The organism is Bradyrhizobium sp. UFLA05-89, from assembly GCF_059803475.1.
In genome coordinates, this window is record NZ_JBANBA010000054.1 from 1 (window position 1) to 57,671 (window position 57,671).

The following is a 57,671-nucleotide window of genomic DNA, read 5'->3' on the forward strand; positions in this document are numbered from 1 at the left end:
GCCGCATGGCCAAGACCAGGCGTAACCGCCATCAACCGCGGCCATGCGGCATAATCCCGCTTACGGCATAATGACCGAGTTCGTGCAAGGCCGTGCGGTGCCAGTTGATGGGTTCAAAGTAGGCCTGCGGCGGCGGGACCTGAACATAGTCTTCGGCTGTTGCATAGAATGCCCGATCTCCACCGATCCGAAATTTAACTCCGCTGGCCTTGATCAAGGCGTCGACGGTGGGTTCGATGAGGCCAGCCGGCGGTGGTGGCGCTGCGTTGGCAATCTCATCGGGCAGTTCCTCGCACTGATCGGTGTTGAAAACGGTAAATCGTTTGAGGAATGGAATAGCCTTCGCGTCTTCACCGGTCTCGGCGGCGCGCCGCTTCTCATCATTCGGCACGAAACGATCAGCGTAGACAACAGTGGTTCCGCGCTCTCCCTTGCGGACGTGACCGCCAAGCGAAAGTGCCTGACGGAAAGTGAGCCAACTTTGCCCGGTGAATCCGCGTTCGATCACGGCTCCCCAGAGAATGAGGATGTTCACCCCACTGTATTGCCGGTTGGTCGACGCATTTTTCGGCATGGCCAGCGGCGCTTTCGCCGCGGCCGTACCCCAGGGCTGAACCCAGGGGACGCGTCCGGCCTCAAGCTCGGCGATGATCTTGTCAGTGATTTCGTTGTAGAGGTTCGCCCGGTCCTGGCCGGCGCGCGCGCAAGCATTAGGGTTTGACATCGCGGGTCTCCGCGACGGGCACCGCGAGCCTCTCTCGCAGCTTGTAACCCGTCACGGAAAAACCCAGCCTGCACTCTTACTCTCAGCCTCTTCGCCATCTGCCTCAGGGCCGGAGGCCCTGATCGGGCGTGCGCCAGGGGGCGCATCGCCCTACGTGAAATGGCACCCGCAGGAGCGTGAGCATAGCGACGCCGAAGGCGGCACGCGGGACCGAGTGCAGCGACGAGACCGGTTCAATAGCGGCACCCGGGAACGGGGCAGTGATAGCGATGGCCGCAGGCGAGCCCCTTTCCCGAGTGCCCCCGGCGAGGAGCACCAAAGCTCTGGCGCGAGGGATCGAAGCCGCAGGCCGAGACGCTACGCGGCTCGGTTCACGAGAGCCCGGTGCGGCGCTGGCCGCACGCGCAAAGACCTAAGCGAACGTGATGCAGGCAACCCTGCGAGAACCGCTCGGCATTTTCACAGGGGTCTCAGAATTGGGGAAACCTCGTCCTCTGCTGACTGGGAATCCCAGCCTTGTGCTAGCAGCCGGAACAAACGGCGGATTACAGGATTCGTCGTATTCGGAGCTATTTCAATGCTGATGACTATTGAGCGAAGGTCGACAATACGGACAATGCGCGGTTGGGCGATTCACGTGCTCCAGGAGGCGGGCGCCATCCGCGAGTGCGGAGAGCACGGTTGGATGCAGGATCGCGCCGATCCGCATGCGCGAGAGCGAGCCTTCGATATCGCTCGTCAAGACCCGCCAGCAGACGTATCCCCTCAGGCGGCGGAAGCCGCGGTTCGCGACGTGCTGGACTCGATTGGTGATACTTGCCCAGAATGCCTCCCTGACGAGGAGGATCGGCACTAACCAGCAACGCCGACCAGTCTACTACTCAGCGGCCTAGCCGTTTCTCCACGCGCTTGCGTGCGTTGCCGACCTTTTTGACAGCCTTTTTCACCGCCGACGCCGACTTTCGCGTCTTCTTCGCCTCGTACTGCACTTCGTAGTCCTGCCCGCCGGCCACCCGCGCCCGGTCCTGCTTTCGTCCGCGCGCTGTCTTGCTCTTCTTCGCTACTGCCATGGGTGCCTCCTGTTGTGACATCGAAGCAACGCGACAGGGATTCCCAGGTTCCGGAACCATTCGAACTGTGCCAATTTGAATCGGCTGTAGCGTGGAGTTCTGCAGTGGCGTTTCAGCGTAAAAAGCCGGCGGCTATCGGCGTCAAGGCGCCTCTTCCCGGCTTCATCGAACCGGCCCTGGCCACCTCGATAGAGAAGGTGCCGTCCGGAGAGCGCTGGATTCACGAAATCAAGTTCGACGGCTACCGTGTTCAGGTCCATCTGGTCAACGAGACGGCGAAGATCTTCACCCGGCGCGGCCACGATTGGACGCATCGCTTCAAGAAGGTCGCTCATGACGCCTGGCGGATCAAGGCGAACTCGGCGGTGGTGGACGGCGAGATCGTGGTGCCGGCCGCCGATGGCTCGACCGACTTCTCGGTCCTGCAGAATGAGCTCAAGGGCAAATCGAAGAGCATCGTGCTCGTAGCGTTCGATCTGCTCTATCTGAACGGCCGCGACATCCGGAAGCTACCCCTCGTTCAGCGCAAAGCCGAACTCAAGAAGATCCTAGGCGGCACCGACATCCAGTTCAGCGAAAGCTTCGAGATAGACGGCCGCCAGATGTTTGGGCACGCCTGCAAGCTTGGCCTCGAAGGCGTCGTCTCGAAAGTCCGGGGAAGCTTTTATCCGGCGGGACGCACAAATGACTGGGTCAAGAAGACCTGCGTGCAGCGTGAGACACTGACCATTGCCGGTTTCGCACTCGATGGGACGAAGTGGGACGGCATCTACGTCGGCCGGCGTAAGGGCGACGATCTAATATACGCCGGGAAGGTGGACCACGGATTCGACAAGGCATCAGCCGCCGACCTTCGGAAGCGTCTGAAGCCGCTGATCCGCAAGACGCAGCCTTATGCAAAGCGGATTGCGCACAAAGGGATCTGGGTCGAGCCCAAGCTGCTGGCCGAGATAGAGTACCGTGCGAAATCAGCGGAGGGGAAGGTCCGCCATCCCTTCTTCAGGGGGCTTCGGGAGGATCTGTAATGGATGCCTTTGACCGCTTCTGGGAGTGGGCGGAAAAGCCGCTCGATAGTCCGCTGACGATCCCTGCGGAGCTCCATCGAGCGGTGATGGAACTGTCTCCGGAGGACAGGCGGGACCGCGCTAAGGTCAATGAGGCCGCCGCACGGGCGGTCTCTGACCGATCGTCTACAACCGATCGCCCAGTCTGAGCACTCCTGCGCAAGACGCGCCATGCAACATTGACGGGCTTGAATTGGGCAGTGTCCGAATTCGCGAAACAGAGTACGATCAGCCATCACCGGCAAAGGCACTCTGCCCGCGGGCACCGGTGGCTGAGAGACCAATCGCGCTCCCGCCTGCAGCAGGAGCCACCAATGTCTCATGATCCCGAACGTGTAATCCTTGCCCGTCGCCATCTTGCCGGAGGACGTCAGATCGTCGAAAGGCAGAAAATGATGGTCCGCAAGGGCGGTGCAAACACCGCGGAAGCTTTGAAGCTCCTGGCTCTCTTCGAAACAACGCAGAAGATCTTCGAGGATGATCTTGAGCGCATCTTGCGGGAAGAGCGCAACGGCTAAGACTGGAGACTTGGCAATTCAGATGGCGATTTCTGATCTCGGCGGCAAAGCAGGCGCTAATCCTGAGACTCGGGATGGTCTTCGAGACCTAACCTCGCGCCCGTCGTAACGCGGCTTCCAACCGGGCCTTCTCCTTTTCCCAACGCGCCTCCTCGTCCCGCGCGCTTTCCTCAAGGACCTCGAACTGTTGTTGAATATCAGCGGCCTTTTCTTCGTGCTTGCGACGGGCCGCGTCCAAGGCACCCTGCGCCTTGTCGACGGCGTGCTGCCGTCGCTCGCGCTCCTTCTGCCGGGCGGCCTCTTCCTTGGCACGTTCGCGCTCCCGTCGCTTCTGCTCCTTCTCGAAAGCAAGTGCGGCCTTCCGGTCGGCCGCATCGTCGTTGGCCCGCTTAGGAGGTTTCCGAGGTTGACGGCGGTCTGCCTTCTTTGAGCTGCCGCCCGCAAGGTTGGTCGGCAAATCTGCATGCTCCCTGAATGGCCCGCTGGAGCCGACTGGTCTCTTCAGAACGACGCCCGGCGCAGCCATGGTCGCCTCGATAACGTCTGGATCGTCGCTTTCCTTGGCCGCGCCCTGGTGGAAGAGATTGCTGTCGGCGCCCCAGGCTTCGAGGGCCGCTTTCATGGAGGGAGCGGCGATCGCCAGATCGAAGAAGCCCAGCGACGTCTGGAAGGTCTTGAGTTTTCTCGCCATGGCACGCTTCCCGCCGACCGACGCAATCATTTGATCCGTCGTTCAGTCTACCTCGCGAGCAGGGGTTCTTCGAGGCGAGCGCACACCGCGGCCACTCCGGATATTAGTAGCGACGGTCCCAGCGTCACCGGATGATTCGCGACAGGCTAGGCCGACTTTCGCTGCGGCTTTGCGGCGGGCTTTTTCGCCGCCGCCTCCTTCGCCGCTTTTTTGCCGGTGATCGGCATCAGCATTTCCTTCTGCCCAGCGGCCGCCTTGCGCGGCTTCTTGGCTGTCTTTTTCGGCCCCTCTGCTGGGCCCGTCGCGTCTCGTCCGATGCTCTTGCGCAGCGCGTCCATCAGGTCCACGACGTTCTCGCCTCGAGGACGCGCTTTCGCAGTGATAGGTTTGCCCGCGCGCTTCTGATTGATGAGATCGATGAGGGCAGTTTCGTACTGGTCTTCGAACTTGTCCGGTTCGAAATGGCGCGCCTTTTGATTGACGATGTGCTTGGCGAGATCAAGCATGTCTTTGGTAACTTTGACATCCTGGATATCGTCGAAATACTCGTCCGCGGAACGGACTTCATAGGGGTAGCGCAGCAGCGTGCCCATCAGCCCTTTGTCGAGCGGCTCCAACGCGATGATGTGCTCGCGATTGGTCAGCACCACACGACCGATTGCGACCTTGTTCATCTCGCGGATGGTTTCCCGAATGACGGCGAAGGCATCGTGCCCGACTTTACCGTCAGGACGGAGGTAGTAGGGGCGAATGAGATATCGCGGATCGATTTCGCTGCGGTCGACGAACTCATCGATCTCAATGGTTCGCGTCGATTCCAGCGCGACGTTCTCAAGCTCCTCCTTGGTCACCTCGATGAAGGTATCGGTATCAACCTTGTAGCCCTTGACGATGTCCTCGTTGTCGACCTCCTCGCCGGTGTCGGCGTCGACCTTGGCGTACTTGATCCGATGGCCAGTCTTTCGATTCAGTTGGTTGAACGAGACCTTTTCGGATTCCGACGTGGCCGGATAGAGCGCAACCGGACAGGTGACGAGGGAAAGACGTAGGAAGCCTTTCCAGTTGGCGCGCGGGGCCATCGCGGGGAACTCCATTACTGATGCCGGATTCAAGACGAACGACCCGCCTTGGTTCCGACATCGCGGCCCGTCCAATAGGCCGATTTTTTCTCAGGTAGCCCTCGGACGGACTCGACATTTGTTCTTGTTATGTTCTAATTCGGGCATGATCGACCGACCCGCGAGCTGGCGCATGCCGACCCCGAAGCAGATGGAAAAGCTGGCCACCGAGGCCGCCCGCAGACCGACACCTTCCGCTGCGGCTCCGGATGCACCGCTTCCGGCCGAATACTGGGACTCGGTGCTCAAAGATCCTCGCGCCGGCACGACCGCAACCGAGATCCGCCAGCGACGTCTTTCCGACATTCAGCGCCACGTCCTCCGCGTGATCTGCCGCCGCTGCGAGCGAATAGTCGAAATCCAGAAGGCCGATGCACTCCGATTGTATGGCGAGAACGCGGTCTGGAAGGACGTGGCGCAGCGGTTGCTCGACAACACCTGCCAGCAGCGCACAGGCAGGCATGAAGAAGACGGGTGCTGGCCGGCGTTCGAGGCGCCGTAACCGCTCCGGATTGCCGTTCCGATCTCTTGGCGCCTGGATGTCTGGATGGCCCCGAAGTATCACCCCACGCCCCTGTCGGGCGGCGATCGCAAGGCTCTGACAAAAGAGCTCGGCAAGGCGCGCGCGATGGCCAACATGCTTGCTGCTCAATCGGCAGAGATACGGGCCAAGGGTGAGGCCATGATCCAGCAAGCTGACAGACTGCTTTGCGAAAGCTGGAATGAGCGCATGTGGAGCGACGGCGAACCGATCGATCCGTCGCCCACCATCGACCAGGCCGTGAACGGAGGCTTCCCCTGGCTCGAGATCAGGTGCACGCGCTGCAAGACGCCGAGCGACGTCGACCTAGCGGCGATGAAGCACCCGCCAACCACCTTCGTGCATGATCTCGCAAGCCGGCTACGCTGCCGCAAATGCGCCAAGGCGGGCCGGCGTCCGTCTGCGACTCTGCTACAATTGGGTTGGCAGCCTCGCCACGCCAAAACCGAATCCTGACCGATGTGCTATCTTTATTCGATAACGACAAACCAGGCCGCCATCAGCGCGCTGTTTCGCGTCGTGAACCGATACGTCGGCAATCTGGCGCCGATGCCCGGCGTGTTTCCGGACTACAAGGCACCGATCGTGCGCAACGGAGCCGAGGGCCGAAAGCTCGCCACGGCGCGCTGGGGGATGCCATCGTCATCAAAGGCGCTGATGGACGCCACCAAGAAACGAGCCGAGAAGCTGCAGGCTAAGGGCAAGACGGTCGATTTCAAGGAACTGCTTCGAATGGAGCCTGACGGCGGCACGACCAACATCCGCAATGTGAAGAGCAACACTGGACGAGATGGCTAGGAGCCGAAAACCGCTGCGTGGTGCCGTTCAACTCCTTTAGCGAATTCAACAAGGCCGAGGGCGGCGATATCTGGTTCGCGCTCGATGAGGCCCGCCCCCTCGCCTGCTTCGCCGGCATCTGGACCGACTGGACGTCCGTGCGGAAGGTCAAGGAAGGCGAAACCACCAACGACCTCTTCGCGTTTCTTACAACAGAGCCTAACGCCGAGGTTGGCGCCGTCCACCCCAAGGCGATGCCGGTGATCCTGACGAAGCCGGAAGAGGTCGAGATCTGGATGACGGCTCCGCTGGACGAGCCCCTGAAGCTACAGCGGTCGCTCGCCGACGGAACGCTTCGGATCGTCGCCCGCGGCGTCAAGGAAGATACGGGCGGGCCAGCAATGTGACGATTGAGCACGATGACCGGGCGAAGATCTTGCGCTCGAAGGCTGGATCCTTAGCTCTTCTCATCCACTCGAGATCGGCTATGTTGGCCGTCTTTATGGTCCTGCCAACGCAAAATGAATCGCGAAAGCCAGATTCAGAGCTATTTGCAGACTCCCGCGGGCAAGCTCGCACGCTACCGCATGCGACGGCGCAAGAGAGTGCTTCTCATCATCGAAGACGTGGAGCCTCGGTCGAAAAAGATGTCTCCGTCGCAGCGGGCGGCGTTTCAGAACCAAGTTGCCGAGCAGCTCGCAGAGACGAAGCGAACGGCATTGCGCGGCCCGATTGCGCTAAGGATTCGCTTGGCTACCACACATAAGACGCCGCCGCAGGTGCATTCCATCGTAAAGAACCTGCTGGATCTTCTCGGCAAACAGGGAGTCGACGATAAGGATTGGCAACAGAAACGCCTGTACCGGGATGACTCGCAGATTCAGGCCCTCTCGGTGTCCTGCGCACATGGCGAAACCCGGCCTTCAATTACTATCGCCGCGCGCAGCATGTCGAGCATGGTCGATGATATCGAGTTGGCCGCCCAGGCTACGCACGCGTTTGATGAAAAGGATGCCGACCACCCTCTTCATAACGAGCGGGATCACGGATGGATCGAAAGTTTCAGGCGCCTGATCGAGCATGAAGCCGAGACGCGTGCAAGCAGCGGCGACGAGCTCTACGAAGCGATGATCAAGTCAGGACGCGGGCTACGCGCAACGCGCTTTTCTTGGCCCGTCCGCGCTCACCGTTCCAGTCCTCGCCTGGCTTTATGGACGGCCGAAAGGGCCGTTCATGCAGTCCAACCTCGCCCTGTGGCCCGGTGTCGTCCGGCAGACCAGTCTTCGCATCCAGCTCGGCGAGCTCCCGGTCCGGCCGGGCGAGTCCAGCGCTTTCAGGACGCGGATTGACGCCGCATTGGATGATTTCGAACGACGGTGGGGCTGGCTGATCCGGCCACTCGTCGTCTCGGTCGGATTGCAAGTCATTGTGCAGCCGAATGCCTCGACGCCCCCCGGCACTCAGCATGATCTCGACAACATCGTCAGGGACTACCTGTTGCCCAGGATCGTTGCCAGATTCAGCACGGTCTCTGCGCATGTATGGACGGTGGACTTCGAGGAGATGGCCCGGGTAGTCCCGGAGCTCGCGGCGCGGTGGAGCGCCGAGCCCAAGCCGCCGAAAGGCAGCAAGGCGGGCGTCACGGGATATGAAGTGTGGCAGCTTCCCCCCGCTCCCGCCGGCGAAGCCGGATTCGTGAGCGTGTCCATGACAGCACAGCCGAACTTCGAGGGCGACCTGATGGAGCGGGTTGATGTCAAGATCAGGCGATGGACCGAGCATCTCGAGGAGACTTCGCAGATTCGGCGGCGAATTTCGCGGATGTGGTGAGCATGCTTGGCTAGAATTGAGAGGACAGCCGCAGCCACCGTAAAGAGTGCTCCTCGCTACGATCCGCCGTTCGCCCGGCGCTCAAGCTCGCGGCAGCGCTCAACCAGCTTTTCAAAAAGCTCGGCGTCATCCATCAGGACACCATCATCCGCCATCTTCTTTTAACCGGCTTTCAGCACCCTTAGCGCTTCGGCAACCAATCATTCGCCTCTGTCTCTGCTGTCGGCATCGGCGAGGGACTCGAATGCTTCGTGGATGTCGCGAGCCCGCCTCGGAAAAAAAGCCCTCATCTCTCCGTCTTCCAGCGGGACCTTTTTCAGATTGAAGGTCCCATGGAGCTCGCGCATTTCATAGAACCGCACGGGATGCGCCCTGTTATCCAAGGCAGCGACGACGGCATATTTCACCGCCTCCGTGCAACGCATTCCGAAGATGATTTCTTCGAGCTCGAGCGGAGAGTTTTGCAAACCGCGCTCTCCGATGAGACGCCATTCCTGCTCGTACCGCCAACTTGCCGCCTTTCGCAACAGGACTGCCTCGTCGACCTGAAGACCAGCGCCCTTATCGCCATCGAGCATCGCCAGGACCTTGCTGGCGTCGACAAGCCGCTTGCCGCCGTACTTGACCCTGTGGAGATCGGGTTGCGCTTCTGATGGTACCGAATAGCCAATGCAGACACCGCGATGCTGGTCGCCATAGTGGCTCCACATCAGCGGGCAGGTCACGCGTTGGGCCAGAGATACAATGCCCTTGTCATATTGCAGCAGCAATTCTTTTTCGAGCTGGCGGCCAAGCAGATATTGAAGAGGATCCGCCATCTCGTAACTTGGGTCGCCGGCGTTATAGTTGACTTCAGAAATGACTTGATCTGCCTGCGACCGGCTCAGTCGGCTGATGTGATCCAGGGTCTTAGGACCTTTATATCGGATGGTTTTGGCCGCAGCCTTCATCTCGGCGCCCACGCGCCGCTCGACGAACTTGCGCAATCCACGCTCAAGGTCTGGAGCGGGAAGATCAGTGTTGAGCGAGGGCCGGGTATCGAGCGGATCGTTGAACGTGGTTGGATCGGCATAGAACAGATTGTCGGCAATGATGATATCCAGCGTGAGATTATTGAACACGCGGTATTTGAACAGCCGCCTCGGAATGCTCGGTTTCCTTGCCATTGCTTGCTCTTGCCCAACCGTCTGGAGGTTTGTGTTACGAATCAATGACGGACTATAAGTCGCTTCTACACCGGCCCTTTGAGAAGCCTCCGCCGAAATCGACATTCATGGTCAGGGGACATCTTATTGTAGCCCTTCGGACCAGGCGGGCGCTGGCATCGGATCGCACTACTCTCGAGTGCCAACGATGGGGGCCAGCGCGCGTCGTTGAAGTCGCTGTCATCTTGGTTGCCAAAAACGAAGGGGAAGTTAGGATCGAGTTCAACCTGTGGGAGTGGCGATGGCGGAAGGCGACGATAAGGACTGGCCCAATTGGGCAAAAAGCATAAAGAGTTGGCTCGCGGTCGCCACGGGTTTGATTGTAGCGGTCGGCCTCCTGCTGGCTGCTCTCGGTAAAGGCAAGGAGGCCTGGTGCAGCTTGGTCAGTTGCGATCAGCCGAAACCGGGTCCAGTCGCTCCGGCACCGCCGAAAGCTAATTGCCCGGCAAGTCTACCTGCGTATGACTCGCCGGAGATGGGCGGTGGCCACAACCAAGAAGAAATCTGTGGCCCAAACCGCAAAACTTACGAACAGCAGTATCCCGGCTGTGCGGTTTCAATGGCGGTTTCTGAAAGCAGCAACAAGGACTTTCTCGGCCACGTCACTTACAAGTATCATTGCACTTATGCGATTAGCCCAAAGTGACCAAGAAGAAACTCGGAACCAAATGACCATCAGCAAGCTCAGGTCCTCGAAGGACTACTTCGACCAGGTCCTTAAGCCGAACTATTTAGCGTTCGCCAATTCGCCAAGTACGTTTCAGCTCGTCTACAATACCGCCGCTCCGCTTTTCCATATGCATGAATGGGTATTTAATTTGGATAAGGCCAAAGCGGAGGCCGCTCTTGGCGTCACGTTTCAGAAAAAGTCAGACGTGTGGAGTGAAGTGCGGAACGCAGTTCCGAATGCAGGCTTCATTCGGGATATTGCGAACTCCTCGAAGCATGTGGCGCTGACGCATTCTTCGACTTCGATGACCCGTAGCGCCAACACCTTCATCGTAGATTCCACATTGAGCGGAGGCGCGGCCCTAAGTGGAACGTTGAGATTGAGCACTCCGAACATGGTCGCCATTGAGGGCGAGCCTGCGGCATCGTTCGACGCTTGCGCAGCCGGCGTTTATAACTTTTGGGAAGGACTGGTGCGTCAGCTCTAGGCGCATTCTGTCGTGATGATGCAGCTCACTTCGGGGCGTGTAGTCCTGAAAAAGCGCAGGTTCGTGACCGTTTGCTCGGGATGCATCTCCCTCACAAGGCACGCAATGAATTTTGAACGATAGAAACAACGGTATCGCCCGGCATTCGGCCGCTGGTTGGCAATCGTTCCGCTAAGGTTAGCACCGCCCGCCACACGTCGGTCCTATCCATTAAGTTGCACGCTTCTTCGGCTCGCTCTGCGAAGAGCCTTGTTGCCTCTGATCCGTTCAAGCCGATCCGTTGACAAGTCTCAATGACGTTTTGACGGTCATCGCTGCACCCGTAATCATGCCAAACCAAGCCGAAGGAAGCGCCTGTAAATTTTCCTTGTGCCGCTGCTCCGGCAGTAAGCTCCAAAAGCCGCAGGCTCGCCCACTCCAATGGATCGATGCGCATAAAAGAAAATAGCTTGCGCCAATCGTCCACCGTCCACCGGACGCCTTCCCTGATGCCTTCGCGCTCACCAAACTCCTTAAGCCCGGGCATACCAAGCGGTAGTTCGAACACGGAGCAGTGTGGAGTGCCTTCGTCCATTTCTATCCAACGGATGGCGTTTTCATTGGTGATGCCGACGCGGCCTATCGATAGAACGCGGGCAACGGCATGACCTGACTCATGGACGGCAGTAATTCTCCTTACGTTCCCATCGAAATCCATTTGCTCTCCTCCGATGACCAATCGCTGTAGCATCGCCTTTCCGCTGAAAAGCAGACATGCAGTGCGCCCCCGAAATAGGGGCTAAACTTCTACGTATCGCGGCGCTTGCCGACTTGCGTAAATTACAGCAATGCTGTATATTACAGCAATGCTGGAGATTGATGCATGACCGAGTATTCGACGAGCGATCTGTCCCGGAAATCAGGCGACATCATCGCCGAAGCCTTGCGACGGCCCGTTACTATTACCCAGCGGAACAAGCCGCGCCTGGTGCTGCTCAGCATCGAGGACTACCGCAGGCTCACGGCCAGAGCCGACACCCGGATGTCCGGCCGGCTTGAAACGATGCCTGACGAGTTGTTCGAAGACGTCAAGCGTGCGGTCGATGCCTACGAGCGGGACGGTGATGACACGTGAGCCAGGACGAGCTTCGCACCGGATGTGTCATCCGCTTTCCCTATCTCTGGGTACGTGAGGCCGAGCGCGGGGAGACCGAAGGCCGCAAGCATCGTCCGGTGGCTGTGGGTGTGCGAATTGCCCGACCGAAGGGCGAGGATGTCCTGGTGCTGTTTCCAATCACCAGCCAACCGCCCTCTTCCGATCGTTTCGCCGCCGAAATTCCAGAAATGGAAAAGCGTCGCGCAGGGCTTGATGCCACGCTGCGGCTCTGGATCATTCTTGATGAGTACAATCAGGATGTCATCGGCCAGTCGTTCTATCTTGAACCGGAGCCGCTGCTTGGCCATTTCAGCAAGGCGTTTTTTCTGCCCTTGATGAGGGAATTTATCTCCCGCCGCGCCAAAACACGGGGCGTCAACCGACAGCGTTAGATGAACGAGCCCACCAAGAGAGGCGTTCTCTCACCAGAGCAGCAAGACACGGCATCGCTGATGCGGCAAATGCTCGGCAAGGGTATCGCCGATCGCTACGTCGATTTTTGCCGCGTGGCTTCGGGCGCGATCCCGCTTCGCGTATCCGTTCCGGTAGCTGGCCACGCCATACGGGAGCTCGATTCAGTCCTGCGGCAGACGCTGGCAGGGCCAATAGGTGTCGCTCTTGAGGCGACGACCGAGGACAAAGCGCGGCTGAAGGCGGCCAGGAAGCAACTGCGCGCGCTCGGCTTCAAGGATGACGCCGTCAACCGCGCCGTTGAAAAATTGCAGCCGCGCCGCAGCCACAAGGAGGAGATTCAGGCGATCGTCAAGCGTCTCGGGCTCGGCGCAGACGGCGATATTGCCCGGGCATGGATCTCGATTGCACAGGCCCATGGCGAGGCTCATCGCCGCGATTTTTATCGGTCTCTGGTCGTCGATGAAGAGTTTCGACTCGAATGGCAGCAGCCATTCGACACGGTCGTCCGCGGGCTGATGATCGCGCTGCAGGGAAGATATGCCGCTTTCATGCAACGCGTTGACCAGCTCGTCGCGATGGCAGATCGCGCAGCGGCGGTGAAGAGCTTCGTCAAAGAAATACCCAGTGCGTTGCCGCTGCTGTGGCATTTCTTCAACCAGCTCCAGACCGCGGACTGGCTCCCTCACTTGGCGGCCGAGAATCTCTTGGTGGGGCCGACATTGCCGGCCGACGACGACGCGGGTGATGGGCTGCTGCTGCGGCAGTGGCCTGCAGGCCGCTACCTAGTGCGCATGGCGGGCTCGGAAGACCCCGGGGTGCGGAGCCAGGTCGTTCAGGCGCTGCGTGGTGTCAGCACCTCACAGCACGTCGATGTGCAGCAGCTGGGCGTTGAAGTGTTGGCGGCATTGCCTGCGGATGATGCGGTGCCATTGGTGGACCTAGCCGAGGCGTGGCTATCGCGCGATGCCCGGTTCGTTATGGCGCAAGCGCCACATGACCTGTTGCGACGGCTGGCGCTAGCTGGCCATGGAGCTGCGGCGCTGCGCGTCGCGCGCGTGCTGTTTCAGGTCTTCGACAACGGCGGGCGCCTTGCGACGCTGTTCGGCCAGCACATGTACGAGCACTTCCTGCCGGACACGGTGAAGGCGTTGGCTCCCGCGTGCGGCGTTGAAGCCGTTGGTCTGTTGTGCAGCCTTCTAGACCAGGCGATGCGAATTAGCGGCAAGTTCAGCGAAGATCCACCGTCTGACTACACCTATTACCTGTCGGGGCAGATCTCCGAGCACGGTGTCAAGCATGACGTCATTGACGCCCTAGTCGGCGGAATTATCCAGGCGGCAAAGCTTGCGATCGAGACCGCCCCTTCGTGCATGCAGCAGGTCATCCTGGAAATCACTAGCCATCCCGCGAAGATATTCGTGCGGTTGGCGCTTCGCATTCTGTCGCTTTATGCCGATCGCGCACCCGAACTGGCCGAGCGCTACCTCACCGACGCCGATTTGATCGAAGCAAGCTGGTGCAGCACAGAATATGCCGCGCTGGCACAGGCGTGGTTTCCTTCGCTGCCACCGGCGATGCAGCAGCGTGTGCTGGCATGTGTAGACAGCGTTCCGGATAAGTACATCGGAGGATGGAAGCAGCGATTTGAGGCCCAGAGCAAGAGGCCGGTCACAGCCGAAGACGAGCGGTTGTTTCGGCTTTCGGCGGTGCGTGACATTCTGTGGGGCTGGCGCTCGGTGCTGCCCGAGGACCGGCAAGCGCAAGTGACGGCGGCCGTCAAGGAGCTTGGCGATCCCGACGCGTGGCGGCGGGGATTTGACGAGCCGGAGGCGCCACCGCCAGAGGCTCCCGATTTTCAGGCAGCGCCCATCGATGAGATCATCGCCTTCCTCCAGGCATGGCGTCCGTCACCAGAAGAAAAGCGTCAGACCATGACCGCACTGGCGCAGGGGCTGCGGCTGGCTGCTGGCGAAAATCCCGCGCTCTATTCAGCAAACGCGCCGCGCTTCGCCGGGCTTCCATTGCTTTATGTTCGCAGAGTGCTGGAAGGCTTGGAGAACGCATCCAATAACCGGAAGTCCCTGGACTGGGACGGCGCAGTGTCGCTGGTCGCAAACGTCATCCAGCCAACGGAGCATGTGCCAAGCGGCATAGAAGGCGACGATGTGGATACCTCGTGGTGCGTGAAAGCCGCAGCCGCGCTCCTCGCATCGGGATTACGGCAAGGCGCAAAGGGCATTCCGTTCGCGCATGCAGAGCTGGTCACACGGCTGGTATCCGCGTTTTATCGCCAGGCGCCGCGCCTGCCGGAGACCACGTCATTCGAGGAGAGCTATCGGAGTTCGCCGTTTTTCGCAGCGCAAGGCACAGCGCGCGGCATGGCGGTCGAGCTCGTCGTCCTCGTGCTGTTCTGGCTCAGCAAGGACGATAGCCGTCCGATCGGACAGGCGCCGCGAGCAACGCTTGAGAAACTTCCGGCATTGCGAGCGATCCTGGAAGCCGAATTGGCCGACGACACGCCGACGGGCCGCGTTCCCCGCGCTGTGATCGGACGCTATCTGAACTGGCTGTCCTTTTTTGACGAGGCCTGGGTCCGTCGACACATCACTGAACTATTGCCTGGGAGCGATCTGTCGCTGCGTGATGCGACCTGGATCTCGCATCTCGCCAACGATAGCGGCCCCATCAAGGATCTGGCTGCGGATATGCGCGATTGTTACGTCGCCGAAATCGGCCGCCTCAGCGCCGATGACGGCCCGGACGATCGCACCCATGTCGAAGAACGTTTAGCGCATTACCTCGTCGTCCTTTACATCTGGTCGGCGTTGCCAGAGGAGGTGTTCCAATTGTTCTGGGACACCGCACCGGCTGGCGCACGAAAAAGCGCGATGTGGTTTCTTGGGACACAGCTTGGACAACCGCCGGATCAATTTCCCGAGCCATTCCGAGCGCGCGCGTATTCTTACTGGGACCGAAGGCTCGCGGCCGCCAAGGCATCGTCAAACCCGGACTACTTTCGCGAGGAGATCGGGACAATCGGACAGTTCTTCATCCATGGCAAGATCAATGGTCCGTGGCTGATGGACCAGGTGCTGGCGATGGCGGCAAGCGGGTTTGCGCCTTCGGAACCCTATAGCGTGCTGCGGCATCTGGCGAAGCTCTCCGCCGATCATCCAGTAAATGCTGTCGAGGTCCTCGCCGCTCTTGCCAAGAACTCTCGCTTCGATCGGTGGGTCTATATGACCCAGCAGGCGGAAGTACGTCTGATCTTGCAGAACGGGATCGCGAGCGGCTCCAGCAAGGGACGTTCGTTGGCTGCGGAGACGATCAGCTACATGGCGTCCTTGGGCGATGGCAGTTATCTGGACCTGCTCCCGAAACCGGAGTGATGGGATTGTCGGAGCGAAAGCCGGCAGACCGCCAGCGCTGCATGGAGCGGATGAAGAAGGCGCACTGCCGGAATCGGGCGTGCGCCGAGGCGCATCGCCTCAACGGAGGATGGCACCCGCAGGAGCGTGAGCATAGCGACGCCGAAGGCGGCACGCGGGACCGAGTGCAGCGACGAGACCGGTTAAGAGGGTACCCGGGACAGGGGCAGTGATAGCGACGCCGGCATGCTCCATGACGGCGGGACCATGTCTCGAGTACCCCCGGCGAGGAGCTCGGTATCTTTGCGCGAGGGATTGAAGCCGAAAGGCCGAGACGCTACGCGGCTCGGTTCACGAGAGCCTGCTGCGGCATCAGCCGCACGCGCACTACGTCAAGCGGCGCAAAGAATACGGCACTCCCGAACGCGATTTAATGTCTCGCCATCGTTCGATGCAGTTTAACCAGCCGAAACGGCAGGTGAAGAAACGTACTGTTATCCGCGATCCAGCGCTTTTGTTTTGCGTTGAGCTTATCGCTTGATGATTTGACTTCGACGAACTCAAAGGATCGGTCACGATAAAGGAACAGATCGGGCCATCCGAGATAATGCCCCCAATAGTCGTTAACAAGATAGCGCAGAATCGTCAGAAGCACCTGCGGCGGCAACAGTTCGACAAGGCGCCGCGCCCGATCGACGTCTTTGCTGCGGTGAGCCCAAAGATATTGTCGAAAGTCTTCGCTATAGGAACGCCAGTGATCGAATAGCCACAAGAGATCTTCGGTGTCCTCAATATGATGTGCGATCTCGGCAAAATGCTTGTTGATGGCGCGCTTGCGGCGCTCAGCATAGCCTTCGCTACCGAAATCGTCGGGCAAAAACGAGTTGACAAGACCAGATTTAACACCTGCATCAACCGCATTTTTCTCTGCAAACCCAACCATTTTCAGGAGCGGATCGTTGAAATCTTGAATGAGTGACCACATCATGACGCCAAAAAGAGCATGGAAGGGCTGGCTTTCCAGAGGCATCACCCACCAACCCATTTTTTTGAAGTGCTCAGTCGCAAAGGCCTCAGGCGACACGGCCCCGTCCGGGGTAGCAATCACCGCTCCTCTCTGCGGCGCTATCACGTAGGGCGCTTTGAGGTTTGCGACCTCCACGCGGTAGCGTTCCAGCACCTCTGCTTGGGACGGCTCGCTGAAGACATATTTCGGACTTGTTGCGTGAAGATCCTTAATGGATTGCAGGACTTCGCTTTCGATCTGGGCTCGGGCGGCTGCCCGTTCATCATCACTTGCGTCCGGATGGGCGTCATTCCAGTCTGCCTCGCATCGCCAGGTTTCGAACCAAAGCTCACGCCAGTAGTACCGTTTGACCTTGGAAGTGCTACCATACCCTTCGTCGTGGGGCGCTGGCTCAGCAGGTAGACCGCGGCACTCCCGACAGATGTTCGGCCGAAAACCCAATGTGACACGCATTCGCTTCTGTGTTTTGAGTTCACTTCCCCTATCAAGTTGATGCGACAGGAACCGCGTTCCGAATTCGCGGTCGCATTCGCACATCATGATCGCTTTGCAGGTAATGCAACGATATTTTCGGATCAGCTCATATGCATTGAGACATTCGACCGTCGCGTGGGTACAAGTGGCCCCTCGCGTTGCCCGCGGTGGTTTTCCTTGTCGTGGAGAATCATCCTCCTGAACGATTGTCATCCTGCTTTCCGATCTAGCTTAGCCCCGACCAAACGCTAATATCCGCGCCTTGAATGTGGTAACTAGTCAAAAAATCACCACTTGTTGGCTCGCCAAAGGAGACATTATTTGCGCAGTAGCCACGGAAAATAATCAAGGATGCGCGTTGGCGTCGTCGGAGCAGGCGGACGGCCTACCGTTCGCGCGGATGCAGGCGCGATAGCGCCAGGGCTCGACATAGCTTCCTTTCCAAATTCCGCGGCCGGCGCGCTCGGCGTCATGCTGGGCCGCGTCATATCGTCCCCTGGAGTATTGCGGCCAGTCCAATGCCAACCCGTTTCGGACGAGCCATTCGCCGAGGTCTGAGCCGCTGACCGAACAGGTCGCAACGGTGCGCCCATATTGATCCAGGTTGAGAGGAACGCAGTTGACCGGACGCCGGCCGATGTAGCTGTCGAGATCATTCGCCGCCTCCGCGCCGCAACGGTACTGCAAGCTGTCATCGCCACGGCAGAGCTGGCTGCTTTCCGGCGCGTCAACGCCCCATAGCCGAATACGCATGCCGTGAATTTCCAGCGTGTCGCCATCGACGACGCTGGCTTGACCTAGGAAATCGTCGGCCTTGGCGCCGCCCGACAGGAGAACGAAAAGCAAAAATATTCCGATGCGTTCGATCATGAGGTTTGCAGTCAGCGCAGATTTCGCGGATTGAATTTGGGCCAGTTTGTGAGCGGCTTGAGCGACGGCAGATTCTCGGGCAACTCCGGAAAATGAAACTGCGTTCCTCGCAGCCAGCGTCCCTCGAAGCGTGCCCAGAACAGGATCGCATCCATCTGCCAGGTAAACTCGTGGACTCTCCAGACGCCACCATTCTCGATGACTTCACCGGTCGAGTTGAAAGGAAGGCTATTGAGCTTGCAAAGGGCGTCGATCTCGTCCCAGTGCTCCCGGATATAGCGATCCTCCAGCGCGACATGGTACGGCCGGTCGGCACGCCAACGCGGACCGCCACCGCGCGGATAAAAGCCCTGGCGCGGCGTCATGAATTCCGGGATTCGCGCAATCGCCTTGCCGATGCGGCGCGCTTCATCTGACGACAGCTTGCTGACACCGAAGCTGTAGCGCTGCGTATCGTCACGACAATAGACCCATGCGAGGGTCACGCCATTGGCGTCCTTGACCACGTAGCATTCGGAATTCTCCCGGACGACGGTCCAGGGCGGCTTGAAATGGCGGCTTGTCTCCATTAGAACAAAGTAAGAACAATGGGCCGATCGGGTCAATCGGGAACCGCGGCCAGCCCCCGGATGCAAGGTCCGAGATTCGCTAGGCAGGGCGTCGGTATGACCTCCGATATCAGTGAACACTTCCAGGGTATTTGGCGCCGGGCCTTGAACGCGCCATCGCTCGCTGCCCTGACGCCCGAGTTGATCGAGAATTGGGCTCGGGAGCGCGGACTTGTTGTAACCGGCATCGAGGAACGCGAAGTCGGAGCTTTTGCCAAGATCCCGGCAATCATACTGACCGTCGGCGACGCAAAGGCATGTTTCCCGAAAACTCCGGCGGAAGGTGATCCGAATTGGTCGTCTCGGCGCGCGCTAGCGGACGCCGATGCCGCGCTGTGGGAGAAGATGGAGTGGTTTTCGCCGCTGTGGATTTCCAATCGCGACGTCGCCAAAATTCTTGCCACTGCAAGACATAGTTCGCGGCAGCAGGCTCTCCAGTGGTTTCACTATCACACCTCAACGTTGTACACGCTTCCGTTTCAGGCAATTTGCATCGCGCAAATTTTGCCCCAAGCCCGGAGCCTCAGTGAATTATGTCCCTTGGCGCGGGAAGCGTACCTCGCCTTTTATAATGGCTATCGTGCATCGAGCATTGCAGCACTCATTCCGGCGATCGAAGGCAGCCTAAGCCGGATCGCTTCGCCTTCGGAACAGGATGTTTCGATCCCGACGAAAGTCGACCGAGTAGTCGACCGCGCCATCGCGACAGCCGCAAAGCTTCACTTTGAGAAAATGTGGGTGCCCGCGGATTATCTCAGCAAAGACTATTTGTTTGGCCAGGACGAGCGCGTCTTTGCGTTTGAGACGTTCCGCCGCTGGCTGCACAATTCCTTCTTCAGAAAGACCGACGAGTATGACGGCGGCACATGGTTGAATCGCCATATGTTCGCACACGGCACACATTCCCTTTGGCAACAATCATCCAATTTCGAGCGCCTGGTCATTGTCTTGGCGACCTTGGCCCTGATTGAATCCTGGCATGACGATACGCACAATGTGTCGTTGATTTTTCCCATGATGGATGAGGACAGCAAGCTGCTTTGGCAGCAAGCCCTGGCGCGCGGGTTTGGGCAGATGGGGCTAAAGCGGCGTGAGCAGCGACGGTTCCAAAAACATGGGCGCCTGGTTCCGGTGATGCCGACGGATGACGGCGGTCTCTTGCGAAGAGCGCTGCTAGCGGATGACTGCATCAACGAACTGGTTCGACCGCTGCGCGATGCCGGCTGGAGCGTTGAAGTTGGAGAACCAGACGAAAAGGCGTTATACGTAACTGTCGTAGCTTCCGCCGGCGATGAGCGCATGACGATCGCACTTCTGTCCGGATGCGCGACCGATAATGCTGTGTACCGGAAGTTGGCGGAAACCTGCGCTGCAATCTTGTACCGTGGCGCGCCCTACAATCAGCAGCAATTCGCGTACGGTATCAATGTCCATGTCGGGCCGGCGGCGGCGTGGCTGCCGCCCGTACCGCGCAACAGTAAGCGCCGCTTTCGATCGTATCCTATCTGGCGCCGCTTGCAGCGGCTCAGGGGGCGGGTTGCGTTTGCCGCCAGGGCCATCAAATACGATATTCGGCGCCGACGGCAGCGTTCCGCACAACAACTTTAGACTCGGGAAGAACGCGAAGGCTTACCAGTTTGTGCAACCTCTACAGCATCACCACCAATCAGGCGGCGATCGCCGCTTTGTTCAGGCGCATGAATCGCTATGTCGGCAATCTGGCGCCGATGCCTGGTGTATTTCCGGATTATCCGGCCCCGGTCATCCGGAGTGCCGGCGACGCTGAAGAGATGGTGATGATGCGCTGGGGCATGCCACCCCCACCCAGGACGGGCGGCCCACCCGTCACCAACATTCGCAATACGTCGTCACCGCATTGGCGGGGGTGGCTAAAGCCAGAGAACCGCTGCCTCGTACCCGCAAACAGTTTTGCTGAGTATGCTCCCGAACCAAATCCCGAGACAAAGAAGAAAGACGTCGTGTGGTTTGCGCTCAGCGACGACCGCCCGCTTTTTTGCTTTGCCGGTATGTGGACCGAATTTAAAGGCGATCGCGGCACGAAGTCCAAACCGATCCCGGGTCCCCATCTAGTGTACGGATTCCTGACCACATCTCCGAATGCAGTGGTCGAACCAATCCATCCGAAGGCGATGCCTGTGATACTGACGACCGCGGAGGAGCGCGACGTCTGGATGCGCGCATCATGGGACGAGGCAAAGGCCCTGCAGCGCCCGCTTACCGATGACGTCTTGAAGGTGGTCATGCGAGGCGCTGACAAGGAGGACACGATAGCGGAGTGATTGATCATGGACAGGTCTATTTATCCACTGGCACACGATCGGCTTTACACGTTCCGCGAGCTGCGCGCGGCCGAGAAGATGCTGCTCGCGGAACGGCAGGCTGACCAGGCTCTTTCGTCGCGACTGAGGTTGCAGGACCGCAAACAGATCGATTGGGCAAAGACCCGGAACGAGGAATGGTCGCCGTTGAAATTGCTCGCGGATGGCTTGGGTCTCGTCGACGAAGACACATTCCGTTGGACCCCGGCCGGCGCGGCCGACTTCGTGATCGCATCGGGCGCGAGAACCCTGAAGGTTCAATGTACGATGGCCTACGACGAACGCTCGGAAGGACAGTATCGGGCCGGGCATCTCTACCGGAAGGAGCAGGAATTCGGCGCGACGAACGGATTCTATTTCGGAGGCGGCCGGATTTCTGAACCTACTGTCCGGGACGTTGCGGAAGATCTTGTCACATGGCGAGCTGGCATTGTGTCGGCGGTCAAATCCAAAATAGCGAACGTTTCGTACGAGGGCCAAGGACTCGATCTTCTCGTCTTCGCGAGGGGATGCGCGTTCGATCTCATCGACTTTTCTATGGAGGAAGTCGTCAGACCAGCCCTGAATCAACTCGGACCAGAATATTGGGGTCGCATCTTCTCGAACGTCTATGTCGTCGACGATCACGCGTTCGCCCATATTGCGAAGCTTTGAAACGCAATCGATCGCTCAATGTAACGACAGAACACGTAGACAGAACGTCAGCCCGCGAACTCCGGATCCCGCCCTGTGATGGCCGGCCGGAACCTTTAACAGGGATAAGGGATTCGTCCTAACAGGAGCGGCCCTCGATGCTGACGGCCAACGAACGGCGTCCGGTCCAGACGTTAGGTGGATGGGCGATCGCAGTGCTGGAAGAGGCTGGCGCTATCCGCGAGTGCGAACATCATGGCTGGATGCAGGACCGTGGAGACCCGCACGCGCGGCAGCGCGCATACGAAATGGTTCGCCTGGATCCACCGCCCGGCCTCTCACCTGACGACGCGGCCTCTGCCATTACCGACGTTCTGGACTCGATTGGGGATACTTGCCCCGAATGCCCGTGAGGTTTGCCGGATCCAGCTGGCTTTTCACCAACTCCTCACGACTTCCGCACTGGACTTACTACCGAGCTTCTGCTCGGCGACGATTGCGCGTGTATCATCAAACCACACGTCGACAGCTTGAAGCAGATCGCGTTGCAGCGCTCGCGACAATTCTCCGATCGTGGCCCGTAGTGCGCTTGCGCTGGCCTGCTCAAACTCGGCGCGACCAAAGCGCTCCCGCTGCCAGTTGGAAACGTAATCGAGTACGACCGCGGTGCCCGCGCCAGCAAACCAGCCGACCAAACTCCCGCCGCCTGGTTCTATAATGGTGCCACCAATAGTGCCGTAAATTTCGAGCTGGAGACTGGCAACAACCCGGGCAGCCACCGAAAGAAAAATTTGCGCGACCGCGCGCTCGATTGACGGACCAAAGGTTTTCGCGACAAGTGTAGAAACCGCCATACCCTGGAAGGCGGACGCGAATGCGACACTATCGGCCGAATAGCGGGGGGCTTTCCATTTTTGCGCGTCCCAGTCCACCGAGACATCCAGCTTCTTAAGCGGATCAATCACTTCGAGATGCCGGGTGTACTGGCCCAAGAACAACTGAACGCGGTCATCGATCGTGGTTAGCGTTTCGAGATAGCGAGCGTGTGCCCTGGCAAGAATCTGCGAGACCCCGGCCTCAATGACTGGATTGCGCAATTCAGGCTTGAGGACGTACTGCTCGTAATTTCGGATCAGATAAGATTCCAACGTGTTCTGGGCCGATTCCGAAACAGTCCGGACATTGCTGAAGGAGAGTCCCTCCATGCCACCCACGAGGCTTTCTTTCAGGAACACCAAGGAGCGTCCCCACTGAAAATACCAATCCGCGTAACGCGTGATACATGCTTGTCCGTCCGAAAAAGCTGTCTTTAGGAGCTCATCGACCTCGCGCTGCGTTTCGGTTTTGATCTTGTCCCGCTCAGTGTCGAGAAAGATGAGCGTATCGCTGACGAAACGATTTAGCTCGGTCTCGTCCACAAGTATCCTGTGCAGGCGACCGTTGACGTCTCGATAGACAAGCTCTTTTGGCGTCGTGAAGGCCCGAAGCTGGTGCGTGTTCAGAGCGGTGCGATCCGGATGAACGGACGCACGATGCAGGGTGCGCTGTCCGGCGGAATCGAGCAGCCCTAACGGCACCCAGAGCACGGCCGCACCGACCAGAACCGCAGTCCCGACGGTGATGGGAGTTAGAATGCGAAATGAACGGCCAAGACGGCGCAGGCGCGGAAGCCTGAACGGCGAGAGTAGCAATTGTTTCCAGCCACGACCGGATGGACTCTGGTGGGATTCCTGGATCAGATCTTTACCCGGTTGCGGTTCGCCCGCACCGGAAGACACCTGCTGTGTGGCCGCACACTGATCCACCCTCGAATCTCCTTGATCGAGTAGAGCCAGCCATCCAAGTCGCACGATACGCGATTCCCGCCGCACAAACAATCAAAGCGAATCGTGGGGAGTTGAGAACGCGAATGGCGCGTGCGGTAGATCCGCTAAGCCTTGGGAAAGGATCGGCTTTTCGATCAGAAAGAAAATGCGCTTCGTCTGGATTGCGAGCGCGTCATCGAGTTCCGCACTCGAAGCGCTTCCCCCACTCGGCCTGGCAATGCGATCAGGCTGATTTGCGGTGCTGCCGCGCCGGCGATTTCTTGGCGGCTGCTTCTTTCGGTTAGCCGCGCCTAAGCAGCGTTCCGACTTCTACGCCGTATCTGAAGTTACATGTTGATCTGTACCATCGCGCGCCGTTAGGAAGACCCGCATGGACGAGATATTCGATGCAGATGGCGACGTTCCATTCTCCAGCTTTGATCCGGATGCAAAAGCGTGGTTTGCAAGCCTCCTGTTTTGGCGACCCTCGCGCTTATCCGATGAGGAGATGCAGCTTCACTTCGGTCGTTGGGATGGGCGATGGAGCGACCAGACCAAACGCGCTGTGCAACGCCTTGAAGCCAAGGGCCTCGATCTGAATGAAAACTGGGCGCTGTGCGCTCAATACTGGATTTGCCCGGCGTGCCGCCGCCACAAGGACGATATCTTCCGGCTCTCAAAACGGGGAATCCTGCTTGCCAAATTGGAGCTGCACCACGACCATATGCGTGATTGCGTCTGGCCCCGCGTACGGGAGCTGTTTGGCAAGGACTGGCTTGAGACGCGCCCCGGATCGTCCATCACCATTCTCGACTACATCCGTGAATTGACATCACGCTTCGGCGTGAGCCTCGTCTGTTCCGAGTGCAACTCAGCCGACGGCAAGGTCAAGACGCGCTTTCGGGATGAGATCGACTCACGCTTCAGTTTCACCGCGCAGGAAATCGGCACATTTGTTCTCCCGGCTTCCAGCAAGGATCATGAAATCGATTATGAAAAGGCTTATTCCGCCTGGGAAGCGGAACGGGGGAACTTTCGGGCTCGCCTATCTCTGCTCGACGAGCTTCTTGGCCATCTCGTTCATGGTCGCTTGGCGCGTGACCAACAAGGCATGGCAGGCGCCAGACTTATGAACGGCGCCTTCGACGCCTATTCTCTTCTCATGCGGACGTTCGAACGGGCTACAAGGAACACAGAACGAGCGCAGATGATCTGGACTCTTTGTAACGAATTCCTAGCGCGCTCGACGCGCCGCGATTCCGCAACACTTGTACCGATTGATCAGGCGGGCCGCCCGGCGGTCGCACCGACAGACGAAGAATACGCTGCCTATGTTGATCCTGTTTCATCGAAACGCTGGTTGGCCATTTCATCCGACTGGACTTGCCCGATCTGCGAGCGGAGCAAACGGCAGCTCATGCGCAAGAGCAAGAGCGGAAAGTGGTCGGGGGGCGTTCGATCGCTTTACGAATGTACGCTGGAGCGGGATGATCTGATTATCGCCAACCGGCAAAGCCTGTTCCCGGACTTCCGGAACGATATCTTCGTGCGGGACATCTCACAGATTTCCGTGTGCGCAGACTGCGCGGGCATCAGCATCACGCTCATGCAGAAGGACCAATCAATTCGGGATCCCTATCTCGGTTGCGGGGACCGCCGCGCTTCCATTCTCAGCAGCCAGCCCCACCGCACACACGAGATCGATTTTGAAACGGGACGGCAACGCGCGATCGCGAATGAGTCCTATGCGGCTGCGATGGGAGCCTTCCACGCCTTTCGCGCCCTCGTACGCGATTTTGCCGGCAGGTTCGAACGCGGGCGTCGCTGGGGCAACACGGAGAAAAAGCTCCTTGACGAATTTGCCGACGATCTCCGCGTCCTTCACCGCATCGAGAATGCCGCGGAATCCATGGATCTTGCCAAATGGCTTCTGGCGCAGACTACCGGCAGCGGTAGCGATGACGAGAGCACAATAGACGGCCTCGGCTAATCCAGTTCACTTTGAAGCCGCTTACGCTCATTGCTCGCTCCGCCCCTCGGCTTGCGGACTGGCGGCTTAAGGCCCGTTTGGCTGGATCACTTGAATTCGACGAAAGTCATGCTTATTCAATATGTTAATAGCCTTGCCGTTAGGAACTGGCCTACAATAAGATCGACTGATGCTGCAAACGCTTTGATTGGAAGGGGTCGATGTTGCTACCGTGCCGAGCGTTGACTTATGTATTATTTCGACCCGACCAAAGGCGTTAAATGTCCGGTGCTCCCCATGCTGCCAGTATCACTGTTCGCGAAACGCTTGAACTCCTCGACGGCGCCTTCGCGGAGATGGCTTCAGGTGTCGCTGAAGATCGCTACGCATTCTGGCTGGGGTCCGGAATATCGCTGGGACGCATCCCGGGCCTGAAGCTGCTTATCCGGAATGCGCTCGAACATCTGCAAGGCCAGATCGTGGTGGCCGACGCAAACTGCCGTTTCCGGGCGGCCATCATCGAGATACTGAGCACCGCCGGCCTCACCGCTGCCGAGTGCGGCACAATCGACGTGCATCAACCGGTTACGAACTGGCCCAACATCGACGCGATCGTTCAACGATTGGCTTCAAATTATGCGCGCTTCCTCGAGATCGGCGTCGCGGGCGAGCCCGACGACTACATTCTCTGGACAGGCGCCGACCTTCCCAATGCTTTTGCAAATCCAGCTTCCGAGCCGGACACTGAGCACCTCTGCATCGGCCTCCTCGTGCTTGAGGGAATCGCCTCAAGGATCGCCAGCGCAAACTGGGATGGCCTTATCGAGAAAGCCGTCGGCGAACTGTCTCCCGGATCTGATGCGCTCGTGGTGTGTGTCACCGGTGCGGACCTTCGTCAGCCGCAGCGGCAAGCCTTCCTGTATAAGTTTCACGGCTGTGCCATCCGTGCCCGCGACGACGAAGCAAACTTCCGCCATCGTATCATCGCGCGATTGTCTCAGATCAATGCCTGGCGCGACGATCAAGAGAACGCACCGATGGTGGCACGTCTTGTGGATCTTGCGGTAAGTCACGAGACGTTGATGATCGGGCTTTCTGCTCAGGATTCTAACATTCAAACGGTGTTCACGGCTGCAGAAAACCGGATGGGATGGCCTTGGCCGTCGCGTCCCCCCGCCTATGCGTTCTCCGAAGACAGGCTCGGCGTCGATCAGCGAGCGCTGCTCAGGAACGTGTATCGGGGGAGTTTTACGCCGGCCAATCGGGATGCCATCTACCAATCCGCGTTGATCCGCGCCTACGCCAAGCCACTGCTCACCGCACTCGTGCTTCATGTTCTCTGCGCGAAACTCTGCCGCCTGGTCGACCTCGCTCCGGGAGGGCTTGGAATCCCGGGCAGCGTCGCGATCAAGGAAGGTTTGAAGCATTTGCGCAACGCGCTTGGATCTCATCCCGACGCCGGGGCCGTCACGTTCGTCCGGATGATCGTAGCGCACGCCAATCGCGTCATGGCACTCTACCACACAGGCGAGGCTACAGCCCCTGACCTACCCTATTTGCCAATTACGTCGAGGCCGATTCAGGCGACGGCCACCGATCCCATGATTGCCACCGCCGGACTACGCGAATTCGCCGTTGGTCTTTCACTTCTCGGTCTCGGGCAACGCGATGGCAATTGGGCTTTGCAGCCGGCGGCCTTGCCTGCCCCAGAGCAAGGCGCCTTGCGCATCATCACCGCGACGAATAATCTAAAACTGGTCTTCGCATCGAACGCGCAGGCGGCGATACGGCTGGGTGTAAACGGTCACGTTGGCCCGGACGACGACGTGATTGTCGTACATAGCCAGCAAGTGCTTCCGGCGATGCCGCGATCTCCTCGCGCGACACGGGGCAGGCTCGGGCGCCCTGGCCGGCGCGATGTAAGCGTGACCGAGTTACTGGATAGCGCAGCGAACGCCAACGAGCTCTTCGACGGATTCCGAAAGGCAGCGGGCATATGATATGATAGCACTGACGACACCTGTCGACGCGATTTCTGCCTTCTTGGAGCAGGCCGGATATCGACGCCTGCCCAGTCCGCTTGAAATCGCCGGAATGAAATTTGCGGTTACGGCTGCGCTGGTCGGAACTGGGACGCAGCCCGATCTGATCATTGTTGCGGATACTGTCTCGGATCCCGAAGAGCGCACCCGGAGCAAGTTGGAAGCCATCGCGCGGGCGCTCGACACCGTCAAATCGCGACGGCCCCTGACGGCGGTATTGGCGGGACCTCGCCCGTCGGCGTCCGCGCTGGATGCCATTTCCAAGATATGCCGTGTTTTGCCTGTGGGTAGCAGCGAGCCAGCGGAAGCCGACGCGACAATAAGGAATTGGCTCGCCGTCCTGACACCCCTCAACATTCCGCAAGGTGTCGACACGATCGCCGAACCTATGCTTGAGCTCCAACGTGCGGTTGCCAACGACGACGCCCTTCTCACCGAACTCGTGGCTGCTTCCGCTGGAGGGAAAGACACTGTCGAGGCCCTCCTACATCAAAAGATTGCCGCGACCATCGCCGACAGCGAGGCCGCCCCATGACCCGCAGGCGGCTCACCTCGATATCGCTCACGGATTTTCGAAGCGTCCGTGGAACCGTCTACACGTCTCTGGACGCCCCGGTTGTCCTGATTCACGGCCCCAACGGAGCAGGAAAAACCAGTGTTCTGTCGGGCATCGAGCTGGCTCTTACTGGCGGCATTCCGTCGTTGGCACGCGTCGAGCCGGAATATCTGAAGCACCTGGTTCACAAACAAGCCAAGCGCGCGACGGTCAAGCTCGAAACAACCGGATTTGACGTCTCTCCTGTTTCGCTGGAGGTCGACGAGACGGAGATTCGAGGGAAGCCGACCCTCGACGGCCACCTCGCTGGCTTCTTCAGTGAGCGATGCTATCTGGCACAATCGGCTCTAGGGCGATTGCTCGAGATCTATCAGCATAAGGACGCTCGAAGGTCGGACTCACCCCTTACTCAGTTTGTGAAGGATTTGCTTGGGCTCGATCGTCTGGATGGTTTGATCGATGGCTTACATACCGCCGGGAATATCAGTCGCCTGCGTGGACCTGTGCCTGAGTTTCAAGGGCTGCGAACCGATATTGAGGCCTTGGAGAAGAAACTTTACGAATTGACTTCGGAGGGGGCACAGCTACAGACCTCGCTCCGGGACGCGGGAGAAACGCTCCGAAAACGTGCCGGGGAGGTACTCCAGTCATCGATCGAGCTTGCCAATTTGGCAGAGATCATCGCTGATTTGCGAAAGGCGCCGGAAGAAGCTCGCCTATCGTCTCTCGCCCGCATTCGCCGCGACATCGACGCCGCTCTTGCCGATTGGCAATCCATCGCTAACAACCCGATCACGGAAAACCGCGAGAAAAGCGAAAAGGATGCCCACAGCGCGCAAACACAATTGAACGAATGGCAAGCTGGTCCCGGCGCGACCATCGCAACCCTCATTGCGGAGGTTGCGACGATATTTCCCGACGCCAAGCTCCCTGCATCGACGAACCCAGATCTGGCCCGGACAACGGCACTGCGGACCGCAGAAAAGGAGCTGGCTCGATGCACGAGCGTGCTGAGCGACGATCAGAATTCTACAGCGCGCATTGCCGTGATCGCGCAAGAGCTCGAGCGCAGTGCGGCGCGTGTTCGTTTGCTCGATCAGCAAATTCAAAACATCAGCGCGGACACCGCTCAACTTGCGCAAAGCCTGGCCGAGATCCTTCCGCACATTCATAGTGACGATTGCCCCGTCTGCGGACGCGATTTTAGTGAGGTGTCCCGAGCACCGTTGAGTGACCACGTCTCAGCCCGCATCGCATCATTGACGGAGAGCGCAGGCCGTCTTGAGGCACTATCGAAGGAAAAGGCGAGCGCTGCGGGTGCTAGCGCCCCTCTGGAGCGGGAACGAGCACAGCTCACTGCGCGTCTGATTTCTGACGATACCCGTAACGAACTCAAGAACCGGCAAGCGCGACTGGGTGAATTGGTCGCGCAGCTCACCAATATTGAGGCGGAGACCACGCGCGGCATGAATTTGCTTGCGCAAGTCAACGCGACCGCTTCGCGGCTCGATCAATTGAGGAGCCGAGATCAACGGCTCACCAACCTGCAGCAAACAGTAACAGCAATCGGGAAGGACCTTAGTATAACGGTTGACCCTGCTGTCGCGATTGGCAGCGCTCTTGCAGCGATGAATGATGAACGGTCCAAGGAAGAAGCACGATTAGTTGCGTCCCAGTCCGCTCGCAAAGCCGTACTAGAGTTGGCGATCGAATACCAGCACTCACGCGACCATCTCACCCGCTTCAACCAGGATACCGACGAGAAGCGAAAGAGGCTCGCAGAGCTCGTCAAAGCAAAAGAGAACGCAGAACAAGTCATACACGGCGCGCGCGGATTGGCTCAGAAAGCTTCAGAGGTTCGAACCAATATCGTCAGACGCGTCTTCAATGATTCCCTCAACTCGATATGGCGCGACCTCTTCGTGCGCCTTGCGCCCGAAGAGACGTTCGTGCCCGCCTTTGCGCTACCGCCGGGTCCTGGCCCAGTCGAGGCGACGCTGGAGACAGTCTACCGATCGGGTGGAAAGGGCGGCAATCCGCGGGCGATGCTCAGCGCCGGCAATCTCAATACCGCAGCACTCACGCTCTTCTTGTCCCTTCACCTGACGGCAAAGCTTCAGTTGCCCTGGCTCATTATCGATGATCCGGTCCAGAGCATGGACGAGCTTCACATCGCCCAATTCGCCGTACTCCTTCGTACTCTTTCGAAGGCACATGATAGGCAAATCATTCTGGCCGTTCATGAACGGGCTCTGTTCGACTATCTGGCACTCGAACTGAGCCCGGCTTTTCCGAACGATCGCCTCGTCACATTGGAGCTCGGGCGGAGCGCCGATGGGACCACGACTCACAAGTGGCAAACGCACATCTACGAACCTGATAATGCGATCGCAGCCTGATTTTATGGCCCCCGCGCATAGCCAAGCGCTCCGCTTGGCGCCTACTGAAACAACCCTACTCTGCCGCACTCCGTTGCGCGGACAGTATCGGGACTTGGCGCAAGCTGTCCCAAAACGGCGGCCGCACTGTCATGGTCTGATACTGCTCGTCGGTCCGGCCGAGCCGTAATTGGCGGCCATCCGGCGCGAATGCCATGTACAGCCTTGTCGGGCAGCCTTCGTGCTTGCCCCAGCCGCGAAGAGTGGCCACGTTCTCTACGGAAAGAAAACGCTTCACTTCCGCTGCCTCAGCCAAGAGGTCATGCGCCTTCCTGACCTCCTTCAGCAAGAACTTCGCCATCTTTCGCTTCTCTTCCGATGGAAGCGTTGCCAGATGCTCTGCATATTTCTCACCGAAGTCGACCATTCGCAGGCGCGTCTTGCAGATGCTGAGGCGATCCTGGATTGGTTTTGCCTTCGGCTCCAGCATGATATGACCGATCATCGGACCATATACGTTGCTTTCCCGAACGACGACCTCCCGTTCCTCGCCATAGCGATCTTTTGAAACGGTACGGCGCTCGCTTTCGGTCCGCAGTCGCTGGTCTGCTCGAATATGATGCCAAAGATCGAAATCGATCACGATTGGGATGCGTCGCGCGATGATTTCGCGTACCCGGTCGATCTCCTTTATGGCCTCCGTGTTGTGTTCGATCACCGCGATGGCTTCGCCCACTTGCCCTAAGTGAGAAAGTAGAAACGCTTGGGTTCGCCTCTCCTCTTGCTCACGACGGAATGCGGCATAGGCCGTCGAGTGGCCTTCCAGATTGAACGAAGCAAAACACTCTGGTCCGATGATCCTGATCGCTTGCTCATCCGGAAACCACGCAATCATTCCAGCCTTGTAAAACTTGGGATGGCGTGGCGAACAGATCGGGCAGGGAGACCATTTGTGACGGTTCAGATCGCCGCAATGCGACGACGGCAGATGAATCTCGTCCAGATAAACAACCGGCCCATCCTTGGGCGGCGGCGCGTGAGTGTGGCCTCTCCATAGATACGGAGTGCCGAACGCTTTTACGTAAGCTTTGATTTCCGCGATGATGTCATCATCGGGCCGCGCAGGAAAGATTGCCTTGATCTCCCAGGCCGAAGCCGGGATGTCGATCTCTTCCGACATTCGAACTCCTTTGCATTATACGCGATCCTCCCTGAGTGGCTTCGACTTGGTTGCCGATTTGTTCTAATGTAGGTCGGCCGGACACTGAGTCGCAACGGGCGACCGAGCCTATCCCAGCTGTTCACAACTACGTTGTGCGCAGACGAAGTTGGTTTTTGCCATTCGAGGCGAACCGGCCAGATTGCGCCGGCAAGTTTTCGTCGGCGAGAGCTTCTGCTCTATCAGGTCGGCAATATGGGACGAAGAATTCGTCACTCGTCCCGTGCCATTCATCAGCACGATTGAACTCGCCATGATTCCATTCGAACGATTAAGACTTTACTAAAGGTACACATCAGCGCGAGGGGGCACACACGAACCGTATCGGTCTCTCGGCGCATAACTTTGTGGATGTATGCGATGAGCATTGATGACTACATGAAACGGATGTTGGCCGACAACGCAGCCCTGCAGCGCGCCGCCGGCGTTGCTGACCCGCTGGAGCAGCATCGGAGTCTTCTTGATGCAATCAACATGCAGGACCGGCTTTCGGAGATTGACCGCGTAAGCCGCCAGATCGCCGGGTTGGGGGCCATTGACCGGGCACTAGTGGATGCTGCCAAAGTTGCTGCTCTCATCGACACTGCCCGGCTTATAGGAACCCCTAATCTGGATATCGCCGGAATAGGCGCTCTCGCTGCCGATGCTGGCGATCATCTCAAGCTGCTCGCGGGCCCTCTGGACGATCTGCGCAAATTTAGCGCCGCGGGTGACCATGCATCGGTGCACGCGGATATCTTGAGTATGAAAGGCGCCTATGCCGGATATGCCGACCGTTTCCGCATGCCGTTCCATGACGAGATGGACAGGCTCACGAAGGCCGCGCTCGCAGCAGACCCCTTAGCTGCTCACCTTGCGGATGCAGCAGCAGGCCGCGATCTCGCGACCGCAATGAAGTCCATGCATTCGCCATGGCTCTTAAATGATCGCGTCGCGCAGTCCGCGCGAGCATTCGCCGAGATACAGGCGATCGGTCACGGCTTGAGAATTTTCGCGCCCTTCGACACAGCGCTTTCAGATGCGCTACGTCGCTCGCTCGGCGATTGGCGTGACGTACCCACGTTCCCTCCGTCGATCTTCGCCAACGCGGTAGCGCGCTCGGAATTCTATGTCGCGCGCGGCTTTAATCCGGACCTGACCGAGTTCACCGCCGAAGCTTTCGACGAAACCATCGCCCTCGCAGGCCTTGATGCTGGAGAATATTCCAACGCCTCAAACGATGAAGAGACAGGTCTTGTTCGCACCAATCGCGCCCATGACCGACTGCAGCGCTTTGAACGACGGCTGCGCGCGTTCATTGACCGGATGATGACCGCAGAATTCGGCGTGGATTGGATCAAGCACCAAACGCCGCCAGGCATGCTTGATAGTTGGAAGAACGCAAAGCAAGCGGCCCTAGCACGGGGCGGCGAAGACGAGCCATTGATAGCTTATGCGGATTTCACGGACTACATCAAAATCATCGAACGTAACGACAACTGGAAGCGGGTCTTCGCGCCGATCTTCAATCGCCGCGAAAGCGTGCAAGAATCATTCTTCCGCTTGTTTCCCATTCGGATTTCAGTTGCCCACGCGCGCATCATTACCCTAGATGATGAAATGTACTTGAGAGTCGAATTGCATCGTATCGGCAAAGCCATCGGAGACTAACGCAACAGCCTTCGGCGAGGGATACATTGCGCTACTACATTCATGTCAGCAACCATGGCTTCGAGCCAAACCAGGTTCTCGGGGTGTGGGAGATTGGTGACACCATGGCCAAGCGCATCGACGTTACGGACTCGGATCACAACCGATTTCCGGCCATGCTGGGTAGAACGGCCCTCGAAACCCTACGATTCAGCAATCCCGGTACCACGTTTGATGAACTCGAACTTGAACCGGGCGAATACTATCCCGGCATGGCGCGGCCGATCTTGGGCGAAAGCCAAGGACGAAACCGCGATCATAGTGTTGAGGCGCTGGGCCATCGCGCAAGCGCAAGCGGACAGCTTCACGCTCTCATCCAGCAACTCGAACAGATATGCCGCGTTGTTCACCCGAGGGGAGAGACGAACTTCAAGGCTTACGGGCACGAGATCCGGAACGTGCTCATCCTCGCCTGCACGGAATTGGAATCACAATGGAAGGCAATTCTCGGAGCCCACAATGCGCGCGCCGACAATACGACGCACTACGTCAAACTTTGCGCGGCAATGAAATTGACCGAGTATGCGGTCGAGTTTCCGTACTACCCTTGGACGCCTGAACGCCGTCCTTTTGCCGGCTGGCAACACGGAACGAAGGATCTGCCATGGTATGGCGCATATAATGACGTAAAGCACAATCGAGACAGCAATTTCCCTCAAGCCTCGCTTGATAATGCGTTCGAAGCCTTAACCGCCTTCTTTATCATGCTGTGTGCGCAGTATGGCTGGGACTTTGCGCTCACGGGCGATGCGGCAGCGCGGGCATTCTTCCGACTAAAGGCCTCCCCGCAGTGGTCGCCCTCGGAATATTACGTTCCCGCATACGGCGGGATGTTGCGGGAGCGAATATACAGTTTTCCACCTTAGCGCCTCTGATTGAAACGCGCTTTTATTACCTGCGCGGCAGTCGAGGTCCGAGCTTGCCGCGTGCAGAGCAGCCTCGCTGAGAACTACGGCCAGGCCAGCTAGGACATGTCCGGCATGGTTTCTGGCGTGAACGGGACTTTCACGGCAAACCCGCCGTCTTCGCGGTCGCCATAAACAATGACGCCCCCCTCGACGACGATCTCGTCCGCCAGATCCCCCAGCGCCTCGAACGCACCGCGATCTGTCCACGATCCGTAATGCGCGGCGATCGCGGCACAGGCCTCTTTCAGCTTCTCAAAGTATGGGGCGAACCAATGTCCTTCGAGTGCGGCCTTGGTCTTGGGCAGATCCTCAAGCGTCAAGCCTAGCCCCACCATGTTCCCCAAATGATAAGCCGCAAACTTCATCAGCTCCCCGTAGGCGCCATACACCTCGCCCGTGATCCGGCCATGGTCCCCGTGCAAGCGATAGGCTTTGATGAGATCATTCGCGCGCTGCCGGGTCTCGTTAAGAGCGGTGATGAACGTCTCCTCATAATCTTCGGTCGGACGGCGCCCAAAGGGTGCGCAAATTTGCGTCACCGCATATTCATCCCAGCACGCCTTGATGATGTCCCAGCGGTAGCGCTCATGCACCCCGACCTTGGTTTGCAAAAGCATGCCCGGGAAGGCTGTGTTGAAACGCTCCGTTACTTCGACATGTGCGCATTCGTGTGCGAGCATATGAAGCGCTTGGCCATAGAGTTCGTGTGTCTCGTCTTCAAGCGCAAGCAGGACGCCTGCATGAAAAACCATAAGGCTTTTGACGCGGCCGTCACGCATGACGGAAGGCGTCATGGCTACTCCGTACACGATACCCTCGGATGGCGTCAGTCTATGGGACGTTTCATAGCCGCGATCGAGGTCAAGCAGCGCATGGGCGTAATCGAACGCCACCGTGACCCCATCCAACGCGCTGAGATCGATGTGGCGACTAAGCTCCCGTACATAGGTCGCGAGCATATTGCCAAAGGCGCGGGCATGATCCTCGGTGTCGAACCCCCGCAAGCTTATGGAAATATTCTCGGGCGCGCTCGGCGGCGGCAGATCCGCCTCAGGCGCTCCAGGCTGCTCTTTCTCCGGCAGGATCGAATCGTTCATAAGAGCGTCATAGCGCGGTAGACTTGCGCGAGGTTGTCAGCCCTTTGAAATCCCTTAGTGGCGGTGAACTGCTTCATACCCGGATTCCGCGCCCGCGAGTTCGGCCGGCACGGCCGATTGATGTTGCGAATGTGCCCGTTTCCCGGCGGCACGGTCATGCGTTCCATTGAGCGTCCTGCTCGTCATCATCGCGCTTAGCGGACTCTACCTGCTTGCGCATTTGCGTGTGCGCGACCGTCGCCCAGCGCCGTAAAGCCCCGATCGGGTGCTCGAACAGCGACCGCAGCGGCTCTTCGTAAAGCGCAAAATAGGTGGTTAGTGATCCGGACCAGCCGAACGTGTGCATATTCTGCACGACGTAGCGCCGCACGTCGTCGCGATCACCGAATTCGTTCAGGAGTCGCATCATCAGCGGATGGAAGCTTCGTTCGGCACCTGGCGCACGCGAGTTCAGGACCGGCAACGTGCGCGCAAGGAACGCAGGTCCCCCCTCGGGATTGGCGTGCGCCCACGAGAACAGGATATCCTCGGGCACATGCAAGACCGCCGGCTGCTTGGTATCGGCGAACGAAAAGCCATCCCCGATTGCGTGTTCTATGCGCCATGCCGTGGCTCGGTCCCGGATAATCGCGTTACCGAACACCGGCCATACGATGGAGGAGAAGTTTTTGAACATGATGGGCAGCAACGGCTTGATCATCTTGGCCGCGTCCCCGTCCGGGCTAGCCGCAAGGTAGTTCGCCAGCTTCCCGGCTGCCACGCGCGCATCGGCATCGTCCCGCCCCTTCTTGAGGAGCCAGGCCACCACGTGCTCGAAGTGATGCGCGCTCATCTGCGAGCCGCGGCGCTTCGGCCGCTTACCAACATGCTCAACCGCCAGCATGATCTGGGGCCGCAATTCCTCAAGCCGGTCGCGGTTGCCGTGGACGAACATGCCCATGACGTCGAGCGCCACCGAATAGGCCACGCTGTCCATGTTCAGAAGCTGGTTGAACAATGGCGCTGCGGAGGCTGCGTCGAGCTTGGCGAACACCCCGCCCATGCCCCAATGCGACATCGCGCTCGGCGGCAGCGTGCCCGATTTCAGGCCCACGCATACCAGCCGCACATCATCTGCCGTAATGCCCAGCAACAGACACAAGAACGGCAGCGTAGGCGCGAAGATGGTCGAGGCGATAGCCTCATTCTTGTAGGCGGCGACCGCAGCGGGATGCTGCGCTGCGAGGCCCGAATAGTACCCGGTGACCAGCCCATAGTTCCGGTTGCCTTCGGCGGTTGCGGCATAGGCCCGCTTGATCGGCTCTTCCCAAGACAGGGGGGCATCCGCAAGCTCGGCGATGGCCTTGCCAAAGGCGACCGACATGCGCTGCTCATCCCGGGACAAAGCCTCGAGCGAGGCCCGCAACGTCTCCGGTTGCCCAAGCGCCTCCTTGGCCAAGGCGCGCACGGTGTCGGCCTGGTACTTTTCCCGCTCGTGAAACTCGAGCTTCGCGTCGGCGGGATAATCCCAGGGCATCTCGGTGACGAGCAGGCGGATGCGGCTGGCGATATCTTGCGGGGAGAGATCGGCGATGAGCTTGCGGACTCGCGCCTCTTCGTCGTCCTTGAGTCCCTCCAAGTCGAACTGAAGCACATCTCCCAGCACGTTCAGGGCGGCGGGCCAGTACGGATGAACCGCTTGAACCTGGGCCACCCACTTCTCGACGTGGTCGATCAAGCCGCCGTCCACGTAGGAGCGAAATTCGTGCGCGATGCCGTTGCGCGCATGCGCACCGAGAGCATCGTCGCGCAAGCCGATCGCGACCAGCCGATCGACGCAGGCAATCACGTAGTCCCAGGCGTCCTTCCAGTATTTCGGTTGCCAGGGAACCAGTTGGGGACGGCTGCCATGCGTTTCGGGACCCATGAAGCTCGCATGCGATTGCATGCTGGACGCTTCCAGCAGCGCATCGATCACAATCGGCATTTCCTGGGGGTCATCCCTTTGCAATAACTCATCCAGCAGGCGCAGGCGGGGCGCGGCCGACGCAACCGTATTGCCGCCGAATACCGGGAACAATGCCTTGAACTGACCAACGGAGTTGTTGGCCCACTGCTCGTTCTCGGCGACGGCAAGCTTGAGCAACAATAGCGCGGCACGCTCGAATGTCGTGTCGATAAAAGCGATCTTCTCAAGCGCACGAACAAGGCCGCGCCGCAGGTCGCCGCGAACACCTATGAGTTCCTTGATCGAGAGCGGGTTCAGTATGTGTTCGAGCAGCGTGACGACCGCGTCGGCATCAATCTCCGCCAAGGCGCTGACGACGTCGCCCGCTCCTTCCTGACCAAGCGCATCCAGCGAAGCAAACGGGCCCTCAAAACGCATCAGGTGGCGCGCGACCTGCGGCGCAACAGCGCCGGTGTTCAGCAGGGCAAGCTGCCATGCGGCATTCTGCCGAAGCCGCTCCGGAAGATTGCCAGCGAGGATGTTGTCCCACGTCGCCTGTCCCCATTGACGCCATTGCCGCTCGGCAAGTGCCAGTGCGAGCGGCTTGGGTTGCAGGCTGACAAGGCGCCCGTGCTGCTGCACCACCCCGCGCCGCTGCAGATCGGCGAATGCGGCACGGAGATCGTCGACAGACCGGCCACGCGTAAACCCTGCTGCCTGCGCAAGATCGTTCAACTCGCCGGCGGTGCCGAGAAGCCGGAACGCACCCAGGAGCATTCCCGCATCCTTCAGCAATGCCGGGTCGGTCGGCCTTCGGCCAAGGAGAATCCGATCGATAAGCTCGTCATCCGTGGCCGCCGCGATAGGCATGTCGCTGAGCCACGCCTGGCCGAGCAAGGTTGCCATCTGCGGAAAGCCGCGTGCAAACTTCAGGAGCCGGCGATGATCTTCACTCGGCAACTCAGGGGCAATCTGCTTGATCATCCCTTCCACGACGGCATCGCTCGCCGGCTCGACCATCAGCAACTCATCGTCACCCTGAACCGACGGGGGAACGTCGTGGTCGATGGTGATGAGCGACACGCGACTGCCAGAACGCTTCACCATGGCGACAAGATCGTGGTGGGATTCAAGCGGACAGCGATCAACGACCACGATCGCACGGAAACCGGAGTCCACAAGGCTCTGCACGATACTCTTGATCGCCACCGGTCCGGCCTCGGATTCCACCGAGTATAGAACAAGGTCCGATAGCTGAACGCCGGACGCTTCTTCCTCGTCGGTCGGTCCGAGAGCTTCATGTGTCAGTCGCGACTTGCCGACGCCGGACAGACCGACGACGCGCGCGACGCCACGCGGTTTACCGACCAACGCACGAAGCTTCTCCCGGAAAGGAGGCAACCGCGGGTCGGGGATCCAGGGCGTGCCGTCGAAGCGACCTGCCCAGTGCGTCCAGTCCTTGAACGGCCCGACCAGGCCGGGTTGCGTCTGTTCGAGCACCCAGGCCGCAACGGGCGGCAGAATGTTGACCCATGATGCGAGTTGGTCGGCATCGCGGAACTGAACCTGATCAGGCCTGACCTTGAGGCCCGCTTTTGCGAGGGCTTTGCGAATGCTTTCGGCGCGCGCCTTGACAAGCTTGTTCTCGTACGAGTGACCGCACGCCATGATGTATGTGCCGCCCTTCTCCAAGGCGTCGCGCACCATCGACTTGACCTCGCCACCCGGCGTCACCACGTCGGCGCCGGCTTCCGCCGGCGAAATCGACCCGGCTTTCAACTGGAACTGCGAGATGCGGCTCGGCAAGAACGTCGTTCGTTCGGGTCCGTTCTGCCACTCGATGCGGGCATCCTCGCCGCCGTCGGCCGCGGTGATGTTGGCGGCGACGTGGATGCCATCCATCGGCAGGTTGCCGCTCAGCGCCTCACCGTCCAGAAGTCGGCGCATCAGCAGCATGAACTTTCTTGGGCTGAGCGCCGCAATGTGCTTGCCGGTGACCTCGAACGGTCCCGTGCTGTCCGACTCCATCGGCGCGACTTTACCGCCGGACAGCGTGATGATGGCAGACGGATTGGCGTCGAGCAGGCGCAGGATATTCGCCGTTGCCGTCGTGGGCTTGATGGTGCCGGATTCGTATTTCGTAAAGGCGCGCGGGCCACCACCAAGGAGTTCGCCGGCTTCAACCTGCGACAAGCCGATTTTCTCTCGGATGCGACGGATGTCGCCCGGTGTCAGTTCGGCCGGCTTACTGTCGGTCATTCCAGCACCATAATGGTCTCTTTGATTGTGAAATGTACCATTATGGTCACTTAACGGATTAATTCGGTCAAAACAAGCTTATCTTATAACATATTGATATTACGCACTTTTTATGTTTCACCTTCTGAATCGATTGTTCGAATCGATGGGCTAGCTGTCCAGCCGGCCCGAGATAACGAGCCGCACCGATGCGCCTCAGCGTAACGAGCCTCTGTCGATCGCATTGCGATCGCATCGGCTCGTTCGACGCTGGAAGCGGCTCTGTCCGAGACGCGCGGTCCGCTCGCGTCCGGCAGTTGGCCACCCCGCACGCGCGCAAAAGGCGTCTCTTGCGTCATGGTGCCGATCTCCGCGGGCATGAGGTCATACACTGTCTGCGGCGCCGTGGCCCACATGCGCACCCGGATCGCGCGACCGCATACCCATCCGCACAAGGAAACCGCCCAGCTCGAGCATCCACAAAGCGGCTCGCCAGCTAATGCGCTGTCCTTATGCGAGAGCGCCGACATACTATGGGCGATGCGCAAGACAATCGCCGATTTGACCCGCGGGATCTACGACCATGGCGCCCATGCGGATCTCGCCGATCGTGGGTATCGTCGCTATCATCCCTTTTCATTTGATTTTGACTCAACGCCCTTGAACCTCGCCGAAGCCCAGGAGCATTGGGACGAGCTGGTCAAACAAAACCATCGAGAGAACCGGGCCCAAACCGTCAAGCGGCTCGAGCAGCGATACGGCTCGACAGACATCGAAAGCGTCGTCAAAAATGTGACGGACCTTGGCTCGAAATCGATGTCTCTGCTCGCCTATCACAATCAGTTCCACGAGCAGGCCCGTCGGTCTTTTGTCGCCGGCCTTTATTACCCGGCCTTGGTCGCCGCTTGCGCACTCGGGGAGCGCATCCTGAATCATCTCGTGCTGGATCTGCGTGACAGCTTCAAATCCTCCGAGCATTACCGCAAGGTGTATCGCAAGGAGTCTTTCGACAATTGGACGTTCGTCATCACCGTTCTGACGGACTGGAAGGTTTTGATCGATGGTGTCGGCTCGGAATTTCTGATGCTCGGCGAGCTTAGGAACCGATCCATCCATTTCGATCCGGACACTTACCATTCCTTGCGCGAAGATGCGCTTGCGGCGCTCCAACGACTGAATGCCATTATCGCTAAGCAGTTCGGTTACTTCGGCCTCCAGCCATGGTACATCGACAACACACCCGGCGCGCAGTTCGTGAAGCGAGCCTTTGAGGACGTCCCGTTCGTGCGTGCTTATATCATTCCCCGGAGCGGATTTATCGGGCCTTTATACGGCATGGATCTCAGCCAGGGTGGCTGGCATCATCTTGACTATGCTGACTATGGCGACGGCGAGCTTAGCGACGAGGACTTTGCAACGCGCTATCGGGAGCGCGATCCTGAGAAAGTCGTCTCCCGCGCCATGATCGAGAAAGCGCAGCTGGAAGCCAAGCCCGAAGGCGGCGCTTGATCTCGCTGGTCTCGCTCGCCGCCTTTGGCAGATCGGTGATCTAGCTGGTTCTCGTCTCAACCCTTGGCAGCGAAGCGTGATATTCATCAACGCTGTCGAGGTCGATCATGGTCTTGCCTCCCATCTTGTAAGCCCTAATCCTGTCATGGGCTATCAGCTCATAAGCCTTAGTCTTTCCGAATTTGCCATAACGACAACCGTCCTTGAACTCGACGAGACGACGTCTCTTGTTGTCATCATTGTCGACCATGGTTCCCGCATGTGCTTCGATGATCTCTGCCAAAATCCGATCAAGCCCCGCCGAGGAAGACAGACATTTCCAAGGCGCAAGCTTCGTGGCGCGGGCTTGCCAGGAAGGCAGTCCTTTTGTGATCGCTGATTAGATTTCTGCTGACTCGTTTCGACGCCATCTGCGCTCACCCCAACTACCAAGGATGCGTTGATCTATATTGCCAACAAGGTCAGCCAAAGAGTTTCCGACGCCGCCGCGGGCTGTAGCGCGCTGTAGGGTACAAATCGGACGAACCGACAGGTCGGAGTTCAGTCAGAGTTCGATTCCGGTCGTGGCGGTTGTGCAGACAGAACGGCACGGGCCGTGTCTGCTCCCGAAGGAGCTTGCTGTTTCATTTTTGCGAGCTAATGCCGCGCGTCATCTTGCTGGTATTTCTGCTGGTATCGGCAGCCATCTGCGGATAAAATGACCTTAAATTCAGATGGCTAGGGGAATAGGCGACTGCCGGCCAGGGGCACCACGGAAAAAACTGTAGTAATAACAATAACTTAATTCGCTAGTTCGATTCCGGATTTCCCCGGAAAACTGTCGCGACGGACTGAAAATCCAAGCAAAAGCCCAACTGCGGTGGTCCACTTTGCTGGTATTTTTGCTGGTATCGCCAAGCCAAACGCGCCGCGGCGAATTTCGCTATTCCGAACGACGGAATCGAGCAGATGGCCCGCAAGAATGATGGCGCCGTGGGTGCCAACCCACAGGAGATCCCACTAATCTCGACTGCCGCGCCCGACCGAAATTCGACAAGGACGCGTGGAGTCCCGCCAAGACGTCCGACGTGACCCGTGGCTGGCTCGAACTCCTCGTAACGCTGGACGTGAGCAGGCCCGGCTACGCTGCCTCCAAGCTTTGGCGGATGGCCGCCACACCCGTCGAAAGGCCGATCATCAGTCCCCAGGTGACCCACATCTGCCAGACGGCTGTCATGCGCGATGCGAGCGCAAGGCCGAGCACGATGAACGCGAGAGCCGTCCCGACGACGGGGCGGACGCCGAAGCGCAATATGAGCGCTGCGGCGAATGGCCCGACCATTCGAAGAACGCGTCGCGCGAGCGCACCCGAGATCACACCGGCGTCCCATCCGAACTCCGTCCGGAGAGGAAGAAGCACGCCGACCATGCCCATCGCGGCCGACGTCGACAGCACCCGTGGCCACGCTTGTCGGCGAGAGCGGGCATCTTCTACGGGTGGGCCGTCGTCGCGGTAATCTTTCTCACCATGGCTTCGTCCGTCATCGCGACATTCCACTCTCCGTCGCCGTCAGGCCGTCGCGCCGACGCGGTCGTGAACTGGATAGTCGGTATAGCGCTTCGCGGCGAACGCGAAGAACGAGGCCCTGTCGTAGGACGTGAGCGGGAGGTGCTGCCTGATCCTCTCGGGAACTCGGCGAGACTGAACCCGGAGTTTGCAATCCGGCCTGAAGCCCCCCCTAGGGCATTCTCCTGGCGATTCCGCCGCGGACCTGCACTGCAGGACCCGATCGAGGCAGTTCAGCTCTCGCATCAACCCAAGAGCGACGAGCGTCGGTCCTCACGTAAGATTCGCCAAACTTGGGAGACCCGGCGTACGTGAAACCGTCTGCGTGCGCCTGCGAATGCAAACTGATGGCCGCCGTTGCAACCAGTAAAGGGAAAGCTAAGGTCTTCATTTGATCTCTCCTCAGAGGGTGATGGAGTGCCTGATGGCACAACCCGAACTTGGGGGAGCCACACCCTTTTCGGAAATGCTGTTCCTCTCTCATTACGATACCAATCGTCTATGACGGTGGGAATTTCCCCTTGACACCACGCACGGTCTACTTCCGCGTCAGCGTCGAGACCGGCTCCCAAGCGTCGGCGCATCCTGTTCGGGACAGTTCGACGCATCGATTTCGCATCACCTGAGAAGGGCCATCGTCCGGACGTTCCCGCAGGATATCTTCGAACTGCCGAAGGGCGCCTGGGAAGTCTCGCTCCCGGTATTTCCTCAGCGCGTCCTCGTATGCACCGATCCAGCGGCACGCAGCATGATCCCTGAACTGATCCTGTGCACCAATCAGCTCGTGAACGGACAGACCGCCTTCACGGCCGTAAACGGCGATCCTGTCGACCTCGCGCGTGACCATTGAGCGGCCTACAAGAGCAGCTGTCGCCTCGCCGATCAGGATATGCGTACCGTACTGCTTATTGGCGCTTTCCAGTCGGCTCGCAACATTCACTGCGTCGCCGATCACGGTGTAGTTCAATCGCAGTTCCGAGCCGATGTTGCCCACCAGCATATGGCCGGAATTGATACCGATCCTGATCTGAAGCGGGCGGCCAAGATCGTCGGAAAGGCCCGACTCCTCAATGGCCCTGCGGCAAGCGAGCGCAGCGCGGCAACATAGCAGGGCATGATCTCCTTGCGGCTGCGGCGCGCCCCAGAACGCCATGACCGCGTCGCCGATAAATTTGTCGATGGTCCCGCCATTGGCGACGATGACTTCCGATGCAATGTCGAGATAGCGCGACAGGAGGGGTACGACGCGATCGCCCATGCGTTCGGAGAGGCCGGTGAAGCCCGCGATGTCAATAAACATCACGGTCAGCTCCTGAACGGCGCCGCCGGGCTTCGCCTCGACACCCTGGCGCAGCAGGGCACGGACGAGGTCGGCCGGTATGAATTTGCGAAAGGCTGAGAGGCCGGCGGCCATCTCGGCAATCGCGCCCGACAGGCTCGCGATCTCCTTTAGACGCGAGGGATGGCGGCGCACCAGTTCCAGCGCAAAGGTCTCGACGTGGCGGATTTCTCCGACGACGCGGGAAAGAGGCGCTGCGATTACCGTCCGCGCCAGCAAGGCTGAGGCCAGCGCTGCAAGTACCGCGCCGACGCCGAGACCCGCGATGAGGCGGCGTAACGTTGTCTCGACTGGGCCGAGAAACTCCGCTTCAGGAATGACGGTCGCTAGCCGCCAGCCGGGAAACGGCAGAGGCGTGAGCGCGACCTCGTAGGCAGCGCCGTCGGAGGTGAGCCGGCTGCGCCAACTGTCCTGGTCGGTCCCCGCTTTGGTCAGCGCCATCTGCGCCAGCGGCAACAGGGCCTGTCCGCCACGCGCCGGATGCAGCTCGTCGGCGTCCTTGTCGGGCGCGGCCACGAGCTCGCCGCTGCCGTCGAAAATGAAGGCCGTCCCGGTGTGCCCGACCTCGAGCTGGGCGAGGAAGCGTGCGAGCCGCGTATATTCGATGATGATGGCGAGGACGCCCTGCCGCTCCTGATAGACGTCGATCGGCCCCGCGAAGGCGATCGACGGGCGCTCTCCGATCGGATGGTCGGTCACCTTGAACCAGCTGGGGTCCTCGGCCTTGATGCCGGTCTTAAACCAGGTACGGTCGGCGACGCGGAAATCGGTCGGCTCAAAGCGACGGTTGGCGAATTCGATGTCGCCGGGCACCACGTCATATTCGTCGACCCGCCGCTGCCCGGCATGATCGGTGAGCGAGATCTCCATCATCTCCAGCCGGCCGTCGCCGAGCTTGTGGGCGGCGAAGAACGCGCCGTCGGGCCAGCCAAATGCCACCCAGGATATCGTGGCCTGCGATTGCAGCTGTGACAGGAAGACGAATTCGCGCTTGTCGGCCTCACGGGTGTCGAGCACGTTTTGCAGGAAGAGCGTGCGGATGGCCGTGTGGGCAGCGCGCGCTTCGTCGACGATCGCCGCGACCTCCTTGCGGACGGCGGCCACGATCTGCTCGTTGATTGTTGCTGCCAGTTGCCGGCTGGTCGATTCAGCCGTGCGCCACCACAGCAGGCTGGATAACGCGGCCGTCAGGAGGATCGCAGTCAGGACCAGCGCCGAGACGGCGAGACGGATGCTGACCGTCAGCCGCCTGATCGCTTGGCCTGATGCAACGCGTCCGGAGCTGGCGGTCATGACGGGTCCAGAGTTGGCGAGGCTGCCTGGTATCTTTGTACGTAGGCCCGCAGCCGTTCGTTACGTCTCGCAAATGTCGAGCCCTCAGGCCAATGCCCGCCGGCTAACGAGTCCATAGGGACAAGGCATTGGCGTTATCGCCCCGGCGCGCCGCAAATGGGCCCAAGCGCACGGCATCGTGCGCGTCACCCAACGGTCTCACCAACTCGTGAGCGGCTCGGCAGGTAACGGCCGGCCACGGCGGGGCGAACGAGACGAAGCGGGCATCGCCCGAACCAACAGGAGAAATTCAATGTCTGCCAAGACTGCTATCAGTTCGCTCGTCCTCGCCGGCGCCGTGTCCACCGCGCTCGCCACGCTGGCCATGGCCGGTCCCCTGACCAAGGCCGAGGCCGATGCGGCGATCGCCGCCAAGAAAGAGAAATGCTTTGGCGTCGCGCTGAAGGGCCAGAATGATTGCGCCGCCGGCCCGGGCACGACCTGCCAGGGGACCTCGACCGTCGATTTCCAGGGCAATGCCTGGAAGTTCGTCCAGGGCGGCACCTGCGCCAATATCGAGCTGCCCGGCGGCAAGCACGGTTCGCTCAAGCCGGTCTGACACGAGCAGCAATCGAAACACGCAGCGCGGAGGAGCGACATGGACGCAGAAATCAGGCCCCGAACGTCTGCGGCCATTCCCCTCCGCTTCTCCTTGCCCATCGGCGGCGTCGCCGGGACGAGCTTCAAGCCCGAGCACCTCGCGGCGATCCTCGACGAGGGCCCGCAGCGCGGCTTCTTCGAAGTCCATGCCGAGAATTACATGGGCGCGGGCGGCCCCCCTCATCGCATGCTGGAAAAGCTGCGCAGGGATCATCCGCTCTCGCTGCACGGGGTCTGCATGTCGATCGGCGGCCCGGCCCCACTGGACCGCACGCATCTGGCTCGCTTCCGCGGCCTGATCGCGCGCTATCAGCCGGCGCTGGTCTCCGAACATCTCGCATGGTCGACCCACGAAACCAGCTTCTTCAATGATCTTCTCCCGCTACCCTACACAAAAGCAACGCTCGATCGCGTTTGCGACCATATCGATGAGGTGCAGGAGGCGATCCGGCGGCCGATCCTTCTGGAAAATCCGTCGACCTATGTCGCGTTCCGCAACTCCACCATGAGCGAGACCGATTTCATCCGCACGGTTGCCGAGCGCACCGGCTGCGGCCTGTTGCTCGACATCAACAATGTCTTCGTCTCTGCGACCAATCACGGCTTCTCGGCGCTGCAATATCTCGCCGATTTCCCGCTCGCGCGTGTCGGCGAGATCCATCTGGCGGGACATGCTGAGCAGAGCGACGACGAAGGCGATCTGCTCCTGATCGACAGTCACGACGGTCCGGTCGCAGACGCGGTGTGGAAGCTATTCGAGACCGTCATCGCGCGCCACGGGCCCGTACCGACGCTGGTCGAATGGGACAGCAACATACCGGATTGGCCTGTGCTGAAGGCAGAAGCCGCCGCAGCGCAGGCGATCCTCGATCGTCGTTGCGCGATGGAGGATCGCCATGCAGCCTAACGACCACACCTCTTACGCGGCTGCTTTCGCACCACCGCTGCTCGATCCCGACGACGACGTCCCCGCCGTCGTAACCGGCCCGAACGGCAAGTCGGCGATGAAGCGCTACAACGTCTATCGCAACAACGTCACGGTCAGCCTGATCGACGCGCTCGCGGCGATCTATCCGGCGGTGCAGCGCCTCACCGGGCCGGATTTCTTCCGCGCCATGGCGCGCTTCCATATCCGCGAAACGCCGCCGACCTCGCCACTGCTGTTCGACTACGGATGCGACTTTCCCGCCTTCATCGCCCGCTATGAGCACGCCCGGTCGTTGCCATGGCTCGCCGACATCGCGCGGATCGAGCGGGCCTGGCTCGACGCTTATCACGCTGCAGATCACCCGTTGCTCTCGCCGACCGCGCTCGCGGCGGTCGCGCCCGATCGTCTGGCCGACCTCGTCTTCACCGTGCATCCGGCGACGCGCGTGGTGCGATCGTCATTCGCGGCGGTGACCATTTTTGCCGCCAACCGCACCGGCGAGTCCTCCGACCGCATCGACGCATCGACGCCCGAGGACGCGCTGATCACGCGGCCGGAGTTCGACGTCGTCGTGCAGCGGCTCCCGCCCGGCGGCGCGGTCTTCCTGACCTGCCTGATGTCGGGGTGCATGCTTGCCGAGGCGGCCGCCGGGGCGCTCGAGGAGTCGCCTTCCTTCGACCTCGCCACCAACATAGCCGGCCTGTTCGAGGCGGGCGCCTTCACCTCGCTGACGTCAGGAGACGCAAGATGATCACGGAACAACGCATCGCGGCCGCAGGGCCCCTGCCCTCGCTCGGAGCTCTCGCAGACAGGGGCAATGATCTAGTCCGCGCAATCGCAACGCCGTCGATGGTCCAGTTCGTGCTGCGCCTGGCGCTGGCGGTGCCGTTCTGGCGCTCCGGCATCCTCAAATGGGCCGGCTTCCTGAAGTTGAACGACACCGCCGTGGCGCTGTTCAGTGACGAGTTCATGCTGCACTTGCCCGGCGGCCCCTATCATTTCCCGGTGCCGGCAACCATGGCGTTCCTGTCCGGATGCGGCGAGATCATGTTCCCGATCCTCCTGGTCCTCGGGCTCGGCACGCGTTTCGCCGCACTCGGTCTCCTGTTCATGACCGTGATCGTCGAGCTCACTGTTCCCGACGGATGGCCGGTCCACATCACCTGGGCGGCAATGGCGCTCGGCATCATGGCCTATGGGCCGGGCCGGATTTCGATCGATCATTTGCTCTGCAGGTTCGTCATTCATCCGCACAGATAGCGCGTGATCGATCGAAGCCGCCCGTGCGCGAAGAGTCCCACCCCGAAGTCAATGGAGGAACGTCATGGAAGTCAATGAAGACCGCCTGAATTCGTTCATGGGCAAGATGATCGGCGATGTCGGTGCGGCGATGAGCGCTTCGCTCATGCTGCTTGGCGACAAGCTCGGCCTCTACAAGGCCCTCGCGCAGGGCGGCCCAATGGACTCTGCCGCGTTGGCCAAGGCGACCGGCACCGCTGAACGGTACATCCGCGAATGGCTCTCGGCACAGGCCGCATCCGGCTATGTCGAGTACGACAGCGCTTCAGGCAAATTCTCGATGCTGCCGGAGCAGATCCTGGCGCTGGCAGACGAGGACAGCCCCGTCTTCCTCGGCGCCGTCGGCAGTCTCGTTTCAGCAACCTTCCTCGACGAACCCAAGATCGCGGACGCCTTCAAGACCGGCAAGGGCGTGGGCTGGAACAAGCGCAGCGAATGTTTGTTCTGCGGAACGGCGCGCTTCTTCCGCACCAGCTACAAGCATTACCTGGTGCAGGACTGGCTGCCAGCGCTCGACGGGGTCGTCGAGAAGCTCAAGCGTGGTGCCACGGTGGCCGACGTCGGCTGCGGTCACGGCGTGTCGACGCGGCTCATGGCCGACGCGTTCCCCAAGTCGACGTTTTACGGCTTTGACTATCACGACGGCTCGATCGCAGCGGCCCGCAAGGGTGCGAGCGACGCCGGCCTTTCGGATCGGGTCCATTTCGACATCCAGTCCGCCAAGACGTTTCCGGCGCGCAACTACGACCTGGTGTGCTTCTTCGACTGTCTGCACGACATGGGCGATCCCGTCGGCGCGCTGCGTCACACCCGATCAGCGCTTGCCGATGACGGCACCTGCCTCCTGATCGAACCGTTCGCCAAGGATCGGCTCGAGGACAATCTGAACCCGGTCGGACGCGTCTACTACGCGGCCTCGACGATGGTCTGCACGCCGGCGTCGCTCGATCAGGAAGTCGGGCTGGCGCTCGGCGCCCAGGCCGGCGAAGGGCGGCTGCGCGAGGTTGCCCGCCAGGGCGGCTTCACGCGCTTCCGCCGTGCCGCCGAGACACCATTCAATCTCATCCTCGAAGCGCGTCCGTAAGAGCCAGTTGGATGTCCGTGGTGAGGTTGCCACGGACATCCTCCGGCTAAGCCTCATGAAACGGGCTTCGCGCTTTCGATATTCTTGTTCCACAGCGCAGGCTAAGCTTTTGGTCGGAACAGGGGGGCAAGCAATGAAGCATTTGCCGATTTTCGGTAGTCATGGCGCGCGAGCCGAGGTCGGGAAGAAAAGCCGCCCCCAATACCGCCTGCTGGTCTGGCTCGCTGCCTGGTTCGCGGGAGGATATCCGAAACCCGGCGGGAATCTCGCTGCGACCCCTGTACCGCCGTCCGTCCCGACACCGATGCTCGCGCTCGCAAAAGGCCAGCGAGAACTGAGGCTCGACCTTTTCCGCGGTCTCGCGCTCTGGCTGATCTATATCGATCACGTCTCACCCGACCTCCTCACGTGGGCGACGATTCGCAACTACGGGTTCAGCGACGCCGCCGAAGTGTTCATCTTCATCTCCGGCTTCACCGCAGCTCTGGTCTACGGTCGCGCGACCTTCGAGGCCGGCTTCGTCATAGGGACGGCACGTGTGCTGCGGCGGGTCTGGCAAATATATACCGCCCATCTTCTGCTCTTCCTGGTCCTGATGGCCGAAATCGCTTTTGTTACGAGCGTCTCCGAGAAGCCGGCGTTCTACATCCAGGAGATGGAGGTCGGAGATTTCTTTAGGCAACCCGGATCCGAAATCATCCAGGCGCTCTTTCTGCGTTTCCGCCCGCTGAACATGGATGTCCTGCCGCTCTATGTGGTGCTGATGGCGTTTCTGCCCTTGGTCCTGCTAGTTGCACGTTTGCACAGGGATCTGCCGCTCGCCTGCTCTGTTGCACTCTACATCTTGACGCTCCGGTACGATCTGCACCTGTCGACCTATCCGGACGGCTTCTGGTCGTTCAATCCCTACGCATGGCAATTGCTGTTCGTCTTCGGCGCCTGGTGTGCGCTTGGAGGTGGAAAACGATTGTCCCCGATCCTCAATTCTCGAGCCGCCTTCTGGCTCGCCGTCGCCTATCTGTGCGCGGCATTCTTCGTCACCATGACTTGGTATTTTCCCTCCCTGGAGGCGCTGATCCCCGGCTGGCTGGCGCGGCTGATCTATCCGATCGACAAGACCGATTTTGACGTCCTGAAGTTTGCGCATTTCCTCGCGCTGGCGGTCGTCGTCCTGCGCTTCGTGCCGGGTGACTGGGCCGAGTTGCGATCGGCGTGGGCGCGGCCTCTGATCCTTTGCGGGCAGTATTCACTGCAGATCTTTGCGCTTGGAGTTGCCCTGTCGTTCGCCGGCTATGCACTTCTGACGGAGCTTGATGCTGGTGCCGTGCTGCATGTCTTGGTCGGCGCCGCTGGCATCTTGATGCTGTACAGCGTCGCCTTGGTATTCAGTTGGTACAAATGGGCAATGTCCGGGCGCGAGCGCGCCAAGACGAACAGTTCAGAGCTAACTACGCAAAGTGTTTACTGAATAGCCACTCTAATCGATGGACCGACGGACATGGGAAGAGAGAGCACGGATTTGTTTGTCGTCGAGCGGGATTTGAGGCTCGACCTTTTGCGCGGACTTGGTCTTTGGATGATCTTTCTGGATCACATTCCGGATGACGTCGTGGCCTGGCTTACGCTGCGCAATTACGGCTTCAGCGACGCGGCCGAGTTCTTCGTTTTCATTTCCGGCTACCTTCTTGGGTTCATCTACGTTCCCATCGTCGCCTCGGGCCAGTTCCTGGCAGCCTTGAAGCGCTTGTGGCTGCGGGCCTGGCAAATGTACGTCGCCCACATCCTGCTGTTCCTCGCCTTCACGGCGCAGATCGCTCGCGCCGCGCGGAAGTGGGACAATCCGATGTACAAGGACGAGTTCAATGTCGCCAACTTCCTAGCACACCCAGACGAATTGATCGGCAAGGCGCTCACGCTGCAATACAAGCCGGTCGATCTCGACGTTCTTCCGCTTTACATTTCCCTGGTTGCGATTGCGCCGTTCGTGGTCTGGTGCCTTGTGCGCCGCCCGAACCTGACCCTGGCCGGTTCGATCGTGCTGTACCTGCTGGCGCGCTACTTCGATTGGAACCTGCCGTCATATCCGAAAGGGGCAACCTGGTATTTCAACCCGTTGCCTGGCAGATGATGTTCTTTTTCGGTGCCTGGTGCGGCTGCGGCGCTGTCGCCCAGATCAGCAAATTCCTCCGCTCGCGCATCGTGTTCGCAGTCTCGATCGCCTGGATCCTCTTCGCTCTGCTCATCGTGATGACCTGGCACAGCACGTTCCTGGAGTCGCTGATCCCGAAGTGGATGATCAAGCAGATCTATCCGATCGACAAGACCGATCTCGATATGCTGCGGTTCACGCACTTCCTCGCGCTGGCCGTCATCGTCTCACGCTATCTCAACCGAGACTGGGCGGGGCTTAGGTCGAAGTGGCTCCGGCCTCTCGTGCTGTGCGGTCAGCATTCGCTGCCGCTGTTCTGCCTCGGCGTGTTCCTGTCCTTTGGCGTGCATTGGATACTTGTTCAATGGAAACACCAAGTCATTGAGCAAATTCTGCTCAGCATCGGCGGAATGGGCATCATGACGGCAGCCGCCTGGGTTCTGGATAGAGCACAAAAGGTGCCGAACCTCTTCGTCGACGCGGGGGTCAAGGAAGAAGACCCGGTCACTCAACCCGACCCATTGGCTGGGATGCGAACACAGCCGAGCGCGGCATGAGGAAAGTCGAGGAGTCGAGCATGTCCAAGCGCCTGATGACTGCCATTTGCATAACGCTGCTCGCAATAGGGGTTGCAAGAGCCGAGACTTCATCCCCGGCCGCAATGGACGCAGCAAGAAGCTTGGCCGTGACATTGAAGGTCGCGGACCAATACAAGTCTCTCCTTCCGGGTATTTTGCTCAGGCTCCGGCCTACCTTGTCTCAGGACCGTCCGGAGATCGAGCGTGACTTCGATGCCGCAGTGCCGGCGATCTTGGAAGCCAACCAATCGAAATACTATAACTCGATGATCGAGGGTGCCGCGGCGCTCTACGCTAAGATCTTTTCGGCGGACGAACTTCGTGCCATCGATGCGTTTTATCGCAGCCCGGCCGGCCAGAAATATATCGAAAAATCGCACGAGCTATCGGAGATCAACCAAAAGGTCAGCGATGAAATCTCGCGCGAAGGTGCCGACGAGATGAAAGAGCGGATCACCCAGTCTCTGCGGGAGAAGGGCCATAAACTTTAGCAGATCTGCAGTGACGTAAGGACCGCCACGCAGCGCGCTAAGAGGATGCTTCCAAACAAGAATTTGTGGTTCGCCTTTTAATCGAACGGGTCGCGCATGAAATGCGAAAATGTACTGTTGCGAGTTGCGGACGATCTGCTTTCCATTGGTGGCACACCGGAGCGGCCTTCCGCGAGCGACCCATGGCCCAGTGCCCCTTCGAATATCTCTGATCTTCTAACCTTGGCATTTCTTGCAGCGGTCATTCTTGTCGCGTGCTTCACCGTCAAGGATTACGCCATCTCCAATGATGAGGGCGTGCAGCACCACTACGGGGAACTGATCATCGCGTATTATCAAAGCGGATTCCGGCTGCGCGATGTGTTCACCTTCGAAAACCTGTATCTCTACGGAGGCCTGTTCGACGTCATAGCGATCTGGCTCGGCCACGTCGTCGCCCTCGACGTCTACGAAGTGCGCCATATCCTCTGCGCCATGACAGGTGTCGCTGGCATTGCCGTCAGTGGCGCGACTGCGCGTTCAATCGCCGGACCGCGCGCCGGCCTCATTGCAACGGTCGCGCTTACACTCTGTGGAGCGTGGTATGGCGCCATGTTCAATCACACGAAGGACATCCCGTTCGCCGCCGCAATGGCCGGAGCGACACTGCTCCTCCTCCGCTTGGCTCGCCAATTGCCGTCGCCTCGCACCTTCGATGTTGTGCTCTTCGGCTGTCTTGCCGGCGTAGCCCTTGGCTTGCGGAGCTACGGCTTGCTGCTGTTTGTCTATGTCGGGCTTGCAATTGTGATCTTTCTGCCCCCGGCGGAAAGCGTCAGGGCGCGCCTTTTCTTTGCGGGCAAATCCCTGTTGAAGACGTCCCCCGCCGTGGTGGTCGCCTATCCGTTGATGATACTGGCCTGGCCTTGGGCTGCGCTGTCGCCCCTCAATCCGATCCGTGGCCTGTTTGCCTTCTCGGAATTTCAGTATGCGATCCGCACGATGTTTGTCGGGCGCGTCTACGAGATGGCCAACGTGCCGCGCGTCTATGTCCCCGCTTATCTCCTCATTCGCATACCGCTGATCACTCAGGCGGGTGCCGCGCTGGCGATGATTTCCCTCGTTTGGAACCCCGTTAAGCGAGTCGTATTGCGGCGTCGGGAAGTTGCATTGCTATCGATGATGGTCCTGCTGCCGTTGGCCTGTCAGGCGCTCGTTCATGGCCCTGCGTTCAGCGGCATGCGCCATTTCCTATTCGTGCTTCCTCCGCTCGCGACGCTCGCCGGCGTGGGTCTCAGCCATCTCCTCGATGCGCTCGCTTTACCGGGGCGCCGGCTGGCCTCAGTAGCGCTTGCGGTGGTCTGCGCGACCTTTCTGTCCGAGGGGATCACGCTGATAAGGCTGCACCCCTACGAGAACCTGTCCTACAACGCCTTGGTCGGGGGCCTTCCGGGAGCATTCCGCCGCTACGATCTGGACTATTGGTTCAACAGCATGCCAGAAGCGATCAGTAAGCTCGAGGCGTTCGTCCGGGATCGGGCACTCCATGATGAAACGAAGCCGCCGACTGTCTATTCCGTCGCCGTTTGCGGAGAACGTCCGGCCTTTGATCATTCGGTCACCCTTCCCCAATTGCGGTGGGATTTCCGGTCGGAATGGGACGAGTCGGAGTTCTTCATCGCTCCAACGCAGATGAACTGCGATCACGACCTCGATGGAGAGATCGTTGGTCGTGTGGAAAGGCTCGGCGTCCCCATTGCCTATGTGAAGGATCGGCGAGCGATCGTGAAACGTCTGCCCGCAGATTCCGCGCCGCCGGTTGCCCGGCAGGAGTCCGCCGGAAAGAATATCGCGCAAGCCGTTCCGTTTGATTGAGGCTCCTCGTCGATCCGGAGGTCCTTGCCAAGACGCGGCATACTTCGCTGAGACTGCGCGGCTTGAGCGGACTGGCTACGATCGACCAGTGATGCGATAAACTCGTGCGTTGCCCTCGACGCCACGCAATGGCGCGTCGAACTCTTGAACATTCTCGCGTGTCAACAATTCGCGAACGCCGGGAGCCGTGTAGAGCGCTTCAGTGAGGCAGATTTCGCCTGCATCCGCAAATGACTGCACCCGCGCCGCTATATTCACGGTTTGGCCGAAGTAGTCGAGATTCTCATTGAGGGTCACGGCGATGGAGGGCCCGCAGTGGGCGCCCATCTTGAGGATGATGGCGGGCTGATCGCGCTCGAAATTGAATTGGCCGATCCGCTGGAGCATTTCGAGCGCCGCTGCGACCGCGTCGAAGGGCCGGGAGAACGCTGCCATGACGGCATCACCGATGGTCTTCACAATAGCACCGGCATGCTGTTGCGCGACTGCGTCCAACAGAGCGAAATGTTCTCTGACCAGCGCATAGGCATTGAGATCTCCGAGATGCTCGTAGAGGGCGGTCGACCCCTTCAAGTCGGTGAACAAGAGGGTCACCTGGCGGACGCCGAGGCCTTCCTCCTCGTCGACCCGCTCGGAGCGGAAGAGCTTGCGGAAAGTCTGCCGCGTCAGCAGCATGCCGCCGGACACGTAGGGGTCAAACTCGAGTGTCGGCTTCTCCGGCATGGCTACGATCTCGGGCGGCCAGTTGATCAGGAGCACCGAGCCGCGCTTTGCGCCGGTATTGCTGATCTCGAAGACGGTCGGCCCCGCGGGCACTGCCGACATAGCGGATGTAAATCGCTGCCCGTCGTAGGTGATGCGGACGATTGTCGGAGTGCTCGCCGAAGGTACAGCGGAGTCCGCCACGGGAAGCGTGAAGCCGGCCTGCGTCTGAACGTTGACGCCCGAGAGCGCGCCCGGCTTGATGTCGGCCTGCAAGGTCGTGGTCATGCCTGGCGGCAGATATGTCATGCCGCACACTAGCGTGCGCAGAACATCGACAAACCTGGTCCCGCCCGGCAGCCGCCCGCTGTCGGCAAACTTCAGCTTCCAATGCAGGTCTTCGATCGAGAGGCTGTCAACGTCGTGCAATGCGAGACGACGGACCTGCGGCGAGACGGAGAAAGAAGCCTGGATAAAGTCGTCGAGATCCGTCTCACCGTCGATATCGCATAGCCCGCAGACGAAATGGCTCCGGAGTGCGCGCAGCTTGCCGAAGCTTTCCAGGACCAGACCGGAATGGGGGCACAGAATGTCCCAATGCAGGTCGACCAGTCCGGCGCGGGCAGCGTGGAGAAACAAATCGATGGCTTCCGGTTCGGCCACGCCGCGATCTCGAGCGAACGCCAAGGGATTGGCGCGAAAGATACTGACCTCGTCGCCGCTGCGGATCAGGGTTTCGAACTTCGAAATGACCCGAGGGCTCCAGGCCCTGGCCTGCTCGATCTGGATCATCTTGCTTTCGAGAAGCCGTTCGTCAATTGACGTCATCGACAGCTCCTGACGGTGTCAATCCCAGCAAAATAGCACATTCGAAGGAGCATGGGTCATTCGTGCTCGATCCAAACATAACGCACTGCAGCACGTCGCCCTCCAGTAAACCGACGAGGCGCCATCGGGAGAAGTCTTCTAGGACGTGGACTGATTAAGACGAAGCCATAGCCTGATCGAGGCGAGCTGAACGAAAGCAAGGTCGTGGCGTGTTGCCACGCCGACGGCAGTGTTTGATCCTGTTGAAGAACTGCTCGACCTGGTTGCGGGATGTTTGCCCACGCGCCCTTCTTCATTGCAAGTTCTCTGATCCAGTCAGCGTCATAGCCCTAGGTCGGCGAGTAACATTGATCAGGATTTCAGACGAGAAAGCAGTTTTCCAGCAAGTCGCGCCTCATGGACTTCACCGGGGCTCAGCGCCAGCCGTGAGACCATTGCTATCGACCAACGCATGGATTTTGCTCGTCAAGCCACCGCGGGACTTTCCCAGCAAGTCCACTCATCGTCCGTGAGTTCGTAGCGCATGATTCCGCCCCCCGGCCCCCGCACTACTGGTGCCGATTTATCAGTGCGACGGCTGCCGGAGGTCTGGCTTTGACAAAAATCAGACAACGGCCCTGCTACTCTCCACAGGTAGTATTTGCTACCCTGTGCGCATGTGGCGTGAACGGCTCATCACGGCTGGGATCATCACGGCAGGCACGGCTCCCGTCCTCTTAGCCGCGTTGCTGCTTTTCATGAGATAAGGCCGCCTCGGTTGAATGCGTTTGTGCTTTCTCAGTTTGAGGTGCTTGCGCGAGTATCGCACGGCTGGCCCTTAGCCGATCCTGGGTTTCGGCAACCAGGGATCTGAGAAGCTCCACTTCCCGTCGCAACTTTTGCAGGGCGGCTCTCGCCTCCATGCGGGCGGGGCGTGTGTCGTGTTTCATGGCGTCCTCGACACGCCGAGCATCGGCTGATTCCGTGTTGCGCGCCATATCGTGGATTAAGTCCGCCTCACTGGAGGCTCTTAATTCATTGGAACGTGTCTCATCAGGTGTTATTGTCCCACCATCACCGGCTTCGGCTCTGTCCGTAGGCGTCGGTGGCTGAGAGACCGAGAGCGCTCCCGCCTGCATAGCCAGGGAGCGGCCAATGGCCCAGCCTATTAGCGATGAGACTCAGCGATTATTGGACGCGGCCGACCGGGCGATTGAGCAAAGCCGGAAGATCGTGGAACAGACGCGCCATATCCATGCTGCATGCGCGAAAGAGCTGCGCGTTCAGGAAATGAGATTTGCTTTTGTCCGCGAGCTGAGGAAACCTAAGTAGCTGCTAAATTGTTCTTGGCAAAACGGAGGTCTCGAGTATGGCCCAGCGTTTTCCCACCAATTGCATTTTCCGCCCGGTGCATGAACTGGATGCGGAGACCATAAAACGCGCGTGGGATTGCGTGAAGGAAGCAAGAACCGTGCTTGCGCTCCCAGTCCCCTCGACGTTTCTAGGCAAAAGCGTTCACAACACCTCCAGCGTCGAGGTACATCTGAACTCGAAAGAGTAAGTAGCGCCCGGGTTGTCTGGCACCCACCGCCTAGCAAGAGCGCAGAGTTGCAGGAAACGCGCGGACTGGTTGCAGCGAATAGCCCACCCGAGCGTTTTTCTGCTGATGATCGATCCCCTTTTCAAGCGCTCGCTCCTTGCCATTGAGGATAGCCTGACCCTGCGCGACCGCTACCACGTGCTGATTGAGGAGATAGAATACGGTCCGTGAGCTGCGTTGGGCGACGCGCGCCTCGCCGCGCCTGGTGCTTGGCCGAACGCGCAAGCCTTCGTCGGAGTCCGACGGCCCGGCTGTGGCTGGATCAACGCCAATAAGCCACGCTGATTAGATCAGCCAACACGCTTCAATCGGAGGAGTCGTCTCTCGTAAGGAGCATCGACAGCGAACGTATGGTCGGCGCGGCGGCTAGGACCAGTGGCGCCATAACCGCCCACGAGACCAGCCAAGAGGCAAGCCAATTCCACAAAAAGTGGTCGGTCGCCATCGCGGGAAAGCTCGCGATGC

49 protein-coding genes and 5 pseudogenes (1 of these 54 running past the window's edge) are annotated in these 57,671 nt (G+C 59.7%); 34 read left to right on the forward strand and 20 right to left on the reverse strand.

The window, feature by feature from the left end:
• Positions 1 to 70 precede the first annotated feature (70 nt).
• Positions 71 to 724, reverse strand: a pseudogene (locus SO139_RS25400) (ArdC family protein); the annotation flags it as partial.
• A gap of 577 nt (positions 725 to 1,301) precedes the next feature.
• On the opposite strand from SO139_RS25400, the gene SO139_RS25405 reads away from it, so the two are divergent.
• The gene (locus SO139_RS25405) at positions 1,302 to 1,580 is read left to right on the forward strand and encodes a hypothetical protein (protein ID WP_498540761.1); all 279 of its coding nucleotides are present in this window, start codon (positions 1,302 to 1,304) and stop codon (positions 1,578 to 1,580) included.
• A 25-nt stretch (positions 1,581 to 1,605) separates the two neighbouring features.
• Here the strand turns inward: SO139_RS25405 and SO139_RS25410 are convergent, their stop codons facing one another.
• Positions 1,606 to 1,794: a DUF3606 domain-containing protein gene (locus SO139_RS25410; protein ID WP_442546394.1), complete on the reverse strand. Its 189-nt coding sequence runs from the start codon at positions 1,792 to 1,794 to the stop codon at positions 1,606 to 1,608.
• A 104-nt stretch (positions 1,795 to 1,898) separates the two neighbouring features.
• Here SO139_RS25410 and ligD point away from each other — a divergent pair, with 104 nt between their 5' ends.
• Positions 1,899 to 2,819 carry a non-homologous end-joining DNA ligase gene (gene ligD, locus SO139_RS25415; RefSeq protein WP_498540762.1) on the forward strand — a complete coding sequence of 307 codons (921 nt, stop codon included), beginning with the start codon at positions 1,899 to 1,901 and terminating at the stop codon, positions 2,817 to 2,819.
• 353 nt (positions 2,820 to 3,172) lie between these two features.
• Positions 3,173 to 3,376 carry a hypothetical protein gene (locus tag SO139_RS25420; protein ID WP_498540763.1) on the forward strand — a complete coding sequence of 68 codons (204 nt, stop codon included), beginning with the start codon at positions 3,173 to 3,175 and terminating at the stop codon, positions 3,374 to 3,376.
• 88 nt (positions 3,377 to 3,464) lie between these two features.
• Here the strand turns inward: SO139_RS25420 and SO139_RS25425 are convergent, their stop codons facing one another.
• Positions 3,465 to 4,097 carry a cell envelope biogenesis protein TolA gene (locus SO139_RS25425; protein ID WP_498540764.1) on the reverse strand — a complete coding sequence of 211 codons (633 nt, stop codon included), beginning with the start codon at positions 4,095 to 4,097 and terminating at the stop codon, positions 3,465 to 3,467.
• A gap of 116 nt (positions 4,098 to 4,213) precedes the next feature.
• Positions 4,214 to 5,146 carry a non-homologous end joining protein Ku gene (ku, locus tag SO139_RS25430; protein WP_498540765.1) on the reverse strand — a complete coding sequence of 311 codons (933 nt, stop codon included), beginning with the start codon at positions 5,144 to 5,146 and terminating at the stop codon, positions 4,214 to 4,216.
• Positions 5,147 to 5,291: 145 nt separating this feature from the next.
• Here ku and SO139_RS25435 point away from each other — a divergent pair, with 145 nt between their 5' ends.
• From SO139_RS25435 to SO139_RS25455, 5 genes and pseudogenes are all read left to right on the forward strand, one after another.
• Entirely contained in the window at positions 5,292 to 5,687 is a 396-nt protein-coding gene (locus SO139_RS25435) for a hypothetical protein (RefSeq protein WP_498540766.1), read from the forward strand.
• A 45-nt stretch (positions 5,688 to 5,732) separates the two neighbouring features.
• Entirely contained in the window at positions 5,733 to 6,182 is a 450-nt protein-coding gene (locus SO139_RS25440; RefSeq protein ID WP_498540767.1) for a hypothetical protein, read from the forward strand.
• 3 nt (positions 6,183 to 6,185) lie between these two features.
• Positions 6,186 to 6,910, forward strand: a pseudogene (locus SO139_RS25445) (SOS response-associated peptidase).
• Positions 6,911 to 7,024: 114 nt separating this feature from the next.
• Positions 7,025 to 7,852, forward strand: coding sequence for a RusA family crossover junction endodeoxyribonuclease (locus SO139_RS25450; RefSeq protein ID WP_498540768.1), 828 nt, complete (start codon positions 7,025 to 7,027; stop codon positions 7,850 to 7,852).
• Positions 7,853 to 7,859: 7 nt separating this feature from the next.
• A complete protein-coding gene (locus SO139_RS25455; protein WP_498540769.1) occupies positions 7,860 to 8,333 on the forward strand; it encodes a hypothetical protein in 474 nt (157 codons plus the stop codon).
• Positions 8,334 to 8,533: 200 nt separating this feature from the next.
• On the opposite strand, the gene SO139_RS25460 is transcribed toward SO139_RS25455, so the two are convergent.
• Complete coding sequence (locus tag SO139_RS25460; RefSeq protein ID WP_498540770.1) at positions 8,534 to 9,499, reverse strand: DUF2971 domain-containing protein; 966 nt, start codon at positions 9,497 to 9,499, stop codon at positions 8,534 to 8,536.
• 280 nt (positions 9,500 to 9,779) lie between these two features.
• Here SO139_RS25460 and SO139_RS25465 point away from each other — a divergent pair, with 280 nt between their 5' ends.
• Together SO139_RS25465 and SO139_RS25470 are read left to right on the forward strand one after the other, a co-directional pair.
• On the forward strand, positions 9,780 to 10,184 hold the full coding sequence (locus SO139_RS25465; protein WP_498540771.1) for a hypothetical protein: 405 nt from the start codon (positions 9,780 to 9,782) through the stop codon (positions 10,182 to 10,184).
• Positions 10,185 to 10,206: 22 nt separating this feature from the next.
• Positions 10,207 to 10,695 (forward strand): hypothetical protein, encoded by a 489-nt coding sequence (locus SO139_RS25470; protein ID WP_498540772.1) that lies wholly within the window; start codon positions 10,207 to 10,209, stop codon positions 10,693 to 10,695.
• A 91-nt stretch (positions 10,696 to 10,786) separates the two neighbouring features.
• Here SO139_RS25470 and SO139_RS25475 read toward each other — a convergent pair whose 3' ends face one another.
• Positions 10,787 to 11,392 carry a hypothetical protein gene (locus tag SO139_RS25475; RefSeq protein WP_498540773.1) on the reverse strand — a complete coding sequence of 202 codons (606 nt, stop codon included), beginning with the start codon at positions 11,390 to 11,392 and terminating at the stop codon, positions 10,787 to 10,789.
• Between the two features lie 165 nt (positions 11,393 to 11,557).
• Here SO139_RS25475 and SO139_RS25480 point away from each other — a divergent pair, with 165 nt between their 5' ends.
• The 3 genes from SO139_RS25480 to SO139_RS25490 are packed head-to-tail and all read left to right on the forward strand — an operon-like array spanning position 11,558 to position 15,633.
• Positions 11,558 to 11,809: a type II toxin-antitoxin system Phd/YefM family antitoxin gene (locus SO139_RS25480; protein WP_439371382.1), complete on the forward strand. Its 252-nt coding sequence runs from the start codon at positions 11,558 to 11,560 to the stop codon at positions 11,807 to 11,809.
• On the forward strand, positions 11,806 to 12,222 hold the full coding sequence (locus tag SO139_RS25485; RefSeq protein WP_439371383.1) for a hypothetical protein: 417 nt from the start codon (positions 11,806 to 11,808) through the stop codon (positions 12,220 to 12,222). The genes SO139_RS25480 and SO139_RS25485 overlap by 4 nt, the downstream gene beginning before the upstream one ends.
• Entirely contained in the window at positions 12,223 to 15,633 is a 3,411-nt protein-coding gene (locus tag SO139_RS25490; RefSeq protein ID WP_498540774.1) for a hypothetical protein, read from the forward strand.
• A gap of 409 nt (positions 15,634 to 16,042) precedes the next feature.
• On the opposite strand, the gene SO139_RS25495 is transcribed toward SO139_RS25490, so the two are convergent.
• The 3 genes from SO139_RS25495 to SO139_RS25505 form a co-directional block, all read right to left on the reverse strand.
• Complete coding sequence (locus SO139_RS25495; protein ID WP_498540775.1) at positions 16,043 to 17,326, reverse strand: VRR-NUC domain-containing protein; 1,284 nt, start codon at positions 17,324 to 17,326, stop codon at positions 16,043 to 16,045.
• 132 nt (positions 17,327 to 17,458) lie between these two features.
• The gene (locus SO139_RS25500) at positions 17,459 to 17,983 is read right to left on the reverse strand and encodes a thermonuclease family protein (RefSeq protein ID WP_498540776.1); all 525 of its coding nucleotides are present in this window, start codon (positions 17,981 to 17,983) and stop codon (positions 17,459 to 17,461) included.
• Positions 17,984 to 17,994: 11 nt separating this feature from the next.
• Complete coding sequence (locus tag SO139_RS25505; RefSeq protein ID WP_498540777.1) at positions 17,995 to 18,672, reverse strand: hypothetical protein; 678 nt, start codon at positions 18,670 to 18,672, stop codon at positions 17,995 to 17,997.
• Here SO139_RS25505 and SO139_RS25510 point away from each other — a divergent pair.
• The 4 genes from SO139_RS25510 to SO139_RS25525 all read left to right on the forward strand — a co-directional run bounded on the left by SO139_RS25510 (position 18,649) and on the right by SO139_RS25525 (position 21,976).
• Positions 18,649 to 20,199, forward strand: coding sequence for a hypothetical protein (locus SO139_RS25510; RefSeq protein ID WP_498540778.1), 1,551 nt, complete (start codon positions 18,649 to 18,651; stop codon positions 20,197 to 20,199). The genes SO139_RS25505 and SO139_RS25510 overlap by 24 nt on opposite strands.
• Before the next feature lie 29 nt (positions 20,200 to 20,228).
• Entirely contained in the window at positions 20,229 to 20,891 is a 663-nt protein-coding gene (locus SO139_RS25515; RefSeq protein WP_498540779.1) for an SOS response-associated peptidase, read from the forward strand.
• A complete protein-coding gene (locus SO139_RS25520) occupies positions 20,892 to 21,584 on the forward strand; it encodes a hypothetical protein (RefSeq protein WP_498540780.1) in 693 nt (230 codons plus the stop codon). It abuts the gene before it with no gap.
• Positions 21,585 to 21,721: 137 nt separating this feature from the next.
• Entirely contained in the window at positions 21,722 to 21,976 is a 255-nt protein-coding gene (locus SO139_RS25525) for a hypothetical protein (protein ID WP_498540781.1), read from the forward strand.
• A 24-nt stretch (positions 21,977 to 22,000) separates the two neighbouring features.
• On the opposite strand, the gene SO139_RS25530 is transcribed toward SO139_RS25525, so the two are convergent.
• Positions 22,001 to 23,368, reverse strand: coding sequence for a hypothetical protein (locus SO139_RS25530; RefSeq protein ID WP_498540782.1), 1,368 nt, complete (start codon positions 23,366 to 23,368; stop codon positions 22,001 to 22,003).
• A gap of 391 nt (positions 23,369 to 23,759) precedes the next feature.
• Between SO139_RS25530 and SO139_RS25535 the strand changes: the two genes are divergently transcribed.
• The 4 genes from SO139_RS25535 (at position 23,760) to SO139_RS25550 (ending at position 30,334) form a co-directional block, all read left to right on the forward strand.
• Positions 23,760 to 25,358, forward strand: coding sequence for a hypothetical protein (locus SO139_RS25535; RefSeq protein WP_498540783.1), 1,599 nt, complete (start codon positions 23,760 to 23,762; stop codon positions 25,356 to 25,358).
• Positions 25,359 to 25,618: 260 nt separating this feature from the next.
• Complete coding sequence (locus tag SO139_RS25540) at positions 25,619 to 27,337, forward strand: SIR2 family protein (RefSeq protein WP_498540784.1); 1,719 nt, start codon at positions 25,619 to 25,621, stop codon at positions 27,335 to 27,337.
• Between the two features lies 1 nt (position 27,338).
• Positions 27,339 to 27,914, forward strand: a complete 576-nt coding sequence (locus SO139_RS25545) for a hypothetical protein (RefSeq protein ID WP_498540785.1) — start codon at positions 27,339 to 27,341, stop codon at positions 27,912 to 27,914.
• Positions 27,911 to 30,334, forward strand: coding sequence for an AAA family ATPase (locus tag SO139_RS25550; protein ID WP_498540786.1), 2,424 nt, complete (start codon positions 27,911 to 27,913; stop codon positions 30,332 to 30,334). The genes SO139_RS25545 and SO139_RS25550 overlap by 4 nt, the downstream gene beginning before the upstream one ends.
• Positions 30,335 to 30,389: 55 nt before the next feature.
• Here the strand turns inward: SO139_RS25550 and SO139_RS25555 are convergent, their stop codons facing one another.
• Entirely contained in the window at positions 30,390 to 31,493 is a 1,104-nt protein-coding gene (locus tag SO139_RS25555) for a hypothetical protein (RefSeq protein WP_498540787.1), read from the reverse strand.
• A 399-nt stretch (positions 31,494 to 31,892) separates the two neighbouring features.
• On the opposite strand from SO139_RS25555, the gene SO139_RS25560 reads away from it, so the two are divergent.
• Together SO139_RS25560 and SO139_RS25565 are read left to right on the forward strand one after the other, a co-directional pair.
• Positions 31,893 to 33,182 carry a hypothetical protein gene (locus tag SO139_RS25560; RefSeq protein WP_498540788.1) on the forward strand — a complete coding sequence of 430 codons (1,290 nt, stop codon included), beginning with the start codon at positions 31,893 to 31,895 and terminating at the stop codon, positions 33,180 to 33,182.
• A 26-nt stretch (positions 33,183 to 33,208) separates the two neighbouring features.
• Entirely contained in the window at positions 33,209 to 34,087 is an 879-nt protein-coding gene (locus SO139_RS25565) for a hypothetical protein (protein WP_498540789.1), read from the forward strand.
• 98 nt (positions 34,088 to 34,185) lie between these two features.
• On the opposite strand, the gene SO139_RS25570 is transcribed toward SO139_RS25565, so the two are convergent.
• The 3 genes and pseudogenes from SO139_RS25570 to SO139_RS25580 form a co-directional block, all read right to left on the reverse strand.
• Positions 34,186 to 35,226 carry a hypothetical protein gene (locus SO139_RS25570; protein WP_498540790.1) on the reverse strand — a complete coding sequence of 347 codons (1,041 nt, stop codon included), beginning with the start codon at positions 35,224 to 35,226 and terminating at the stop codon, positions 34,186 to 34,188.
• A 154-nt stretch (positions 35,227 to 35,380) separates the two neighbouring features.
• On the reverse strand, positions 35,381 to 39,109 hold the full coding sequence (locus tag SO139_RS25575; protein ID WP_498540806.1) for a hypothetical protein: 3,729 nt from the start codon (positions 39,107 to 39,109) through the stop codon (positions 35,381 to 35,383).
• Positions 39,110 to 39,277: 168 nt separating this feature from the next.
• A pseudogene (locus SO139_RS25580) lies at positions 39,278 to 39,412 on the reverse strand (type II toxin-antitoxin system MqsA family antitoxin); the annotation flags it as partial.
• Positions 39,413 to 39,805: 393 nt separating this feature from the next.
• Between SO139_RS25580 and SO139_RS25585 the strand changes: the two are divergent.
• Positions 39,806 to 40,900: a hypothetical protein gene (locus SO139_RS25585; protein ID WP_498540791.1), complete on the forward strand. Its 1,095-nt coding sequence runs from the start codon at positions 39,806 to 39,808 to the stop codon at positions 40,898 to 40,900.
• 40 nt (positions 40,901 to 40,940) lie between these two features.
• Here SO139_RS25585 and SO139_RS25590 read toward each other — a convergent pair whose 3' ends face one another.
• The 3 genes from SO139_RS25590 to SO139_RS25600 form a co-directional block, all read right to left on the reverse strand.
• On the reverse strand, positions 40,941 to 41,183 hold the full coding sequence (locus SO139_RS25590) for a MerR family transcriptional regulator (protein ID WP_498540792.1): 243 nt from the start codon (positions 41,181 to 41,183) through the stop codon (positions 40,941 to 40,943).
• Between the two features lie 837 nt (positions 41,184 to 42,020).
• Positions 42,021 to 42,335 carry a hypothetical protein gene (locus SO139_RS25595; protein WP_498540793.1) on the reverse strand — a complete coding sequence of 105 codons (315 nt, stop codon included), beginning with the start codon at positions 42,333 to 42,335 and terminating at the stop codon, positions 42,021 to 42,023.
• Positions 42,336 to 42,984: 649 nt separating this feature from the next.
• The gene (locus SO139_RS25600) at positions 42,985 to 45,078 is read right to left on the reverse strand and encodes an adenylate/guanylate cyclase domain-containing protein (protein WP_498540794.1); all 2,094 of its coding nucleotides are present in this window, start codon (positions 45,076 to 45,078) and stop codon (positions 42,985 to 42,987) included.
• A gap of 292 nt (positions 45,079 to 45,370) precedes the next feature.
• Between SO139_RS25600 and SO139_RS25605 the strand changes: the two genes are divergently transcribed.
• From SO139_RS25605 to SO139_RS25645, 9 genes and pseudogenes are all read left to right on the forward strand, one after another.
• Positions 45,371 to 45,676, forward strand: coding sequence for a BufA1 family periplasmic bufferin-type metallophore (locus SO139_RS25605; RefSeq protein WP_188100808.1), 306 nt, complete (start codon positions 45,371 to 45,373; stop codon positions 45,674 to 45,676).
• 39 nt (positions 45,677 to 45,715) lie between these two features.
• On the forward strand, positions 45,716 to 46,624 hold the full coding sequence (gene bufB, locus SO139_RS25610) for an MNIO family bufferin maturase (protein ID WP_498540795.1): 909 nt from the start codon (positions 45,716 to 45,718) through the stop codon (positions 46,622 to 46,624).
• Positions 46,614 to 47,396 carry an HvfC/BufC N-terminal domain-containing protein gene (locus tag SO139_RS25615; protein WP_498540796.1) on the forward strand — a complete coding sequence of 261 codons (783 nt, stop codon included), beginning with the start codon at positions 46,614 to 46,616 and terminating at the stop codon, positions 47,394 to 47,396. The genes bufB and SO139_RS25615 overlap by 11 nt, the downstream gene beginning before the upstream one ends.
• The gene (locus SO139_RS25620) at positions 47,393 to 47,905 is read left to right on the forward strand and encodes a DoxX family protein (protein WP_498540797.1); all 513 of its coding nucleotides are present in this window, start codon (positions 47,393 to 47,395) and stop codon (positions 47,903 to 47,905) included. The genes SO139_RS25615 and SO139_RS25620 overlap by 4 nt, the downstream gene beginning before the upstream one ends.
• 64 nt (positions 47,906 to 47,969) lie before the next feature.
• Complete coding sequence (locus SO139_RS25625) at positions 47,970 to 49,028, forward strand: class I SAM-dependent methyltransferase (RefSeq protein ID WP_498540798.1); 1,059 nt, start codon at positions 47,970 to 47,972, stop codon at positions 49,026 to 49,028.
• Positions 49,029 to 49,332: 304 nt separating this feature from the next.
• Positions 49,333 to 50,496 carry an OpgC domain-containing protein gene (locus SO139_RS25630; protein ID WP_498540799.1) on the forward strand — a complete coding sequence of 388 codons (1,164 nt, stop codon included), beginning with the start codon at positions 49,333 to 49,335 and terminating at the stop codon, positions 50,494 to 50,496.
• Between the two features lie 108 nt (positions 50,497 to 50,604).
• Positions 50,605 to 51,734, forward strand: a pseudogene (locus tag SO139_RS25635) (OpgC domain-containing protein).
• Positions 51,735 to 51,754: 20 nt separating this feature from the next.
• Positions 51,755 to 52,246 (forward strand): DUF2059 domain-containing protein, encoded by a 492-nt coding sequence (locus tag SO139_RS25640; RefSeq protein WP_498540800.1) that lies wholly within the window; start codon positions 51,755 to 51,757, stop codon positions 52,244 to 52,246.
• Between the two features lie 222 nt (positions 52,247 to 52,468).
• Entirely contained in the window at positions 52,469 to 54,097 is a 1,629-nt protein-coding gene (locus tag SO139_RS25645) for a hypothetical protein (protein WP_498540801.1), read from the forward strand.
• A 75-nt stretch (positions 54,098 to 54,172) separates the two neighbouring features.
• On the opposite strand, the gene SO139_RS25650 is transcribed toward SO139_RS25645, so the two are convergent.
• Positions 54,173 to 55,627: an adenylate/guanylate cyclase domain-containing protein gene (locus SO139_RS25650; RefSeq protein ID WP_498540802.1), complete on the reverse strand. Its 1,455-nt coding sequence runs from the start codon at positions 55,625 to 55,627 to the stop codon at positions 54,173 to 54,175.
• 138 nt (positions 55,628 to 55,765) lie between these two features.
• Positions 55,766 to 56,117 (reverse strand): annotated as a pseudogene (locus SO139_RS25655) (transposase); the annotation flags it as partial.
• A gap of 644 nt (positions 56,118 to 56,761) precedes the next feature.
• Here SO139_RS25655 and SO139_RS25660 point away from each other — a divergent pair.
• Positions 56,762 to 56,938: a hypothetical protein gene (locus SO139_RS25660; RefSeq protein ID WP_498540803.1), complete on the forward strand. Its 177-nt coding sequence runs from the start codon at positions 56,762 to 56,764 to the stop codon at positions 56,936 to 56,938.
• 572 nt (positions 56,939 to 57,510) lie between these two features.
• Here the strand turns inward: SO139_RS25660 and SO139_RS25665 are convergent.
• On the reverse strand, positions 57,511 to 57,671 hold the 3' portion of the coding sequence (locus SO139_RS25665) for a DUF2798 domain-containing protein (RefSeq protein ID WP_498540804.1). It continues 79 nt past the right edge of the window; 161 of the gene's 240 nt are visible here — the last part of the coding sequence; the start codon falls outside the window, past its right edge — the gene reads right to left on this strand; it ends in the stop codon at positions 57,511 to 57,513.

Coding starts and splice junctions, on each gene's coding strand:
- SO139_RS25405 (WP_498540761.1), top strand. CDS start 1,302: ATGCTGATGACTATTGAGCGAAGGTCGACAATACGGACAATGCGCGGT.
- SO139_RS25410 (WP_442546394.1), bottom strand. CDS start 1,794: ATGGCAGTAGCGAAGAAGAGCAAGACAGCGCGCGGACGAAAGCAGGAC.
- SO139_RS25420 (WP_498540763.1), top strand. CDS start 3,173: ATGTCTCATGATCCCGAACGTGTAATCCTTGCCCGTCGCCATCTTGCC.
- SO139_RS25425 (WP_498540764.1), bottom strand. CDS start 4,097: ATGATTGCGTCGGTCGGCGGGAAGCGTGCCATGGCGAGAAAACTCAAG.
- ku (WP_498540765.1), bottom strand. CDS start 5,146: ATGGCCCCGCGCGCCAACTGGAAAGGCTTCCTACGTCTTTCCCTCGTC.
- SO139_RS25435 (WP_498540766.1), top strand. CDS start 5,292: ATGATCGACCGACCCGCGAGCTGGCGCATGCCGACCCCGAAGCAGATG.
- SO139_RS25440 (WP_498540767.1), top strand. CDS start 5,733: ATGGCCCCGAAGTATCACCCCACGCCCCTGTCGGGCGGCGATCGCAAG.
- SO139_RS25450 (WP_498540768.1), top strand. CDS start 7,025: ATGAATCGCGAAAGCCAGATTCAGAGCTATTTGCAGACTCCCGCGGGC.
- SO139_RS25460 (WP_498540770.1), bottom strand. CDS start 9,499: ATGGCAAGGAAACCGAGCATTCCGAGGCGGCTGTTCAAATACCGCGTG.
- SO139_RS25465 (WP_498540771.1), top strand. CDS start 9,780: ATGGCGGAAGGCGACGATAAGGACTGGCCCAATTGGGCAAAAAGCATA.
- SO139_RS25470 (WP_498540772.1), top strand. CDS start 10,207: ATGACCATCAGCAAGCTCAGGTCCTCGAAGGACTACTTCGACCAGGTC.
- SO139_RS25475 (WP_498540773.1), bottom strand. CDS start 11,392: ATGGATTTCGATGGGAACGTAAGGAGAATTACTGCCGTCCATGAGTCA.
- SO139_RS25480 (WP_439371382.1), top strand. CDS start 11,558: ATGACCGAGTATTCGACGAGCGATCTGTCCCGGAAATCAGGCGACATC.
- SO139_RS25490 (WP_498540774.1), top strand. CDS start 12,223: ATGAACGAGCCCACCAAGAGAGGCGTTCTCTCACCAGAGCAGCAAGAC.
- SO139_RS25495 (WP_498540775.1), bottom strand. CDS start 17,326: ATGACAATCGTTCAGGAGGATGATTCTCCACGACAAGGAAAACCACCG.
- SO139_RS25500 (WP_498540776.1), bottom strand. CDS start 17,983: ATGATCGAACGCATCGGAATATTTTTGCTTTTCGTTCTCCTGTCGGGC.
- SO139_RS25510 (WP_498540778.1), top strand. CDS start 18,649: ATGACCTCCGATATCAGTGAACACTTCCAGGGTATTTGGCGCCGGGCC.
- SO139_RS25525 (WP_498540781.1), top strand. CDS start 21,722: ATGCTGACGGCCAACGAACGGCGTCCGGTCCAGACGTTAGGTGGATGG.
- SO139_RS25535 (WP_498540783.1), top strand. CDS start 23,760: ATGGACGAGATATTCGATGCAGATGGCGACGTTCCATTCTCCAGCTTT.
- SO139_RS25540 (WP_498540784.1), top strand. CDS start 25,619: ATGTCCGGTGCTCCCCATGCTGCCAGTATCACTGTTCGCGAAACGCTT.
- SO139_RS25545 (WP_498540785.1), top strand. CDS start 27,339: ATGATAGCACTGACGACACCTGTCGACGCGATTTCTGCCTTCTTGGAG.
- SO139_RS25550 (WP_498540786.1), top strand. CDS start 27,911: ATGACCCGCAGGCGGCTCACCTCGATATCGCTCACGGATTTTCGAAGC.
- SO139_RS25555 (WP_498540787.1), bottom strand. CDS start 31,493: ATGTCGGAAGAGATCGACATCCCGGCTTCGGCCTGGGAGATCAAGGCA.
- SO139_RS25560 (WP_498540788.1), top strand. CDS start 31,893: ATGAGCATTGATGACTACATGAAACGGATGTTGGCCGACAACGCAGCC.
- SO139_RS25570 (WP_498540790.1), bottom strand. CDS start 35,226: ATGAACGATTCGATCCTGCCGGAGAAAGAGCAGCCTGGAGCGCCTGAG.
- SO139_RS25575 (WP_498540806.1), bottom strand. CDS start 39,109: ATGCTGCTGATGCGCCGACTTCTGGACGGTGAGGCGCTGAGCGGCAAC.
- SO139_RS25585 (WP_498540791.1), top strand. CDS start 39,806: ATGCGCACCCGGATCGCGCGACCGCATACCCATCCGCACAAGGAAACC.
- SO139_RS25600 (WP_498540794.1), bottom strand. CDS start 45,078: ATGACCGCCAGCTCCGGACGCGTTGCATCAGGCCAAGCGATCAGGCGG.
- SO139_RS25605 (WP_188100808.1), top strand. CDS start 45,371: ATGTCTGCCAAGACTGCTATCAGTTCGCTCGTCCTCGCCGGCGCCGTG.
- bufB (WP_498540795.1), top strand. CDS start 45,716: ATGGACGCAGAAATCAGGCCCCGAACGTCTGCGGCCATTCCCCTCCGC.
- SO139_RS25615 (WP_498540796.1), top strand. CDS start 46,614: ATGCAGCCTAACGACCACACCTCTTACGCGGCTGCTTTCGCACCACCG.
- SO139_RS25620 (WP_498540797.1), top strand. CDS start 47,393: ATGATCACGGAACAACGCATCGCGGCCGCAGGGCCCCTGCCCTCGCTC.
- SO139_RS25625 (WP_498540798.1), top strand. CDS start 47,970: ATGGAAGTCAATGAAGACCGCCTGAATTCGTTCATGGGCAAGATGATC.
- SO139_RS25630 (WP_498540799.1), top strand. CDS start 49,333: ATGCTCGCGCTCGCAAAAGGCCAGCGAGAACTGAGGCTCGACCTTTTC.
- SO139_RS25640 (WP_498540800.1), top strand. CDS start 51,755: ATGTCCAAGCGCCTGATGACTGCCATTTGCATAACGCTGCTCGCAATA.
- SO139_RS25650 (WP_498540802.1), bottom strand. CDS start 55,627: ATGACGTCAATTGACGAACGGCTTCTCGAAAGCAAGATGATCCAGATC.
- SO139_RS25660 (WP_498540803.1), top strand. CDS start 56,762: ATGGCCCAGCCTATTAGCGATGAGACTCAGCGATTATTGGACGCGGCC.